58 protein-coding genes and 4 pseudogenes (1 of these 62 only partly in view) are annotated in these 57,097 nt (G+C 43.6%); 30 read left to right on the forward strand and 32 right to left on the reverse strand.

Annotation, left to right across the window (positions count from 1 at the left end; genetic code table 11):
* Together OCV52_RS17450 and OCV52_RS17455 are read right to left on the reverse strand one after the other, a co-directional pair.
* Nucleotides 1–596: the 5' end (the start) of an aldehyde dehydrogenase family protein gene (locus OCV52_RS17450; RefSeq protein ID WP_102426528.1), read on the reverse strand. The gene continues 865 nt to the left of window position 1, outside the view; the window shows 596 of its 1,461 coding nt (coding positions 1–596); the start codon lies at nt 594–596; its stop codon lies off the left edge, out of view.
* A gap of 187 nt (nt 597–783) precedes the next feature.
* The gene (locus tag OCV52_RS17455) at nt 784–1,182 is read right to left on the reverse strand and encodes a RidA family protein (protein WP_137407655.1); all 399 of its coding nucleotides are present in this window, start codon (nt 1,180–1,182) and stop codon (nt 784–786) included.
* 157 nt (nt 1,183–1,339) lie between these two features.
* Between OCV52_RS17455 and OCV52_RS17460 the strand changes: the two genes are divergently transcribed.
* From OCV52_RS17460 to OCV52_RS17510, 11 genes and pseudogenes are all read left to right on the forward strand, one after another.
* A complete protein-coding gene (locus tag OCV52_RS17460) occupies nt 1,340–2,224 on the forward strand; it encodes a LysR family transcriptional regulator (RefSeq protein ID WP_105058091.1) in 885 nt (294 codons plus the stop codon).
* On the forward strand, nt 2,211–2,393 hold the full coding sequence (locus tag OCV52_RS17465) for a hypothetical protein (RefSeq protein WP_137407654.1): 183 nt from the start codon (nt 2,211–2,213) through the stop codon (nt 2,391–2,393). The genes OCV52_RS17460 and OCV52_RS17465 overlap by 14 nt, the downstream gene beginning before the upstream one ends.
* A 588-nt stretch (nt 2,394–2,981) precedes the next feature.
* Nucleotides 2,982–3,122 (forward strand): annotated as a pseudogene (locus OCV52_RS17470) (ATP synthase subunit I); the annotation flags it as partial.
* A 51-nt stretch (nt 3,123–3,173) separates the two neighbouring features.
* Nucleotides 3,174–3,944 carry a F0F1 ATP synthase subunit A gene (gene atpB / locus OCV52_RS17475; RefSeq protein ID WP_137407653.1) on the forward strand — a complete coding sequence of 257 codons (771 nt, stop codon included), beginning with the start codon at nt 3,174–3,176 and terminating at the stop codon, nt 3,942–3,944.
* A 47-nt stretch (nt 3,945–3,991) separates the two neighbouring features.
* Nucleotides 3,992–4,228 carry a F0F1 ATP synthase subunit C gene (gene atpE / locus OCV52_RS17480; RefSeq protein WP_004730405.1) on the forward strand — a complete coding sequence of 79 codons (237 nt, stop codon included), beginning with the start codon at nt 3,992–3,994 and terminating at the stop codon, nt 4,226–4,228.
* Nucleotides 4,229–4,283: 55 nt separating this feature from the next.
* Nucleotides 4,284–4,754 (forward strand): F0F1 ATP synthase subunit B, encoded by a 471-nt coding sequence (locus tag OCV52_RS17485; RefSeq protein ID WP_137407652.1) that lies wholly within the window; start codon nt 4,284–4,286, stop codon nt 4,752–4,754.
* 11 nt (nt 4,755–4,765) lie between these two features.
* The gene (locus OCV52_RS17490) at nt 4,766–5,317 is read left to right on the forward strand and encodes a F0F1 ATP synthase subunit delta (protein WP_137407651.1); all 552 of its coding nucleotides are present in this window, start codon (nt 4,766–4,768) and stop codon (nt 5,315–5,317) included.
* Between the two features lie 8 nt (nt 5,318–5,325).
* A complete protein-coding gene (gene atpA, locus OCV52_RS17495) occupies nt 5,326–6,867 on the forward strand; it encodes a F0F1 ATP synthase subunit alpha (RefSeq protein WP_137407650.1) in 1,542 nt (513 codons plus the stop codon).
* A gap of 46 nt (nt 6,868–6,913) precedes the next feature.
* Entirely contained in the window at nt 6,914–7,783 is an 870-nt protein-coding gene (gene atpG, locus OCV52_RS17500; RefSeq protein WP_063521901.1) for a F0F1 ATP synthase subunit gamma, read from the forward strand.
* A 43-nt stretch (nt 7,784–7,826) separates the two neighbouring features.
* Nucleotides 7,827–9,212 (forward strand): F0F1 ATP synthase subunit beta, encoded by a 1,386-nt coding sequence (atpD, locus tag OCV52_RS17505; RefSeq protein WP_004741162.1) that lies wholly within the window; start codon nt 7,827–7,829, stop codon nt 9,210–9,212.
* A 14-nt stretch (nt 9,213–9,226) separates the two neighbouring features.
* Nucleotides 9,227–9,670, forward strand: coding sequence for a F0F1 ATP synthase subunit epsilon (locus tag OCV52_RS17510; protein WP_137407649.1), 444 nt, complete (start codon nt 9,227–9,229; stop codon nt 9,668–9,670).
* Between the two features lie 141 nt (nt 9,671–9,811).
* Here OCV52_RS17510 and OCV52_RS17515 read toward each other — a convergent pair whose 3' ends face one another.
* Complete coding sequence (locus tag OCV52_RS17515; protein WP_137407648.1) at nt 9,812–10,774, reverse strand: nitrilase family protein; 963 nt, start codon at nt 10,772–10,774, stop codon at nt 9,812–9,814.
* Nucleotides 10,775–10,881: 107 nt separating this feature from the next.
* Here OCV52_RS17515 and OCV52_RS17520 point away from each other — a divergent pair, with 107 nt between their 5' ends.
* A complete protein-coding gene (locus OCV52_RS17520) occupies nt 10,882–11,775 on the forward strand; it encodes a LysR family transcriptional regulator (RefSeq protein WP_137407647.1) in 894 nt (297 codons plus the stop codon).
* 122 nt (nt 11,776–11,897) lie between these two features.
* Here the strand turns inward: OCV52_RS17520 and OCV52_RS17525 are convergent, their stop codons facing one another.
* The 6 genes from OCV52_RS17525 to bla form a co-directional block, all read right to left on the reverse strand.
* On the reverse strand, nt 11,898–12,446 hold the full coding sequence (locus OCV52_RS17525) for an RNA-binding S4 domain-containing protein (protein ID WP_061031096.1): 549 nt from the start codon (nt 12,444–12,446) through the stop codon (nt 11,898–11,900).
* Nucleotides 12,447–12,572: 126 nt separating this feature from the next.
* On the reverse strand, nt 12,573–14,192 hold the full coding sequence (yejF, locus tag OCV52_RS17530) for a microcin C ABC transporter ATP-binding protein YejF (protein WP_137407646.1): 1,620 nt from the start codon (nt 14,190–14,192) through the stop codon (nt 12,573–12,575).
* A gap of 9 nt (nt 14,193–14,201) precedes the next feature.
* On the reverse strand, nt 14,202–15,224 hold the full coding sequence (locus tag OCV52_RS17535; protein WP_116870772.1) for an ABC transporter permease: 1,023 nt from the start codon (nt 15,222–15,224) through the stop codon (nt 14,202–14,204).
* 31 nt (nt 15,225–15,255) lie between these two features.
* Nucleotides 15,256–16,344 (reverse strand): microcin C ABC transporter permease YejB, encoded by a 1,089-nt coding sequence (locus tag OCV52_RS17540; RefSeq protein ID WP_061031098.1) that lies wholly within the window; start codon nt 16,342–16,344, stop codon nt 15,256–15,258.
* Nucleotides 16,345–16,356: 12 nt separating this feature from the next.
* The gene (locus OCV52_RS17545) at nt 16,357–18,252 is read right to left on the reverse strand and encodes an extracellular solute-binding protein (RefSeq protein ID WP_137407645.1); all 1,896 of its coding nucleotides are present in this window, start codon (nt 18,250–18,252) and stop codon (nt 16,357–16,359) included.
* Between the two features lie 246 nt (nt 18,253–18,498).
* The gene (bla, locus tag OCV52_RS17550) at nt 18,499–19,362 is read right to left on the reverse strand and encodes a class A beta-lactamase (protein WP_137407644.1); all 864 of its coding nucleotides are present in this window, start codon (nt 19,360–19,362) and stop codon (nt 18,499–18,501) included.
* 192 nt (nt 19,363–19,554) lie between these two features.
* Between bla and OCV52_RS17555 the strand changes: the two genes are divergently transcribed.
* Nucleotides 19,555–20,598: an endonuclease/exonuclease/phosphatase family protein gene (locus tag OCV52_RS17555; RefSeq protein ID WP_137407643.1), complete on the forward strand. Its 1,044-nt coding sequence runs from the start codon at nt 19,555–19,557 to the stop codon at nt 20,596–20,598.
* A 116-nt stretch (nt 20,599–20,714) separates the two neighbouring features.
* On the opposite strand, the gene OCV52_RS17560 is transcribed toward OCV52_RS17555, so the two are convergent.
* Nucleotides 20,715–21,311: a porin family protein gene (locus tag OCV52_RS17560; RefSeq protein ID WP_137407642.1), complete on the reverse strand. Its 597-nt coding sequence runs from the start codon at nt 21,309–21,311 to the stop codon at nt 20,715–20,717.
* Nucleotides 21,312–21,716: 405 nt separating this feature from the next.
* Between OCV52_RS17560 and OCV52_RS17565 the strand changes: the two genes are divergently transcribed.
* The 7 genes from OCV52_RS17565 (at nt 21,717) to OCV52_RS17595 (ending at nt 28,630) form a co-directional block, all read left to right on the forward strand.
* On the forward strand, nt 21,717–22,040 hold the full coding sequence (locus OCV52_RS17565) for a winged helix-turn-helix domain-containing protein (RefSeq protein WP_137407641.1): 324 nt from the start codon (nt 21,717–21,719) through the stop codon (nt 22,038–22,040).
* 307 nt (nt 22,041–22,347) lie between these two features.
* On the forward strand, nt 22,348–22,767 hold the full coding sequence (gene rbsD, locus OCV52_RS17570) for a D-ribose pyranase (protein ID WP_105058081.1): 420 nt from the start codon (nt 22,348–22,350) through the stop codon (nt 22,765–22,767).
* Nucleotides 22,768–22,852: 85 nt separating this feature from the next.
* Entirely contained in the window at nt 22,853–24,358 is a 1,506-nt protein-coding gene (gene rbsA / locus OCV52_RS17575) for a ribose ABC transporter ATP-binding protein RbsA (RefSeq protein ID WP_137407640.1), read from the forward strand.
* Nucleotides 24,355–25,347 carry a ribose ABC transporter permease gene (gene rbsC, locus OCV52_RS17580; protein WP_137407639.1) on the forward strand — a complete coding sequence of 331 codons (993 nt, stop codon included), beginning with the start codon at nt 24,355–24,357 and terminating at the stop codon, nt 25,345–25,347. The genes rbsA and rbsC overlap by 4 nt, the downstream gene beginning before the upstream one ends.
* Nucleotides 25,348–25,485: 138 nt before the next feature.
* Nucleotides 25,486–26,364, forward strand: coding sequence for a ribose ABC transporter substrate-binding protein RbsB (rbsB, locus tag OCV52_RS17585; RefSeq protein ID WP_137407638.1), 879 nt, complete (start codon nt 25,486–25,488; stop codon nt 26,362–26,364).
* Between the two features lie 228 nt (nt 26,365–26,592).
* Complete coding sequence (gene rbsK, locus OCV52_RS17590) at nt 26,593–27,519, forward strand: ribokinase (protein ID WP_137407637.1); 927 nt, start codon at nt 26,593–26,595, stop codon at nt 27,517–27,519.
* A gap of 109 nt (nt 27,520–27,628) precedes the next feature.
* A complete protein-coding gene (locus tag OCV52_RS17595; RefSeq protein WP_004739464.1) occupies nt 27,629–28,630 on the forward strand; it encodes a substrate-binding domain-containing protein in 1,002 nt (333 codons plus the stop codon).
* Nucleotides 28,631–28,786: 156 nt separating this feature from the next.
* On the opposite strand, the gene OCV52_RS17600 is transcribed toward OCV52_RS17595, so the two are convergent.
* Together OCV52_RS17600 and OCV52_RS17605 are read right to left on the reverse strand one after the other, a co-directional pair.
* Nucleotides 28,787–29,209, reverse strand: coding sequence for a lysozyme inhibitor LprI family protein (locus OCV52_RS17600; protein WP_137407636.1), 423 nt, complete (start codon nt 29,207–29,209; stop codon nt 28,787–28,789).
* Nucleotides 29,210–29,249: 40 nt separating this feature from the next.
* Nucleotides 29,250–29,912, reverse strand: a complete 663-nt coding sequence (locus tag OCV52_RS17605) for a hypothetical protein (RefSeq protein WP_198779111.1) — start codon at nt 29,910–29,912, stop codon at nt 29,250–29,252.
* A gap of 293 nt (nt 29,913–30,205) precedes the next feature.
* Here OCV52_RS17605 and OCV52_RS17610 point away from each other — a divergent pair, with 293 nt between their 5' ends.
* Nucleotides 30,206–31,765 (forward strand): EAL domain-containing protein, encoded by a 1,560-nt coding sequence (locus OCV52_RS17610; RefSeq protein WP_137407634.1) that lies wholly within the window; start codon nt 30,206–30,208, stop codon nt 31,763–31,765.
* Nucleotides 31,766–31,890: 125 nt separating this feature from the next.
* On the opposite strand, the gene OCV52_RS17615 is transcribed toward OCV52_RS17610, so the two are convergent.
* The 5 genes from OCV52_RS17615 to OCV52_RS17635 all read right to left on the reverse strand — a co-directional run bounded on the left by OCV52_RS17615 (nt 31,891) and on the right by OCV52_RS17635 (nt 34,526).
* Complete coding sequence (locus OCV52_RS17615) at nt 31,891–32,280, reverse strand: carboxymuconolactone decarboxylase family protein (protein WP_102424927.1); 390 nt, start codon at nt 32,278–32,280, stop codon at nt 31,891–31,893.
* A gap of 58 nt (nt 32,281–32,338) precedes the next feature.
* Complete coding sequence (locus OCV52_RS17620; protein WP_102424926.1) at nt 32,339–32,695, reverse strand: MerR family transcriptional regulator; 357 nt, start codon at nt 32,693–32,695, stop codon at nt 32,339–32,341.
* Between the two features lie 173 nt (nt 32,696–32,868).
* Complete coding sequence (locus OCV52_RS17625) at nt 32,869–33,390, reverse strand: GNAT family N-acetyltransferase (RefSeq protein ID WP_137407633.1); 522 nt, start codon at nt 33,388–33,390, stop codon at nt 32,869–32,871.
* Nucleotides 33,391–33,425: 35 nt separating this feature from the next.
* Nucleotides 33,426–34,187, reverse strand: coding sequence for an alpha/beta fold hydrolase (locus OCV52_RS17630; RefSeq protein ID WP_137407632.1), 762 nt, complete (start codon nt 34,185–34,187; stop codon nt 33,426–33,428).
* Nucleotides 34,188–34,277: 90 nt separating this feature from the next.
* Entirely contained in the window at nt 34,278–34,526 is a 249-nt protein-coding gene (locus OCV52_RS17635; protein WP_137407631.1) for a hypothetical protein, read from the reverse strand.
* Between the two features lie 581 nt (nt 34,527–35,107).
* On the opposite strand from OCV52_RS17635, the gene OCV52_RS17640 reads away from it, so the two are divergent.
* Nucleotides 35,108–36,745 (forward strand): methyl-accepting chemotaxis protein, encoded by a 1,638-nt coding sequence (locus OCV52_RS17640; RefSeq protein WP_137407630.1) that lies wholly within the window; start codon nt 35,108–35,110, stop codon nt 36,743–36,745.
* A gap of 127 nt (nt 36,746–36,872) precedes the next feature.
* Here the strand turns inward: OCV52_RS17640 and OCV52_RS17645 are convergent, their stop codons facing one another.
* The 4 genes and pseudogenes from OCV52_RS17645 to OCV52_RS17660 form a co-directional block, all read right to left on the reverse strand.
* Complete coding sequence (locus OCV52_RS17645; RefSeq protein WP_102422935.1) at nt 36,873–37,460, reverse strand: CheR family methyltransferase; 588 nt, start codon at nt 37,458–37,460, stop codon at nt 36,873–36,875.
* 47 nt (nt 37,461–37,507) lie between these two features.
* Entirely contained in the window at nt 37,508–37,687 is a 180-nt protein-coding gene (locus OCV52_RS17650; RefSeq protein WP_008217153.1) for a hypothetical protein, read from the reverse strand.
* 381 nt (nt 37,688–38,068) lie between these two features.
* Nucleotides 38,069–40,957 (reverse strand): Ig-like domain-containing protein, encoded by a 2,889-nt coding sequence (locus tag OCV52_RS17655; RefSeq protein WP_137407629.1) that lies wholly within the window; start codon nt 40,955–40,957, stop codon nt 38,069–38,071.
* A gap of 973 nt (nt 40,958–41,930) precedes the next feature.
* Nucleotides 41,931–42,230: pseudogene (locus OCV52_RS17660) on the reverse strand (glutamine amidotransferase); the annotation flags it as partial.
* On the opposite strand from OCV52_RS17660, the pseudogene OCV52_RS17665 reads away from it, so the two are divergent.
* Both OCV52_RS17665 and OCV52_RS17670 read left to right on the forward strand, forming a co-directional pair.
* Nucleotides 42,225–42,932 (forward strand): annotated as a pseudogene (locus tag OCV52_RS17665) (AraC family transcriptional regulator); the annotation flags it as partial. The pseudogenes OCV52_RS17660 and OCV52_RS17665 sit on opposite strands and share 6 nt — an antisense overlap.
* Before the next feature lie 253 nt (nt 42,933–43,185).
* Entirely contained in the window at nt 43,186–44,229 is a 1,044-nt protein-coding gene (locus tag OCV52_RS17670) for an AraC family transcriptional regulator (RefSeq protein ID WP_137407628.1), read from the forward strand.
* Here the strand turns inward: OCV52_RS17670 and OCV52_RS17675 are convergent.
* The 5 genes from OCV52_RS17675 to OCV52_RS17695 all read right to left on the reverse strand — a co-directional run bounded on the left by OCV52_RS17675 (nt 44,207) and on the right by OCV52_RS17695 (nt 48,198).
* Nucleotides 44,207–45,118 (reverse strand): alpha/beta fold hydrolase, encoded by a 912-nt coding sequence (locus tag OCV52_RS17675; RefSeq protein ID WP_102423012.1) that lies wholly within the window; start codon nt 45,116–45,118, stop codon nt 44,207–44,209. The genes OCV52_RS17670 and OCV52_RS17675 overlap by 23 nt on opposite strands.
* 591 nt (nt 45,119–45,709) lie before the next feature.
* A complete protein-coding gene (locus OCV52_RS17680; protein WP_137407627.1) occupies nt 45,710–46,342 on the reverse strand; it encodes a LysE family translocator in 633 nt (210 codons plus the stop codon).
* A gap of 186 nt (nt 46,343–46,528) precedes the next feature.
* On the reverse strand, nt 46,529–46,915 hold the full coding sequence (locus OCV52_RS17685; protein WP_102425072.1) for a hypothetical protein: 387 nt from the start codon (nt 46,913–46,915) through the stop codon (nt 46,529–46,531).
* A 64-nt stretch (nt 46,916–46,979) separates the two neighbouring features.
* Complete coding sequence (yqfB, locus tag OCV52_RS17690) at nt 46,980–47,294, reverse strand: N(4)-acetylcytidine aminohydrolase (protein ID WP_105023318.1); 315 nt, start codon at nt 47,292–47,294, stop codon at nt 46,980–46,982.
* 46 nt (nt 47,295–47,340) lie between these two features.
* On the reverse strand, nt 47,341–48,198 hold the full coding sequence (locus tag OCV52_RS17695; protein ID WP_102425074.1) for a LysR family transcriptional regulator: 858 nt from the start codon (nt 48,196–48,198) through the stop codon (nt 47,341–47,343).
* 86 nt (nt 48,199–48,284) lie between these two features.
* Between OCV52_RS17695 and OCV52_RS17700 the strand changes: the two genes are divergently transcribed.
* Both OCV52_RS17700 and OCV52_RS17705 read left to right on the forward strand, forming a co-directional pair.
* Complete coding sequence (locus OCV52_RS17700) at nt 48,285–48,524, forward strand: DUF2798 domain-containing protein (protein WP_137407626.1); 240 nt, start codon at nt 48,285–48,287, stop codon at nt 48,522–48,524.
* Nucleotides 48,517–48,804 carry a putative quinol monooxygenase gene (locus OCV52_RS17705; protein ID WP_102425075.1) on the forward strand — a complete coding sequence of 96 codons (288 nt, stop codon included), beginning with the start codon at nt 48,517–48,519 and terminating at the stop codon, nt 48,802–48,804. The genes OCV52_RS17700 and OCV52_RS17705 overlap by 8 nt, the downstream gene beginning before the upstream one ends.
* Before the next feature lie 87 nt (nt 48,805–48,891).
* On the opposite strand, the gene OCV52_RS17710 is transcribed toward OCV52_RS17705, so the two are convergent.
* Nucleotides 48,892–49,260, reverse strand: a complete 369-nt coding sequence (locus tag OCV52_RS17710) for an Imm39 family immunity protein (protein ID WP_137407625.1) — start codon at nt 49,258–49,260, stop codon at nt 48,892–48,894.
* Nucleotides 49,261–49,379: 119 nt separating this feature from the next.
* On the opposite strand from OCV52_RS17710, the gene OCV52_RS17715 reads away from it, so the two are divergent.
* The 3 genes from OCV52_RS17715 (at nt 49,380) to OCV52_RS17730 (ending at nt 51,542) form a co-directional block, all read left to right on the forward strand.
* Complete coding sequence (locus OCV52_RS17715; RefSeq protein WP_261900867.1) at nt 49,380–50,534, forward strand: IS110 family RNA-guided transposase; 1,155 nt, start codon at nt 49,380–49,382, stop codon at nt 50,532–50,534.
* Nucleotides 50,535–51,013: 479 nt separating this feature from the next.
* Nucleotides 51,014–51,262: a type II toxin-antitoxin system Phd/YefM family antitoxin gene (locus OCV52_RS17725; protein WP_005377003.1), complete on the forward strand. Its 249-nt coding sequence runs from the start codon at nt 51,014–51,016 to the stop codon at nt 51,260–51,262.
* The gene (locus OCV52_RS17730; protein ID WP_137409201.1) at nt 51,252–51,542 is read left to right on the forward strand and encodes a type II toxin-antitoxin system RelE family toxin; all 291 of its coding nucleotides are present in this window, start codon (nt 51,252–51,254) and stop codon (nt 51,540–51,542) included. Before OCV52_RS17725 ends, OCV52_RS17730 begins: the two co-directional genes overlap by 11 nt.
* Nucleotides 51,543–51,689: 147 nt before the next feature.
* On the opposite strand, the gene OCV52_RS17740 is transcribed toward OCV52_RS17730, so the two are convergent.
* Nucleotides 51,690–52,472 carry a methyltransferase domain-containing protein gene (locus tag OCV52_RS17740; protein WP_150897872.1) on the reverse strand — a complete coding sequence of 261 codons (783 nt, stop codon included), beginning with the start codon at nt 52,470–52,472 and terminating at the stop codon, nt 51,690–51,692.
* Between the two features lie 143 nt (nt 52,473–52,615).
* On the opposite strand from OCV52_RS17740, the pseudogene OCV52_RS17745 reads away from it, so the two are divergent.
* Nucleotides 52,616–53,509 (forward strand): annotated as a pseudogene (locus OCV52_RS17745) (IS110 family transposase); the annotation flags it as partial.
* 214 nt (nt 53,510–53,723) lie between these two features.
* On the opposite strand, the gene OCV52_RS17750 reads toward OCV52_RS17745, so the two are convergent.
* The 4 genes from OCV52_RS17750 to OCV52_RS17765 form a co-directional block, all read right to left on the reverse strand.
* Nucleotides 53,724–54,752: an IS110 family RNA-guided transposase gene (locus tag OCV52_RS17750; protein ID WP_102459962.1), complete on the reverse strand. Its 1,029-nt coding sequence runs from the start codon at nt 54,750–54,752 to the stop codon at nt 53,724–53,726.
* Nucleotides 54,753–54,834: 82 nt separating this feature from the next.
* Nucleotides 54,835–55,239, reverse strand: a complete 405-nt coding sequence (locus OCV52_RS17755; RefSeq protein WP_137409187.1) for a DUF1801 domain-containing protein — start codon at nt 55,237–55,239, stop codon at nt 54,835–54,837.
* 112 nt (nt 55,240–55,351) lie between these two features.
* Nucleotides 55,352–55,951: a DUF3885 domain-containing protein gene (locus tag OCV52_RS17760; RefSeq protein ID WP_137409188.1), complete on the reverse strand. Its 600-nt coding sequence runs from the start codon at nt 55,949–55,951 to the stop codon at nt 55,352–55,354.
* Nucleotides 55,952–56,055: 104 nt separating this feature from the next.
* Nucleotides 56,056–56,796, reverse strand: a complete 741-nt coding sequence (locus OCV52_RS17765) for an alpha/beta hydrolase (protein ID WP_137409189.1) — start codon at nt 56,794–56,796, stop codon at nt 56,056–56,058.
* Nucleotides 56,797–57,097 lie beyond the last annotated feature (301 nt).

The raw sequence follows: 57,097 nt of genomic DNA on the forward strand, positions 1-57,097 counted from the left end.
CCTTGGCGATGGATGATCTCAGTAAGCGCAACCGCACTTGCTGGTGTTAGGTTTGCTGGTTTCCAGATAACACTGTTACCGAAAGCCAATGCTGGAGCAATTTTCCAAGCTGCTGTTGCTGTCGGGAAGTTCCAAGGAGAGATAATGCCGATAACGCCTACCGCTTCGCGAGTCACTTCAACAGAAACACCCGGGCGTACAGAATCTGCGTTGTCACCAATTTGGCGAAGCACTTCAGCCGCAAAGTATTGGAAGAACTGACCTGCACGGTAAATCTCACCGCGACCTTCAGCAAACGGCTTACCTTCTTCACGAGATAGCAAAGTGCCCAGCTCATCACAACGGGCAATCAGCTCATCACCAATCGCTTGAAGCACCGCTTGTTTGCGTTCAATCGGCGTTTTTTCCCACTCTGGTTGAGCGTGTTTCGCCGCTGAAATCGCTTGTTGAACTTGTTCAGCACTTGCTTGTGCAAAGTTACCGATGTTTTCAGAAATATCTGATGGGTTAATGTTCGCTACGGTGCTTACACCCGCTTGCCATTCGCCGCCAATGTAAAGTGCGTTTTCTGCTTGAACATTCTGTAAGTGAGTCATCATTCTGTCCTTGTAACGTTAGGTTGCGGTTGAGTCTGGCAACCATCGGATTAATTAATAAATTGTTAATTTATATAGAGAATAAGTATTAATTTTGTATCTAGACGTAAAACTATTCGCTTGTATCAGTAAAGATCTGCGTAGACAAACAGCTTTGATTGGCAAATTGCCTCAGTTCACAGTCCATTTATTCAGGTTGAGACGCCGATGCATAAACCACGAACTCAACCAACATCTCTTCTCTAGCTAGCCCTGCAACAACGACTGCTGCACGATTTGGATAAGGTGCGTTGAAGTATTCCCCGTATACGTTGTTTACCGTTTTCAGGTATTTACGGTCAGTCACGTAAATCAGAACCTGCAGCACAGAATCCATCGATTCGCCTGCACACTCCAAGGTATGAACAAGGTTGTTAAAAGTCTGACGCGTTTGCGCTTCAATACCGCCTTCTACTACTGCGCCCGTTTCATCGATTGGAATCTGCGCAGTGTATAGAGTGCCGTTATTAACGATTGCCCACTCTAGTGGTGCTTTTGAAGCAAAAAGAGCGGTTTTTACTGGGTGTTTTTTAGTTTGTGCGTTCACGATTCCATCCAACTTTGTAACAACTATGTTTCAAGATAGTTAAATACTGCACCTTGACGCCTGATAAATCTAACGGTAAATTTTGTGCATTTGATAAATAAAATCTATCACCTTACAAAAAGTAAGATATAGCAAGGGCTAGAGAGGGATCGAAGTAATGAGTATTAAGCTACAACAGTTAAAACATTTTGTTTTAGTGGTCGAAGAAGGTGGATTTCGAGCTGCTTCTCACCGAGCCAATCGCTCTCAGGCGGCACTGTCTACTTCGATAAAAGAGCTTGAAAAAATACTCGGTCAGCCACTGTTTGAAACAGGCAACAAATCTACGCTGACACCTTTTGGTGAAATATGCCTACCGAAAATCATTCAATTCTTGAATGTTTACAAAGCATTAGACAACGACTTACGTGCAGCGGCGGCTGGGCAACAAGGAAGAGTTCGAATAGCGAGCGTGCCTTCTGTGGCAGCCAAATTGATCCCTAGCGTGTTAGGGGCCTTTTGTGAGCAATACCCGAATGTAGAGGTGAGTTTGATTGATGATAATGCGGCAGGTGTAGAAGCACGATTACTCTCTGGAGAAGTAGATGTCGCTCTAGGCAACACCTCCCATTTAGAAGAAGAGAGTATCGACTTCACCCCACTTCTTTCCGATCCTATCGGTGTGGTCTGCTTAAAGGACAACCCTATCGCCGCTCAACCTGAAGGGATCGAATGGCAAACTCTGTTAAAACAGCCCTTCATTCGTAACGGGACTTGCACCCTACTCGATCCAACACCTGCACGTATGCTCAGCGAACAAGCCCTATATTCCGTAGAAAACATTACTTCTCTGTTTTCTGTATTGGAATTAGGCATTGGGGTAACCACGCTGCCTAAGCTTGCTTTTCCAACCAATGAAACGCGTTTAGTGTGGATTCCTTTGATCGACCCGCCATTACAGAGACAAATTGGAATATTCCGACTGTCTGACCGTACTATCTCACCCCAAGCGCAAGCTTTTCATGACTTGTGTATTCAATATCTGAGCTATGAAGCTTCATAAACAAGGTTTAGCAAATGGCAGTGCTGCACTGCCATTTGTTGCTTCAAAATACGCTTTATCTGGCCGCATCAACCACTATCAACAAGCTCTTAAGTGGAGTTTGAACTTCATAGAAACGGCTTTACCACTCTCAATTCTTCTTCTCACCTTCCAATATAACCGGCCATAAATACCTCGATGAGTACCAAAAATGCGGATAACCATTGATGTGACACAGTTTTTCCACGCTTCATGAGTAATAGATAAAAAATATATATTCCCGCGTTAATAAACGCACGCGGCTCGCTATAAATAACCAAATAGTGATGAATTAACACATCTAGAGTCTGACTCTAACTCTGATGAAAAGTTAATTTAAGTGCCTGAAAAATATAAATTGATTGCCTTCAACACACTTGGCTTGACCCTAATTTATTCGAGCAGTTATCAATACTTCAAGTTATCAGTAAATCATCTGAAATATTCATGATTATAGTGACAGAATTATTACTTTCAAAAATGGAAAACACCCATTTCAAAAATGGAATTATTGATGTCGATATTTTTCGTTTTGATCACATAATTTTAGGCGTAGTTTATATTTTGTCGAAACGAGAGCGAATTAGTTTATATCGTTATATTTCGTCAGGAGATATAAAACCAGCAAGATTATCTCTTTGTTAACAAGCAAAGTTTTATTAACCAGCAAATGCGAGTAGCAAGACATATTCAAACTGTGTTTTATATGAGCTTACACTGTTAAATATAAGGTTTTATTATTAGGCTTAATGGGATAAGTGGTGACATTCTTGTTGCTGCTAAAAGAGTTGTTCTCTGCCAAGTAGTATTAGCCGTCGGTGTAGTTTTATATGAAGTGTTTTTTGGTAATAAAGTAGATATGGAATCGTCGGCTTTGGGTACTTCTTAACACCATTTATTACTGCCTCTACAAGATCGGAGTACGTGTAGTATGGATCAAGTAACTACCGCTCACGAATACATAGAGCATCACTTAACCTTCTTAACTACAGGTGATGGTTTCTGGGCGTTCAACATCGACTCGATGTTGGTATCTTGGATTACGGGTTTACTGTTTATTGGAGCTTTTCGATACGTAGTGACTAAGGGCACCAGCGGTGTTCCAGGTCGATTTCAATGTTTTATCGAACTAATATTTGATTTTGTAAACAACCTAGTAAAAGAGATTTTTCAAGCGGAGGATAAATTAATAGGGCCACTGGCATTAACCACTTTTGTTTGGGTGTTGTTAATGAACGCGGTCGATTTATTACCAATAGATTTCATACCAGCATTAAGTCGTGCAATGGGTCTAGAACACTTTAGAGATCTACCAACGGCGGACGTAAATATTCCAATGTCTATGGCACTCGGTGTATTTATCTTACTGTTGACTTATACATTTAAAAATAAAGGATTGAAAGGCTTTATCAAAGAGCTTACTACGCAGCCATTTGATAACCCTCTTTTATACCCTGTTAACTTAGTTCTTGAATTAATAACATTAATTTCAAAACCTATATCACTAAGCTTACGATTATTTGGAAACATGTATGCAGGTGAGATGATATTTATTCTGATAGCATTAATGCCATGGTGGATGCAATGGGCACTGAGTGTTCCTTGGGCACTATTCCACATATTAATCGTATTCTTGCAAGCATTTATATTTATGGTACTGACCGTTGTTTATTTAGGTATGGCAACAGAAGAACACCACTAATTAATAACTAAAAAATTTAACTAACAAATTATTTATCGGAGATACAAATGGATATCGTAAGCGCAGTTTTATATGTAGCAGGTGCATTACTGATTGGTTTAGGTGCGGCAGGTGCAGCGTCAGGTATTGGTAACTTGGCAGGTAAATACCTTGAAGGTGTTGCTCGTCAACCAGACCTTACTCCAATGCTTCGTACTCAATTCTTCATCATGATGGGTCTTGTGGATGCAGTACCAATGATCGGTGTTGGTATCGGTCTATACATCATCTTCGCCGTGGCTTAATCAAAAAGCTTTGAAAAGATCGATTTGTAATTAATCAAGATTTAGCGAGGAAGGTATGAACTTAAATGCAAGCATGTTCGGGCAAGCAATCTCATTCGTGATTTTTGTTTGGCTATGCATGAAATATGTATGGCCCCCTCTCACCGCAATGTTAGACGAGCGCCAAAAAGAAATTGCTGATGGTTTACGCCATTCAGAGAATGCAGCGAAAGAGCTAGAACTAGCAAAATCCAATGGCGCACAACTTGTCGAAGATGCAAAACGCAACGTCACTGAACTGATTAAACAAGGCAAAAAACGCCGCAATGAAATCATCAGCTTAGCGCACGAAGAAGCCGAGCAAGAAAAAGCTCGCATCTTAGAGCAAGGCAGAGCCGAACTAGAAAGTGAGCGTCAAAAGTTACGTCGTGAACTTCAGGCAGACATGGCAGACGCTGTTATTCAAAGTGCACAGAAACTGATCAACAAAAACCTAGATTCAGAAACGAACCGAGCGTTAGTCGATCAACTCATTAGCGAACTGTAAGCGGAGGCAGTATGTCAGATTACACCAATATTGCTCATCCCTACGCCAAAGCCTCATTCGACTTTGCTTTGGGTGAAAACAAGTTACAAGAGTGGCACTCGATGCTTTCGATTCTTGTGGCAGTAACGGAAGAAGAAGCGATCGCTGATCAGATTATCTCAGCAGAAGGGGCAAGCGCCCAACAAACTGAACAGCTCGCCAATCTCATCATTCACGTTTGCCAAGGGTTGGTTGATGAACACGTTATCAACCTAATTCGAGTGTTGGCTGAGAATGGCCGTCTTGCAGTGATAAAAGACTTGTTTAGCTTGTTCAGCGAGCTGAAGGACGAACATGAACGTGTAATTCCTGTCACTGTCACCAGCTCAGAATGCCTTACATCAGGTCAAGTTACCTCATTAACGGCTGCACTTGAGAAGAAATTAGAGCGTCAGGTTGAATTAGAACAGGTGATTGACGACTCACTGGTCGGTGGGATCGTCATCAAGGCGGGTGAAACCGTCATCGATGGTTCATTGAACACATCAATAAGCCGATTAGCTAATCAACTTCACGCGAGATAGGTAATAAAATGCAATTAAATTCAAATGAAATTAGTGATCTAATTAGAGAACGAATCTCGCAATTTAACGTGAGCACTGAAGCTCGCAACGAAGGCACTATCGTATCGGTTCGTGATGGCATCATCACCATCAACGGTCTTGCAGATGTAATGCAAGGCGAGATGATTGAACTACCTGGCGGCAAATACGCACTTGCACTAAACCTAGACACCCACTCTGTTGGTGCTGTGGTTATGGGCCCTTACATTGACCTTTCTGAAGGCATGAAAGTTAAAGGCACTGGGCGTATCTTGGAAGTACCCGTGGGTAATGGGCTTCTGGGCCGTGTAGTAAACACTCTAGGTGAGCCAATTGATGGTAAAGGTCCAGTAAGTTGTGACCGTCTTGATCCAGTAGAAGTGATTGCCCCTGGTGTAATTGAACGTAAGTCTGTAGACCAGCCTATTCAGACTGGCTACAAAGCGGTAGATACCATGGTGCCTATCGGTCGTGGTCAACGTGAACTGATCGTTGGTGACCGTCAGACAGGTAAAACAGCATTAGCAATCGACGCTATCATCAACCAAAAAGACTCAGGCATTAAATGTGTGTATGTGGCGATTGGTCAAAAAGCATCAACCATCGCTAACGTGGTTCGCAAACTCGAAGAGCACGACGCGCTGAAGAACACTATCGTAGTTGTCGCATCAGCATCAGAATCAGCAGCGCTTCAATACCTCGCACCTTACGCGGGTTGTACCATGGGCGAATACTTCCGTGACCGTGGTGAAGATGCACTGATCATCTACGATGACCTATCCAAACAAGCGGTCGCATACCGCCAAATCTCATTGCTACTTAAACGCCCACCGGGTCGTGAAGCCTTCCCTGGCGACGTATTCTACCTTCACTCACGCCTGCTAGAACGCGCAGCACGAGTCAATGCAGAGTATGTAGAGAAGTTCACTAACGGTGAAGTGAAAGGCCAAACAGGCTCATTAACCGCGCTTCCTATCATTGAAACTCAAGCAGGCGACGTATCGGCATTCGTACCAACCAACGTAATCTCGATTACCGATGGTCAGGTTTTCCTACAGACTCAGTTATTCAACGCAGGCTTACGTCCGGCTGTTGACCCAGGTATCTCGGTATCTCGTGTGGGTGGTGCTGCGCAGTGCAAGATCATCAAAAAGCTATCTGGTGGTATCCGTACTTCACTGGCTCAATACCGTGAATTGGCGGCATTCGCTCAGTTCTCTTCAGACCTAGATGAGATGACGCGTAAGCAACTTGACCATGGTGAGCGTGTGACTGAACTGATGAAGCAAAAGCAGTACTCCCCTATGTCGGTTGCAGAGCAAGCTACTGTGATTTATGCGGCTGAAAAAGGCTACTTAGTCGATGTTGAGCTAAACAACCTAGCCCGCTTCGAAGAAGAGCTGATCGCGTACGCCAAAGCTCAAAACCCAGCGCTGATCGACAAGATTAACGCGACAGGTGATTACAACGACGAAATCGATAGCGCTCTTAAAGAGATTCTAGAAGGTTTTGTTGGGATGAAAGCTTGGTAAGTGCTCCGGTTTGTTAGCTGGAAACAAAAACAAATAGGAGCAGATTATGGCAAGTACTAAAGAAATTCGCACCAAGATAGCCAGTGTTAGTAACACTCAGAAAATCACAAGTGCAATGGAAATGGTCGCGGCAAGTAAGATGCGTAAGGTTCAAGACAACATGACGCAGACGCGACCATATGCCGAAAACATGCGTAAGGTTATCTCCCATGTTGCATCAGGGTCGCTGGAATACCAGCACCCTTACCTTCAACAGCGTGAACCTAAGCGCGTGGCTTACATCATTATTTCGTCTGACCGCGGTTTATGTGGTGGCTTGAACTCCAACTTGTTCAAGAAAGTGCTGGAAGAAATGGAGCAATGGCGCGCTAAAGGCGTTGAGGTAGAAACCACCTTAATTGGTTCAAAAGCTATCTCATTTTTCCAACGCGGCGGCAATGTTATCGCACAAACTTCAGGCCTAGGTGACGCACCTAAGTTAGAAGACATCTTAGGTACGGTCAACGCGATGCTTGGTCACTATGACGAAGGCAAAATCGACAGCTTGTACTTAGTCTACAACCAGTTCGTTAACACCATGGTCCAAGCTCCAACGACTTTACAACTTCTCCCCCACCCTTCTGACTCAGAAGCAGACGGTGAAGCCAAGAAAGAACGCCGTTGGGACTACATCTATGAGCAAGCGCCAAGAGACATACTCTCTGAACTGTTACACCGATACATCGAATCTCAAGTCTATCAAGGCATCGTTGAGAGCATTGCCTGTGAGCAAGCTGCCCGAATGGTAGCCATGAAAGCCGCTACCGACAACGCAGGCCAGCTCATCGATGATTTGCAGTTGGTGTACAACAAGGCAAGACAAGCTGCCATTACCCAAGAGCTGAGTGAAATCGTCTCAGGTGCACAAGCTGTCTAAGGGCAGACAAGAGCGGGTCAGAATAGAATTTGAGGAATTACACATGAGTGTTGGAAAAATAGTAAAAGTGATCGGCGCGGTGGTCGACGTCGAGTTTAGCGGCAATAACAGCCCACGCGTTTATGATGCATTGAAAGTCACTAGCGACGAAGCAAGCTCGCTGGTATTAGAAGTTCAACAGCAACTTGGCGGCAACATTGTTCGCTGTATTGCGATGGGCACATCAGACGGCTTGCGTCGTGGCCTAACCGTTGAAAATACAGGTTCTCCAATCACAGTTCCAGTCGGTGAAGAAACACTAGGCCGTATCATGAACGTGCTCGGCCAACCTATCGATGAATGTGGCGAAATCGGCCAAAAAGAGAACTACGAGATCCATCGCGAAGCCCCTTCTTATGAAGAGCAAGCCAACAGCACTGAATTGCTTGAGACAGGTGTTAAGGTTATCGACCTTATCTGTCCATTCGCTAAGGGTGGTAAAATTGGTCTGTTTGGTGGTGCCGGTGTAGGTAAAACCGTCAACATGATGGAGCTTATCAACAACATCGCCAAAGCTCACTCAGGTTTGTCGGTATTTACCGGTGTAGGTGAACGTACTCGTGAAGGTAACGACTTCTACTACGAAATGAAAGAAGCTGGCGTACTAGACAAAGTTGCCATGGTTTACGGCCAAATGAACGAGCCACCGGGTAACCGTCTACGTGTTGCGCTTACTGGCCTAACTATGGCTGAACGCTTCCGTGATGAAGGCCGTGACGTACTGTTATTCATCGATAACATCTACCGTTACACGCTTGCGGGGACAGAAGTATCTGCGCTGTTAGGTCGTATGCCTTCAGCGGTAGGTTACCAACCAACGCTAGCGGAAGAGATGGGTGTACTTCAAGAGCGAATCACGTCAACAAAACAGGGCTCTATCACCTCTATCCAAGCGGTATACGTACCTGCGGATGACTTGACTGACCCATCGCCAGCAACAACCTTTGCTCACTTAGATGCGACCGTTGTACTGTCTCGTAACATCGCGGCACTGGGCCTATACCCTGCGATTGACCCACTAGATTCAACGTCACGTCAATTGGACCCGCTGATCGTAGGCCAAGAGCACTACGACATTGCACAAACGGTTCAAACCACGCTGCAACGCTACAAAGAGCTAAAAGACATCATCGCGATTCTTGGTATGGATGAGCTTTCTACAGAAGATAAGCAGGTCGTATCTCGTGCTCGTAAGATTGAACGTTTCTTAACTCAGCCTTACCACGTAGCGGAAGTCTTTACTGGTCAGAAAGGTGTGTTTGTACCACTCAGCGAAACGCTAAGAGGCTTCAAAGGCCTATTAAATGGTGAATACGACGACATTCCAGAGCAAGCATTCTTGTACTGTGGCTCTATCGACGAAGTGCTTGAAAAAGCTAAATCACTCTAACAGGTAGGTGCATCATGGCTATTGGAATTACAGACAATACATTTCAACTTAATATCGTAAGTGCCGAAGGTACGTTGTTTTCAGGGCCGGCATATGCCCTAGCCGTTTCTGGAGCAGATGGTGAACTCGGGATTCGTCCCGGTCACTCCCCGCTTCTTAGCAAAATAAAACCGGGCGTGACAGTATTTGTCACCGACCCAAAAGCAGAAGATGAAGTGCTTTATGTGTCTGGCGGGATGATTGAAGTTCAACCCGATGTAGTGACAGTGTTGGCCGATACCGCTTTGCACGCCAAAGACATTGACCGTGCTCGTGCAGAGGAAGCGAAACACGCCGCTCTAGAGAACATCAATAAGGGCAATGTAGACGTTAACTTTGTGCATGCTCAGCTTGAACTTGCCAAAGCGATTGCTCAACTACGAGCTGCGGATCTTACCTCGTCTCGAACCCGCCACTAAACATAGGCAATTGCTTATTTCTGTGTAGATAGTCTCCCCACTTAAAAACGATTTAAGTGGGGAGACTACATTTAAAGCTTAGAACTCCCCTTCCCCCATTTACCCACTATTCACTCACTTTACCCACCAGCACCTTCAACATTATTTATCTGCAAAACGCGCTTGGTGTGGATCAAGTTCATGACCAAGAGGCTGTGTAAGTGAATGATATAATTCTGGCTTACGACCACGGATCCAGCGTCTGCCAGTACACATATTCAACTCTTCGGCTTTTAGCTCTGCAATTACCATGTCGTTATCCACACTGTCTGTCTCAGTAATAATTTCACCATAAGGGCTTAGGATCATCGCATTGCCCGTTCTGACTTCATCCATATCAACGCCAACACCGTTACTGAACACCACAAACATGCCATTATCGTGCGCTCTTGCCGGTAACCAACGCATTAGCCATTCGCGCCCATTCTTCCCCTGCATTTCAGCACGAATTGCCTCTGTGTTTTCATCTCGGTTTAACCATAAATCTGGGTCAATTCGCTTCATCGCATTTGGGCTACGCGAATGGCAACCGCCCGTTTGATGTGGTGCAATCAATATATCGGCACCTTTCAAAGCGGTAATTCGAACGTTCTCAACCAAGTTATTATCCCAACAAATCAAGATCCCGACTTTGCAACCGTGGGGCGTATCGAACACAGTGTATTGATCGCCGCTGCTCATATATGGGCTTACGAACGTGTGCAATTTGCGATGTTTCTGTACCTCACCATTTGGCATCGCGAACACATACGTATTGTATAACTCACCATCAATACCCTGATCTATCAAGCCAGCACCAACACTCATTCCAAATCGTGTTGCTAGTGCAAGCAGCTGTTGAGTGGATTCACCGCTCGGTACTGGCTCCGCGAGAGCTTCTATTTCGTCTCGCGACAAAGCAGACACATGCCAGTAGCCAGTAATACACATCTCTGGGAAGCTAATGATCTCGACACCACTGTCCGCCGCTTGTTGAACGTAATGCTCAATCACCGATAAGTTGTACGCCTTGTCGCCGGCATGATGGTTAAACTGAACCGATGCTACTTTGATGTCTCTTTTCATAATTCGTCCTCGAATTTTCGCTTTATCCGATTTGCTATGGAGCCAGTATAAAAAATCGCTTCAATTCCATATAATGAAAGATATTCGTAGTTCAATGAGTATTTGGAATGGAATTTGATTTACTAAGGGCATTTTGTCAGTTGGCTAAGTCGGGAAATTATCGTTTGGCTTCAAAGCAGCTCTACATTACTCAATCGGCACTCACCAAAAAGATTCAGCGGCTTGAATCCAACATTGGGGCGTCTCTGTTTTCTCGTGGTAGAAATGGCGCAGAGCTGACGCATGCTGGCAAAACCTTACTGGCAGAAGCCCAACGCTTGGTCGATTCAATGCAAGCCTTTCAGCAGCTTTCTGGCTCGGTGGTCAATGGGACAGAGGGGCATTTAAACATTGGATTTGGCGTGTCCACTTATCACGAGGCACCTAAGCTGATTGCTGCGTACAAGCAACAGCAGCCAAATGTTCACATCACCTTGAATGACACTACTTCTAAGCAACAGACGGATGAGTTATTGACTCACGAACTCGATATCAGCTTCAATCGTATCCCCGATTCACCCGTTCTAAACAGCCTAACGCTATTCGATGACTCCCTTGTGATTGCGATACACAAAGATCTTCTCAAGCAAGCGCCAAGCAAAACTCTGATTATCTCTGAGTTAGCGAAATGGCCTTACCTAAAGCTCGCCCAACATCGTGGACCCGGACTAGACAAACAGATCCAGCAATATTGCATCGCCAATAATATCGAGCTATCAAAGACACAAGAAGCTGACGATATTCTTACCTTGCTAGCCTTAGTATCGGCCAATATTGGCTTTACTATAGTACCGAGCAGCGCGCAGCAGATAAGCAATACCAGAGTTGAATTCATTGCATTACAAGGTGAACATGCCACTTGGCCTGTCGGATTGATATGGAATGGAGAGAGTGAGAATCCACTCAGGGATAGGTTTGTAGATTTTGTAGCGAAGCAAAGCGAAATTGAAGCCAAACGCTGAATTTCAAACAAAAAAGGCTCACTATCAGAGTGAGCCTTTTAGTATCTGGCAACGCTAAAGACACATTTAGCGCTGCTAATAAGCGATAAAAGAGTTTCAGACCAGCAGTTTAAAGCTGTAAATTAGAAGAACTCAATCGAATTACGGCCGCTTTTGTCGTCACGTGTTGGCTTTGGCGTGTCCGCTTTCTTTTTCGGCTTGTTTTCTTTCTTCTTCTCTTTTTTCTGTTTCTTAGGTTCAGCTTTAGCGCTTAGCATATCTGCAGTGCTGCGCTGTGATTCTTTCTTGCTTGAACCCTTTTTAGACTGGCCTTTTTTCGACTTGTTATCTTTCTTAGCCGCTTCTTTTTTCTTTGGTTTATCTTCTACTTCTTGTACTGGCTGGTCACAGCACACTACATAGTATTCTTGGTTAAACTCAAAGAAGTCACCATCGTACATTTTACGGCGCTTACGTGTTTCCAGCTCACCGTTTACCGCAACGTAACCTTCAGAGATGACGTGCTTAGCTTCGCCACCGCCACTCACTAGGTTCGCGATCTTGAACACTTTGTAGAGCTCAATTGGCTGAGATGACACATCGACACCAATCGCCTCGATTTCAATCTCTTCGCCTTCTTCGCCGTGCTCGTAACCTTCGTAGTCAGCGTCTTCGTAATGTTCTTGGTCCATGGTGACCTCTACCTAAATATGTACTTCTGAAATATTGGGCGCAGTGTAATCGTAAAACCATTAAATGACCATGTTGAATTCAACATGATCGCCCTTGTTATAAAGAATAGTGCCTCTATTGGCGACTTACACGCCACCCACGTTCGAGAGGCTCACCAACTGCTTGGTGTATTCGTGTTGAGGAGCGCTAAACAGCGTCTCGGTCTCGCCCTTCTCTATCACCTCACCCGCTTTCATCACGATAGTATAATGACATAGAGATTTGACGACGTTGAGATCGTGGCTAATGAACAGGTAAGTCAGATCGTACTTTTCTTGCAGTGACTTGAGTAAGTCTAATACCTGAGCTTGTACCGTTCTGTCTAATGAAGAGGTTGGCTCATCGAGTAGGATAAACTCTGGCTTCAGAATCAGTGCTCGCGCAATCGCAATGCGCTGCCTTTGACCACCCGAAAATTCATTTGGGTAACGGTGACGCGTTTTAGGGTCAAGATCGACCTCTTTCATCACATCGCAAATACGCTGGTCCAGTTCGCTCTCATCAAGCTGCTGATGAACACGTAAGCCTTCACCAATCACTTGTGCCACCGACATTCTTGGGTTCAACGCTGAGAATGGGTCTTGAAAGACAACTTGCATACGGCTTCGAAATGGCAGCATTTGCTGACGGTTTAGCCCTTGAAGCTGCTCGCTTTCATAAGTGATCGAACCTTCACTCTCCACCAGCTTTAATATCGCCATACCTGTGGTCGACTTACCAGAGCCACTCTCACCCACTAAGCCAATTGAGTGCCCTTTCTTAAGGGTGAACTCCATATCAGTAACGGCTTTTACATGCGAAATCGTGCGCTTAAATAAGCCGCCCGTAATTGGGAACCACACACGGAGTTGATTTACGTCGAGTAGCGGTTGGCTGTCGGGTGACACAGGGACAGGCAAACCTTTAGGGTCAGAATTGATGAGCTTTTGCGTGTAAGGGTGAGCTGGCGCACTAAACAATGTCTGGCAGTCGTTGCTTTCCACAAGGCGACCATCTTTCATCACCGCCACTCGATCGGCAATTTTACGAACGATACTCAAGTCATGAGTGATAAACAGCATCGCCATGCCAAGCTCTTGTTGCAGATCTTTCAACAAATCGAGTATCTGGGCTTGTACCGACACATCCAATGCGGTCGTTGGCTCGTCAGCAATAAGCAGCTCTGGCTCATTAATCAGTGCCATCGCGATCATCACACGCTGACGCTCACCTCCAGATAACTCATGCGGATAGGCTAATATTTTTTGCTCTGGATGACGGATGCCTACTTTAGATAACCACTCTATCGCCAAGGCTTGTGCTTTGTTGGTACGCATACCGCGGTGAATGGCGAGGGTTTCAACCAACTGCTTGCCGATTCGATGCAGCGGATTCAATGACACCATCGGCTCTTGGAAAATCATCCCGATGCGACCACCACGAATACCGCGCAGTTGCCTCTCAGAACAACTCAAGATATCACTACCAGAAAAGTTAATCGTCCCGTTCAAATAATGTGATGAGCCTTTGGGCAGTAGCTTTAAAATGGAGTTCGCCGTCACCGATTTACCCGAGCCACTCTCTCCCACCAGCGCCAGTGTTTCCCCTTTGTATATTTCGAGCGAAACATCGTGAGTTACCTGCTCTATCGCCTTCTTTCTTCCAAAACCGACAGACAGTTTTTCTATGGTTAGCACTGGAGAAGCAGGAGCTGTATTTGAAGTCATAACCTATCCTTACTTCTGTTGGTGTGGATCGAAGGCATCACGTACCGCTTCACCGACGAAGACAAGTAACGTAAGCATCAAAGAAAGTACAACGAATGCAGAAATGCCAAGCCAAGGCGCTTGTAAGTTCGCTTTACCTTGCGCCAGAAGCTCACCTAATGAAGGCGAGCCCGCAGGCAGACCAAAGCCTAAGAAATCTAACGACGTCAGTGTGGTGACAGAACCAGACAAGATAAACGGCATCATGGTTAGCGACGCAACCATAGCGTTTGGTAACATGTGACGAAGCATAATGCGCTTATCATCCACGCCCATCGCTTGTGCCGCACGTACATAGTCGAAGTTACGACAGCGTAAGAACTCGGCGCGAACGATACCCACCAAACTCATCCAACTGAACAGCACCATAATCCCCAGCAACCACCAGAAATTCGGCTCAATGAAACTCGACAAGATAATAAGTAAGAACAAGGTCGGCATTCCAGACCACACCTCGATGAAACGTTGTCCAAATAGGTCAACCCAGCCGCCGTAGTAACCTTGCGTAGCACCAACGACCACGCCAATGACACTCGAGACGATTGTCAGAACAAAACCAAAGAGTACCGAGATACGAAAGCCGTAAATAATTCTAGCCAACACATCCCGCCCTTTGTCATCTGTACCTAACCAGTTCACCGAGTCAGGCTCCGATGGCACCGCGCCTGCGATGTCAAAGTTAATAGTGTCGTAGCTGAAAGGAATGATAGGCCAAACGATATAGCCATTCTCTTCGATGAGGTCGATTACATACGGGTCTTTATAGTCGGCTTCGGTTTCAAACTCCCCACCGAACTCTGTCTCTGCGTATTCATTAATGACAGGCACAAACCATTGATTGTCATAAGAAACCAATAATGGCTTATCGTTCGCGATGATCTCAGCGAACAGACTCAAGCCAAACAAGATGGTAAATATCCAAAGGGAGATAAAACCACGCTTATTTGCTTTAAAACGTAACCAACGAGCTTCAGCTAAAGGGTTGTTAAACATTTATTATCAATACCTTGTTATTCGTTCGCCATTAACGCGCTTCAAAATCAATTCGAGGATCAACCCAGGTATAAGTCAGGTCGGAGATAATGCTCAGAACCAAGCCTAATAAGGTCATGATATAGAGAGAACTGAACACCACGGGATAGTCACGTTGAATGGTCGACTCAAAGCCAAGTAAACCTATGCCTTCAAGTGAAAACATCACTTCAATCAACATAGAACCCGTGAAGAAAATACTAATAAATGCGCTTGGGAAACCGGCAATAATGATCAACATTGCGTTACGGAAAACGTGCTTGTAGAGAATACTGTTCTCGTCTAAACCCTTCGCTCGTGCCGTTACTACATATTGCTTGTTGATTTCATCAAGGAAGGAGTTTTTGGTCAGCATGCTGAGCGTGGCAAAACCACCGATCACCATGGCGAAAATAGGCAAAGCTAAATGCCAGAAGTAATCACCAATTTGCTGATACCAATTGAGTTGATCGAAGTTACTCGATACTAACCCTCGCAAAGGGAACCAACTGAAGTAGTTACCGCTGGCAAATAAAATAATCAGAATGATAGCAAACAAGAAGCCAGGGACCGCATAACCGACAATCACCACCGCGCTCGACCAAATATCAAAACGAGAGCCGTGGTGTATCGCCTTCATAATGCCCAGAGGTATCGAAATCACGTAAATGATTAACGTACTCCAAAGCCCCAAAGAAATAGATACAGGCAAGCGCTCGATGATTAAATCGATAACATTACCGCCCTTAAACAGGCTTTCACCAAAGTTAAAGGTCGCGTAATTTTTCAACATCTCAAAGTAGCGAACGTGAATTGGCTTATCAAAACCAAACTGCTTTTTGATCTCTTCAACCACTTCAGGGTCCAGCCCGCGTGAGCCTTTATAGCCACTGGCAGACGCTTGATCACTCTCGCTTAAATCAACCTCTTGTCCACCACCAGAAAAGCGCTCCATAATACCGGAGTTGTGCCCTTCTAACTGCGCCACAGCCTGTTCTACTGGTCCCCCCGGCGCAATCTGAATGATGAAAAAGTTAATCGTGATGATCGCCCACAGCGTGGGGATCACCAACAACAAACGTCGAAATATATACGCAGCCATGCTAACTAACTCCTAGCGACGTTTCTCAGGAAGCAATGCCGCCTTTTCTTCTGAAATCCACCATGTATCGATACCTAAATCGTATTTAGGCAGCACATCCGGACGCTCAAACTTGTCCCACATTGCCACTCGGTATTCACCCACGTGCCATTGAGGAATGTTGTAGAAGTTCCACTGCAACACACGGTCGAGAGAGCGACCTAGCGTAAGGAGCTTTTCTGGGTTCTGTTGGTTACGTGCGATTTCTTCAGTTAACGCATCCACCACAGGGTCCATCACACCCGCTGTATTGTAAGTAGAATCAATGTAGTTAGAGTTCCAAACAATCATTAAGTTCGGACTTGGATAAGGGTTTGGCGAAAACGATGAAGAAACCATATCGAAATCTCGGTCACGAAGACGCTTGATATATTGCGTGGTATCAACCGTGCGGATCTTCATCTCGATACCCATTCGCTTAAGGTTCTTTTGAACAGGTGTAGCGATACGTTCCGTCGTTGGGCTGTAAATCAACAACTCAAACGACATTGGCTTACCAGTCTTTTCGTTAGTCATTACTTTGTCTTTTAGTACCCAACCCGCTTCCTTCAGCAGTTTAAATGCCGTGCGCATTTGACTACGAATACGACCACTGCCATCGGTGACTGGTGGTTGGTATTCTTCCGTAAACACTCGCGGTGGGATCTGGTCTTTGTACTGAGACAGAAACGCCACTTCGTCTTCACTTGGTAAGCCTTTCGCTTCATAGTCAGTGTTTTGGAAGTAACTACGAGTACGCTTGTACTGACCGTAGAACATGTTCTTATTCATCCACTCAAAGTCCATCGCATAAGTTAACGCTTCACGAACTTTAGGATCTGAGAACACTGGAGATTGAATATTGTAGACAAAGCCTTGGGTCGACTCTGGTTTCTCGTGGTTGATCTCTTCTTTGACGATATAGCCTTTGTCGAAGTTTGCGCCTGTATAAGAGTTGGCCCAGAACTTAGCTGAGTTTTCAGTACGAAGGTCAAACTCCCCTGCTTTAAAGGCTTCTAACATCACGGTGTCATCACGATAGTAATCGTACTGCACTTCCTTAAAGTTATTGCGACCCACGTTAACGGGCAAATCTGCAGCCCAATAGTTTTCATCAAGGCCGTAGGTAACACTTTGACCCGACTTATAACTGATGATCTTATAAGGACCACTGCCTACTGGCGGTTCACTTAGCGGCTCAGAGAGTTTTCTGTCTTTCCAAAAGTGCTTTGGTAACACGCGAGTGCTTTGAGCAAAGCTAAACAACTTCTCACGGTTAGGATTATTCATCTCGATACGAACAACCAAGTCAGAAACCGCGGTAACGGATTCGATGTCTTTGTAGTACACACGATATTGAGGCACACCTTCTGTCGAAAATTTCATGAAGGTAAACGCCACATCATGGGCCGTGATAGGTTGCCCATCATGGAATTTAGCATTCGGGTTGATATCGATTTCCATCCAAGAGAAATCACTCGCATAACGAACTTTGGAAGCAATCAATGGATAGTAGGCATCAATTTCATCACTCGGTGAAAACATCAAAGTATCGTAAATTTCACCTGAATAACTGGCGGCAACGCCGCGGGAACCGAATCGATTAAAGCTATCGTAGGTACCAATGCTACCGTAAGTCACTTTGCCGAATTTAGGGGCATTAGGGTTAACGTAATCGAAGTGGGTAAAATCGGCTAGGTATTTTGCTTCACCAAAACCAACCAGTTGTGTGGTTTCAATAACGGTGACAGCGGGAGTAGATGCGGTATCGGATGCGTAAGTAACGGAGGGTTGTAGAGCAATAAGCGGCAGCATGACTGCACATGAGGCTAAATTAAACCTGAAAAACTGAGTGCGCTGCGAGGCTTTGCGTCGAAGATCTGTTCCCATTTGACTCTCCCTTCAAATGTCATGAATTCAATATTCAGCTTGATTTGTCGGCTTTGAATGCATGCCGTTAAAACAAGTATAGAATCAAATCTAACATCATGTAATAACTAATAAAACCATCAACACTCTATCTCTTGCGGTTTATTTACAAATTACTCGGGACTGTTCTAAAGAAATGTCACGCGCTAACGCCATAACTGAACCTGTGGCTAGCGCGTGATTGTGTCGGATTAACTGTGCTATTAGCTACTTCACCAGATACGTGTCAAAGATAAGTTGACCTACTTCGTTGATCACCTTGTCACGCTCTTGAAGAGTGAATTCAGTTTCTGTAAGAGCGACGCTGATGATCAATGGGTCTCGATGTTCACTCCACACGATAGCCGTAATTGCGCGAGAACCATAAGCGCCCGCCCCTGATCTATCCGCAATATTCCAACCACTAGGCAAGATAGAACGAAACATTCCGTCAGACACTTTATTGCCCATCATCCAGCCTTTTAACGTCGATTTGGACGCTTGTGACAACGTATCGCCATACATCAACTCATTCAACGTCATCACAATGCTTTTTGGTGTTGTGGTATCGCGCGCATCATCTGGTCGAGCATGATTCAATTCTGGCTCTAAATGCTCAAGACGAGTATTGCTGTCTCCAATAGAACGCAGGAACTCAGTTAAGCCATTGGGCCCATCTATTCCACCTAACACAATATTTGCCGCGGTATTGTCACTCATCGTCATGGTTGCGCTACACGCATCTCTAAGTGAAATACCTTTATCGACTAGCTCTTTAGTCACCGGAGACCAAACAATGAGGTCCTCAGACTTAATGCTGACCTTTGAATCCAAATCCAGCCCTTTGTTTTCAGCGTCATAAAGAAGGTTCGCACAAGCCAGAGTTTTAAAGGTGCTCATCATCGGAAATCGCTCATCCCCCTTGTAGCTCCATGTCTGCTTGGTCGCAGAATCATAGACCGCCACACCAATACGTGCCGAAACACGAGATTCAATTTGCTCAATCGATTCAGGCGTAAGGGATTGACTCAATGACGATGTAGAGAAAAAGGTGCTCAACAATACAAGAGCGAGAGAGGTATATTTTTTCATAGTGAAACCATAAGAAAACGACCGACTGATCGTAGAGAAAATTAAACTCGATACCTTAACCGCGTCGAATGGAGAGAATTTAAGCAGAAAGCGACGACCTTCGCTAGATCAAATGAAAATAACTGACTAAATCCGAACAATATCTCCATATTTTAGATATCCTTAAAAGAGTGATTTCAATAGGATTCAACCTTGAACAAACCAAACCAAGTAACATTCTCAACGTTCAACCTTTTGAACTACCTTGAGCCGCCGAATGCTTATTATGATTTTGAGAACATCTACAGCCTCGATGAATGGCAAAAGAAACAACATTGGATTGCTGAGGCGATTCGCTCAACAGATAGCGATGTGATTGGCTTTCAAGAGATCTTCAGCCCAGAATCTTTACAGCAGCTAATGAATGAGCTCGGTTACCCCTACTTTGCCGTGGTCGATAGTGCACACGTTGAAGATGATTACCTATACACCTCCCCTGTAGTGGGTATTGCTTCCCGTTACCCGATTGAAAATGTTCAGCCTGTCACACCGGATTCGAGCCTACTTGCCGCCTTTAACCTTAGCGACAATTTTTCATTCAACCGCACGCCAGTGCACGCCACCATTGAATTACCTCACTTAGGCTCAACCGATTGTTATGTCGTACACTTTAAATCACAACGCCCAACTGAGCCAAAAGTTGAGCCAGCAGAACCCAGCGACAGTTCAGCAGAGCAAAAGCCACAAAGCGATACACTGATTAAACTTCACCAGGAACAACTAGGTTCTTGGCTATCGAGTGTTCAACGCGGTTTAGAAGCTCAACTGCTACACCAATACATTACCAATCAACGCTATCTCACCAACCAGCCCGTTGTATTGATGGGCGACTTTAACAAGCCCCTATTTAACGATGAGTTCAGAGGGCTGTTGAGCTATTCGTTGAATCGAGATGAAACCAGCCAACATTGGCTTTCACACTTTAGATTGAGAGACAGTTGGGATCTCTACCATCAATTACACGAAGAAGACTTGCTCGAACAACGTAATCCAACTCACTATTACGGCGCATCAGGCTCAGTCTTGGACTACATATTGATGTCGAACGAATTTGACTGCCAGAACTCCTCAAGTTTGATGGAAATATCACACTACACCGTGCTCGATCATCACCTGATTAACCCAAGCTTCGAACACGACCAATTCAGTACCGATCACGCTGTCGTTTCCGTCACCGCTCATATCCGCGAGGCCTAGAGTTAGACATAAAAAAGCCGCAGTCAAACACTGCGGCCTTTCCACTTCAGACAAACGGGTTGAGCCAACCGACGCCCCATTTAGAAATCGATTTACCGTTTAACAAAGTTTGAAACTTAAAAGTTGTATGTTGCGCCTAGGTAAAATGAATCAATCACGAGATCTTTATCATTTTCAAAACCTGAATCGCTCTCAATCGCAAATGCATCCGCTTCATAACCTAATCTAAAGCTAAAGTTTTCAGCCTGTTTGGGTGTGTACTCAACTCCGAAACCATAGCGAATAGCGTCACCACGATCGTCATCAAGTAACGGAAGCGACTGGTCTAAATCAATCGTCGACAAACCTACGATGCCAAAGGGGCGAATTCCATTGTCAAACGTGTAACCTAGATTAGCAACGATCGAAAATGCAGTTGGAGACCAAGTGTAAGAATCTTTGGTTAATGCATTTTTTGCAACAACGTCGCCATAATTCGTATATTGCGCCTCTAGTGCAACGATACGATTAAATTGGTATCCAGCAATTATCTTGTAAGTACGATCTTCTGCATCAACAGTAATGGGATTTGAAGAGCCCTCATAAAGCCCACCATCATCAATACCAGTTGTACCAATTGCACCACCTAAGTAGAAACCATTGTCCTCTGCCATTACACTATTTGCCACAAGTGCAGACATCATCGCGATGCTTAAAATATATTTGTTGTTCATTACTGCTTGACCTTACTTATTTCAAATCAAGATTGCTACGTCTTCCCCTGCTACACAATCTTGTCAGAGTTATCCGACACCCCGTCGAATTGGCAATCAGATTACGCTCACAGAAAACGAAAAAATAAATAAAAATATAATCACTTAGTAACTTCGAACAACAAAATCAGTAAAAACAAATAACCAACTGAATAACAAAGAAATAAAACATCTTCACTTTTCGCGAAAAATCCCACATCCATTTTCAAACCAACGGTTTTTTATATTTTTTCTCGCGTGGCTTACGTGCGCTTACTTTCAAGAGAGGTTTGATTTTGCATAATCCGCGCGCTTTAATTGCTCACTTTCGATGCACAACAAGTCATAAACCAATCTTTTCTATTCGAACAAATGAACATAAATACGATGAACCACACCATAGACTTCAGCGGCCTACTCATTGATACCAACTCTCGAACGATTACCAACCAGCAAGGTAACCGTATTGCATTACGCCCTCAGTTATTGGCTGTGCTCTGTCTACTAGTAGAGAACGTAGGAAAGCCAATCACTAAAGAACATATTATTGATGAGTGTTGGGAGGGAGAGCTCTCATCACCTCACGCCCTAGCTAACGTTATTTATAACCTGCGTAACGTATTCGCTCGCTTAAGAACGCCTCATATCCAAATTCTCACAGTCACCAAGTTTGGTTACGCTCTATCAATAAAAGAAGGTAAACTCGTTTAGGCTTTGCCCTATTGGAGCCAACGGTAAAGCCACACATCGAGTAAACCTGTTCCTAGCTTTGCCAACGTTCGGGCTCCACAAAAACGAACCAAGCCCCCTACTTCCCGCGAATTTATGCAATCAATCACGGTGATTGAGATCACCAAAAAACGCCTCATCGAAACGTTTCGATGATCATTATCACACTCTAAGAAGGTTAAAGGTGCAAATGATAAATCACACACTATTATCACTATCGAAACGTTTCGATGGCTTTTCTTGAGTTGTTCCTCATCCCATCAAACGTGTTTTTTCGATAGGTCGTGATATGAAAAAAAGTACTCTTATAAACTCTGAACTCTCCTACTTAGTGGCGACTCTTGGCCACACAGACGAAATTACGATTTGTGATGCAGGGCTGCCGATTCCAGATCATGTTTCTCGTATAGACCTAGCTTTAACTCACGGTGTTCCAAGCTTTGCTCAGACCGTCAAAACCATGCTTGATGAATCTCAAATTGAAGGTGTGGTTATCGCGGAAGAATTCGCAAAAGTAAGCCCAGAGCATCATGCAGCGCTGATTGATCAAATCAAAACAGAAGAAGCGCGTTGTGGTAAAGAAATTGCGATTACTTACATCACTCATGAAGAATTTAAACAGCGCACTCATGAAAGCCGCGCTGTGATTCGTACCGGTGAATGCACACCTTACGCGAATGTCATTTTCCAAGCTGGTGTAACGTTTTAGCTCAAGCGAAACATAACGACAGCCCAGCGTGATAGCTGAAAGACAGAATAACCAAATACAACTGGCCCCGAGTAAAGGAACCGACATGACTCAAGCCATTTTAGAACTTAGCTCAATTGAGAAGGCCTTCCCTGGTGTGAAAGCACTAGACAAGGCAAGCCTCAACGTTTACCCAGGACGCGTGATGGCGTTAATGGGCGAAAACGGTGCAGGTAAATCAACCCTCATGAAAGTGCTGACAGGTATTTATCACTTGGATGGCGGCACTATCGCATACCAAGGTAAGCCTGCTGCATTCAAAGGGCCTCGTGACTCTCAACAAGCTGGTATCAGTATCATTCACCAAGAACTGAACCTGATCCCAGAGCTGACCATCGCCGAGAACATCTTCTTAGGTCGTGAAATCACCGGCACCATGGGTCGAATCTTGTGGAACGAGATGTACCAAGAAGCCGACAAGCTACTGAAGCGCCTAAACGTAAAACACAGTTCAAAAACGCCGCTTGGCGAACTGAGCCTAGGCGAGCAGCAAATGGTAGAGATTGCAAAAGCCCTATCGTTTGAATCTAAGGTCATCATCATGGATGAACCAACAGATGCCCTAACCGATACTGAAACCGAATCTCTGTTCAAAGTAATCAACGAGCTACGTGATGAAGGCTGCGGCATTGTTTACATTTCTCACCGCTTGAAAGAGATCTTCGAGGTCTGTGACGACATCACTGTACTTCGTGACGGCAAGTTCATTGGTCAGTGCGAAGTAAAAGATACTGACGAAGACGGCCTAATCGAAATGATGGTTGGTCGTAAGCTCGACGAACAATACCCTCGCATCGCACCAAGTCATGGTGAAACTTGCTTGGAAGTGATTGGTTTAACGGGTTCTGGTGTTCATGACGTTAGCTTTACCCTAAAGCGCGGTGAAATCCTAGGTGTATCAGGGCTAATGGGTGCTGGTCGTACGGAGTTGATGAAAGTGATTTACGGTGCCCTTCCAAGTGAGCGCGGCGTTATCAATTTAGAAAATAAAACCATCAACCCTGTGAGCCCTAAAGATGGCCTTGCTAATGGCATCGCTTACATCTCTGAAGACCGTAAAGGTGACGGCTTAGTGCTTGGGCTTTCAGTGAAAGAGAACATGTCTCTTTGTTCACTGGACCTACTGACCAAAAGCGGTCAAATCCAACACAAAGACGAAGTGATCGCAGTGGATGACTTCATCAAGCTATTCAACATCAAAACCCCTACTCGCGAGCAAATCATTGGCAACCTTTCTGGTGGTAACCAGCAGAAAGTCGCTATCGCTAAAGGCTTGATGACCAAACCAAAAGTACTGATCCTCGACGAGCCAACCCGTGGTGTCGATGTCGGTGCGAAAAAAGAGATTTACCAACTCATTAATAAGTTTAAAGCCGACGGCATGAGCATCATTTTGGTGTCCTCTGAAATGCCAGAAGTATTAGGAATGAGTGACCGCATCATGGTGATGCATGAAGGCCGCATCAGCGGTGAATTTGACGCTAAAGAAGCAAACCAAGAATTATTACTGGCGTGTGCGGTCGGTAAAAAGATTAACGAGGACGCAGCATGAGTACCAAAACCATGAGCAAAACAACTGAAACTGAAGCGCCGAAGAAAAAGCCGTTTATCAGCAAAGAGTGGCTGATTGATCAAAAGTCATTGATTGCTTTGATCTTCCTGATTGTTGTCGTTTCTTTCTTAAACCCGAACTTTTTTACTGTCGACAACATCCTAAACATTCTGCGCCAAACGTCGGTTAACGCAATCATCGCTGTAGGTATGACGCTGGTTATCTTAACCGCAGGTATCGACTTGAGTGTTGGTTCTGTACTGGCGCTTTGTGGTGCATTCGCTGCCAGTATGATTGGCATGGAAATCCCTGTGATGGTGGCTGTACCAACCGCTCTTGTAGCAGGCGCAGCATTAGGTGCAATCAGTGGTGTGATCATCGCGAAAGGTAAGGTTCAAGCCTTCATCGCAACGCTAGTAACCATGACACTACTGCGTGGTGTAACCATGGTTTACACCGACGGTCGCCCTATCTCAACAGGCTTTACTGACACAGCAGACGCATTCGCTTGGTTCGGTACAGGCTACGCAATGGGTGTACCAGTTCCAGTTTGGATCATGGTCGTAGTATTCGCATCCGTTTGGTACCTACTTAACCACACACGCTTTGGCCGTTACGTTTACGCACTTGGCGGCAACGAATCAGCAACTCGCCTATCAGGCATCGACGTAGACAAAGTAAAAATTGGCGTTTACGCAATCTGTGGTCTGTTAGCAGCAGTAGCGGGCATCATCGTGGCTTCTCGTTTGTCATCGGCTCAACCAACCGCAGGTATGGGTTATGAGCTAGACGCTATCGCAGCTGTGGTTCTTGGCGGTACAAGCTTAGCTGGCGGTCGTGGTCGCATCATGGGCACATTGATTGGTGCACTGATTATTGGCTTCCTGAACAACGCCCTAAACCTATTAGACGTTTCTTCTTACTACCAGATGATTGCAAAAGCAGTGGTTATTCTTCTGGCAGTACTGGTCGACAACAAAAACAAATAAGACTCTAGTTTGAGTCAATGCAACACCCTGCTTTTTCAACAGAAAAGCATCAATAAATAACAAACATTAAATCTATAAATAATGTAACAACGAGCTAGGACTCACCTCCTAGCTCACCCTACACAAAGGACTTACACCATGAAAAAATTAGCGACTCTTATTTCTGCTGCTCTGCTTTCTACAACGGTATCTGTGTCTGCACAGGCGCAAGATACAATGGCAATCGTTCTGTCTACATTGAACAACCCATTCTTTGTGACCATGAAAGATGGCGCAGAAGCGAAAGCTGAAGAGCTAGGCTACAAGCTTATCGTTCTTGATTCTCAAAACGACCCAAGCAAAGAGCTGTCGAACATTGAAGATCTAACCATTCGTGGTGTTAAAGCAATCCTGATCAACCCAACAGATTCAGATGCTGTGTCTAACGCAATTCGCATGGCTAACCGCTCTAACATCCCAGTACTAACGCTAGACCGTGGTGCAAGCCGTGGTGACGTAGTGAGCCACATAGCTTCTGATAACGTAATCGGTGGTGAAATGGCGGGTCACTTCATCATGGAAAAAGTGGGCGAAAAAGCGAAAGTAATCCAACTTGAAGGTATCGCTGGTACTTCTGCAGCTCGTGAACGTGGTGAAGGCTTCATGAACGCAGTAAACGGCAGCGGCCTTGAGCTTCTTGCAAGCCAACCTGCTGACTTCGACCGTACTAAAGGTCTGAACGTAATGGAAAACCTACTTGCAGCTAACCCAGACGTTGAAGCAGTATTCGCTCAGAACGATGAAATGGCTCTAGGTGCACTACGCGCAGTTCAAGCATCTGGTAAAGACGTAATGATCGTTGGCTTCGACGGAACAGACGACGGCATCGCTGCTGTTAACCGTGGCCTACTTGGCGCAACCGTTGCACAACAACCAGACCTAATCGGTTCTCTAAGTATCGAGATGGCTGACAAAGTATTGAAAGACGAAAAAGTAGACGAGTACGTACCAGTACCTCTAAAAATCATCGCTAAATAATCGATGCTAAACGAGTAATACAAAGCAGGGAGTCCCCTATCTCCCTGCTTGCTTTACTCAATCGCTCATTTACTCACTGGCTCAAAGCAAAAAGCAAAAAGCAAAAACCGACAGTGCATCGCTGTTTCTCATTCCTCTATCGCGACTGACGACTCTACGTGACTCGAATAGTTAGCAATGAGAAAGACCCATGCATTTTCAAATACGATATATCATAAGGCTCGTATCATGACTCAACTGATTGTTTTAGGTAGCGTTAACGCTGACCACGTACTGCAAGTTCCTTCGTTCCCTCGTCCGGGTGAAACCTTGATTGGCGGTAACTATCAGGTCATCCCTGGCGGTAAAGGCGCAAACCAAGCGGTCGCTGCAGCGCGATTAAACGCAGATATCGGCTTTATTGCCTGTGTCGGTGACGACCCGTTTGGTATCAATATTCGTCAAGATTTCGCTAACGATGGAATCAATATCGATGGTGTCATCGTGGCAGAGAACACGCCTACGGGCATCGCGATGATCCAAGTATCAGCAGCGGGTGAAAACAGCATTTGTCTTTCTCCAGAAGCGAACAACAAGCTAACTTGCGAACAAATCGAACCACACCTAGAGAAGATCCGCGGCGCGAAATTCCTTCTAACTCAATTGGAAACTCCTATCGAAGGCATTGAATACGCAGCGAGAACCGCTAAAGAGAGCGGCACTCACGTGATTCTAAACCCGGCCCCTGCTCGCCCATTATCGGATACGTTATTAGCGTGTGTAGACGTGATTACGCCAAACGAAACCGAAGCAGAAGTGCTAACAGGCGTGACCGTAACCGACAGCGCGTCTGCGCACCAAGCATCTTTGGCTCTGCATGCGAAAGGCATCGAGACAGTAATGATCACGCTTGGCGCTAAGGGGGTATGGGTAAGTAGACACGGTGAAGGTGAACTGATAGCAGGCTTCCGCGTTGAAGCGACTGATACAACCGCAGCTGGTGATACCTTCAACGGTGCATTAGTTACCGGCTTACTTGAAGACATGCCAATGGAGCGTGCGATTAAATTTGCCCACGCTGCGGCGGCAATTTCAGTGACTCGCTTTGGCGCTCAAACCTCAATTCCAAGCCGCGCCGAAGCCGATACGTTTTTAGCAGAGCAATTGTCTGCCTAATAGGTTGAAGCTTAATTAAGTTATGTAACAACAAATAACTAAACATAAGCCTCTGTTTTCAGGCAGAATATCGCTCAACGTGGATAAGTGACTCCCACAAGGATTTTTTATGGCAACAATGAAAGACATCGCTAAGCTCGCAAAGGTATCTACTTCTACGGTAAGCCATGTGATTAACAAGTCGCGTTTTGTCAGTGAAGAGATAGCTGAGCGTGTCAACAATGCCGCGAGAGAGCTTAACTATGCGCCTTCTGCATTAGCTCGTAGCTTGAAGATGAAGCAAACCAAAACGCTTGGCATGCTAGTGACAACTTCTACCAACCCATTCTTTGGTGAAGTAGTAAAAGGTGTTGAACGTCGTTGTTATGAAAAAGGCTACAACCTTATCTTGTGTAACACCGAAGGCGATAGCGAACGTATGAAATCGTCTATCGATACACTGCTACAAAAGCGTGTCGATGGCTTAATGCTGATGTGCTCTACCCTTGAAGGCGAGCATATCGACGTATTCGAGCGTTACCCAGAACTGCCTGTTGTAGTGATGGATTGGGGCCCAATGCTGTTTGCGAGCGACAAGATTCAAGACAACTCGCATCAAGGTGGCTACATGGCGACCAAACACCTGATTGATAACGGCCACTCTCACATTGGCTGTATCACAGGTCCGCTACATCGCAACCAAGCATCATCGCGTTACCAAGGCTTCAAACAAGCGATGGAAGAAGCGGGATTAGAAATCAACGCTGATTGGATTGTCGAATCGAACTTCGAGTGCGATGGCGGCTTTGATTCGTACCAGACACTAAAATCTCGTGGCAAAATGCCGAGTGCACTGTTTGTAAGCAACGACATGATGGCAATGGGCGTGATTCACGCAGCAGCGCAGGATGGCACATCAATACCCAATGATCTCTCAATCATTGGCTACGATGACATCCACTTGTCTAAATACATGACACCGGCATTAAGCACCGTCCACCAGCCAAAACACCGCTTAGGTAAAGCAGCCGTTGATACACTGTTGAGTCGCTTACAAACACCAGACGCCTACCCACAGGTCGTCGAGTTAGAACCGACCCTAGTAGAGCGAAGCAGCGTAAAAGCAGTTTAACCCACAGCTACCCAACCCCAGAACAAAGAGCCAGCTTATCCAGTTGGCTTTTTTTCTTTAGCTTTAAGTTTGAGCTTTCAGCTCATTAGCCATGAATAAGTGTCGTCCATCAAACTGTACCCTCCGCCTTTCTGATAGATAAAACCTAACAATTTTTTATTCCATCACCTGAGGTTCTGGCAACACAGGCGGCGTGCTGTCCATGTAAGTTAAGAAGCTTTCCCACACCTCATGTGTGCGTTGCTTGGTTAACTTGGTCTTACAAGAAAGCGCCATCAGCCCACGAATTGAACCGTCGCGCCATTGGGTATATACAGAATCACAATGCGCTGTCATATAAGCTTGCCAGCTCTCCTGCGCCCCCTTAATGGCATCCACCAACTCTGTATCCTTAGCATTGTGTTCAAAGCTGGCTGCTAAGTATTCCTCTAGCTCTATCTGTGCAGCTTCAAGTTCAAGTGCAGCACAGTGGTTTATCTCTAGCGTGTTCATCGCATTGTCGCAATCGACCACACCGTCAGAAGCAGATACTACCCAAGGTACACACGCTAATAATACAACCGATAAAACCTTTTTCATTATTGCTCTCCCTAATTCAAAAGCACGTGTATGCGCCCTCTTAAAGCCAAGCGTTGCGAATCCTAATAGCATGGGACACCAATTGTTGATAACTACGTTTAGGGTTATGCCCAAAGACCACAAAAGCATACAACCAAATAACAAGAGACATGGCAAACAAACCTGACTGGAAACCATGTAGGTAAACCTCTGGTAGCAAGTCGACTACCTTCTGATAATTCTCCATAGAGATGGTTGTTTTACTGCTGATCAACTCATACGTTAAACTTATTGGCATCACTAGAGCCCAAACTAAAAACCAAGACACACTAGCGACAGGCGCCAAACTCAGTAGCGGCTTAAATTGCCTAACTGGAAAAATGAAATACAAAAGCATAATCAGATACAGAACAGCTAAAAATAAGCTCCACGCATTAACACTGACTTCAAAAATCCGATATCGTACATCGACGTACATGGTTAAAACTACCGCTCCCAATACAGCAAGCGATAATAACTTTCCCATATACTTGGTTCTAGAAAACCTAATAAGTACATAGCCAATCACAAGAAGAAAGCACGAGAGCCAAACTAACACTTCTGGATCAGTATCAAAAAGACGAGGCGTTGCGGTATTAGACAAGATAAAGATCGCGTAGGTAGGGGCGATCATCAAATAGGCAATGAACACACGTACCAACATCCAAATCATTTTTTTTATCATTACGCTCAAACCCACCCAATTGCGTTATTTCAAAAGCTATAGCTCTCAATTTCATACTACAAGCCCGAAAGACTTCGGTTCATAAAAACCTGAAAAGTACTGAGCAACAAACGACACACTTAACCTTGAAAGTATTTCTAACACTATGATTTTTAAAGTAAGACTATAAAACATGCGATTTCAATCCACAACACATGCGTACATTCACAATAATTATTATTTCTCTTGATAACTAATCGTTAAATTTATAAATTAAATCGAATGCTCATACACTCGGTAACGCTTCTCCAATTATGGATATCAAGTACCAACATTTTGCCAAAACCACATTCTACTTTGCCATCTCTTTCGTTTTGTCGATGGCATTGCTCATCCCTTTTACACCGTCTCACTATCATACGCTAACCGAAGAGTCTTCACAGTTAGTGGAAATCAGGCTTCAAGAGATCCAAGCTCGATTTGGTAGCTTTCTCGCAGAGATAACACCCGACCTGTCTTGTGATGCTATCGTGACCGAGCTTCGTCAGAATGTATTCAATGCCGATTGGGTGAAAGAAGCCGCTGTATTCAATAAACATAACCGTTTTTACTGCTCTACCACCGATGGCGAGGTGTCATTTCGCCTCTATAGCAGCATCCGAGAAAGGCTCAATGACGATCCAAACTTAACCACCTTATCGTACTCCAACGCTGCAATTACCAAGGTGCAGTCCATCATGCTGATTTTCTCGGACAAAGAGCAGGCGGGAGTAAGCCTGATGATACCGCCACACTTCATCTACGACCTTGTGGAGTCAAACCTGAGCAGCCATGGAATCAACTCAAAAGTAGAAGTGATAAAAAGAGATATTCACCCGACCGATCCCGGTGTGTACTTTTCGAAGGTTCGCATACAATCAGAGGCCTACCCTCTGGCTATAACCTCCTACATCGGGCACCAGTACTACATCAACTTCTTAATGAGCTTCTCTTGGTTTGGGTTTCTTATGGCGGGAATCACCACCATTTGTTTGCTCTCCGCTAAGCATAAAAAGCAGAGCCAACGCAGTTTAGAATATTCCCTCTCTAGCGCTCTGAAAAACAAACACCTGCAAGTTCACATGCAGCCTATTGTTGACCAGAAAACTACCCAAATCGTGGGCTGTGAGTCACTGTTAAGGTGGAACCACCCGATTGAAGGCAACGTATCGCCCGCTATTTTCATACCGCTCGCAGAGAAGCTAGGTTTGATAGAAGAGCTGACGTACTTTGTGCTACGCGAAGTATTGAAAACCATCAAACATAATCAAGACCTTTTCGAAGACAAATACATCAGCGTCAACATCAGCCGAAACGTCGTGTCTAACAGTAACTTCGCCCACAAAGTATCAGGGATTTTCAAAAGAAACCCTGATATTTTAAAGCAGGTGGTGTTTGAAGTAACCGAAGATGGTGAGTGCTCAGACGCGGATATGGCAAAGATAAAAGAGAACCTAACCAAGCTAGCGAACATGGGCGTGAAAGTCGCAATTGATGACTTTGGTACGGGCTACTCAGGGTTAGATTTCGTAAGGCAATTTCCGTTCAGCATCCTCAAAATTGATCGCGTCTTCGTGCAGAACATTTCAGACGAATCCAGCTTTGGTGTTCCTTTGCTAGAGTCCATGCTGCAACTGTCCCGTACTTTAGGCATGCAGGTTATCGTGGAAGGCGTAGAGTATGAATCGCAAGTGAAAGTCTTGTCTAAGTTAGGTGTCGACTATATCCAAGGTTTCTATTTCTATAAGCCGATGCCAATCAACCTAACCATCGGCCTGCTCAGGCAGCAACAGCACATAGCCACCACTCATGAGTATCACATCTCGCCAACCTAACCGATGAATGTAAACCGATTAGAGGGCGCCGTTACTGGCGCCCTTTTAAAATGACTTTCATAAAACCAACACTTAGCACTGGCGTTAAGTGCCAAATGGTGGGGCGCCAAGCATTAAGCATCAGATCAACTGTCGTGTTTCGCCGATCGTTCAGCAAGCACTTCTTTGAATGCGAACATCCCATTCAGCGCAGCAGGGAAACCAGCGTACACAGACATCTGAATGATCACCTCTTTGATCTCTTCTTCACTGCAACCCACATTAAGCGCCGCATTCAAATGCACTTTAAGTTGCGGGGCGCAGTTGCCTAGTGCGGTTAACGCTGCCACCGTCGCAATCTCGCGAGATTTCAAATCCAAGCCTTTGCGAGCATAGATATCACCAAAAGGATACTCGATGGTATATTTGGCTAAATCAGGGCAAATGTCTTGCAGGCTTTCGATAACATTTTGCCCAGCTTCACCATCAATCTGTTTGAGCAGTTCTAGCCCTTTTTCAAAACGTGACGTGTTCATTGTGTTGCTCCTATGTATTGAATAGGAGCGCAGCATACAAGTTAGAGTTCACTCTAAGTCAACGCACTTTTCCATCTTTATACAGGTCAATTTTGTCTTCCAGAGCGGAAAGATGAGATTGCTGCTGCGCAATATGCGCTTTTAAACTCTGTTGGTGCTGTTCTAGCAAAGCTTGACGTTCAAGCACCGTGCTGCTGCCCTGCTCCCTTAATCGAGCGTATTCCAATATCTCTTCGAGTGGCATCGCCGTTTCTTTTAGGCGAATGACAAACTCAAGCCACTTTACGTCTTTCGCGGTATACACTCGGTGCCCACTGCTATTACGCTGAACATTTTTAAGCAAACCGATTTTTTCATAGTACCTAAGCGTATGAGCCGACAAACCCACCAAGCTAGAAAACGCCTTCATGTTCATGGTTTTACTTCCTTAACAGCCGAATAAGCGAATAAGCGAATACGTTATTTTGGGTAAAGAATACTAACCTCCAAACCAGAAATCATCATCAAAGAAACCCCAGTCCTAGAAGCACAAAACCCAACGATGGAATGAAAAATCCCACGCGTTGGATCCTAAATTACTTATTAAGCCTAGAGCTCTAGTGCATAGATACACATAGATTGCTCTTTTTCAGGCACATCCAGTGTGTGTTGCCCCTTAGACTTCAGCGTCGCACCTGCACGTTTCGCAATCTTAACACTGGCCAGGTTACTCTCTAAACAATGGAACTCAAAGGCTTTAACTCCTTGTTCGCTTGCTAAGGTTGGAACAAGAACCTCCAAAATTTGCCCTACCACTCGATTCCCCGTTGCACTGTCAGCAAGCCAGTAGCCTAATTCGCAGACTCGAGTCTCGCGGTGAATTGACTTTACACCAAATACGCCTGAAAACTGTTTTTTGAAGTGTACTGCGAACCACTGTGAGCCTTCGATACCACTGTTCAGCCGACCTTCGATATAAGCTCGCGCACTTTCAAGATCGACCACACTCTTCTCCCAGGGCATATATTTTGATAGGTTCCCCCTGCTTGATTCAACGGCATTAAATAATGCAAAAGCATCTGAAACTTTCAGATTTTTTAGGACTATATCTTTAGATATGACTCTTTCCATAACACCTCATTTTGAGTTTTTGTAAAACCACTTAATTAAAGCGCGCGCTTAATGGCTTCTGCTAGCCCACTCGCGTTTTCCCACGCCATGGAGTGTCCAGCATCTGGAACCACGCTGATCGCGATATCGTGGTTATTCAACCTCTCGGTATCGGTATCTGGTAAAGATTTACTTCCGAATAGAAAGGTTCTGCTTACATTCAAAGAGTACAACCGATCACGCCAACTTGGGTCCTGCCCTTCTATCAAGGAAACGGCTTGCCTGTGTGTCGCTACCGCTGAATTCACCACTAAACTGGCTGCCCACTGAGTATTTGGCTCATCGATGCTGTACTGCACTATCTGAGCGTGACCGTGGTTGACATATTCAGACTCGGTATAGCTCGCAATCTTCTTGCTAAAGAACCCACCACCGGAATCAAGATTAGCCTCACTCAAAACCAAGGCCTGCAGTTGTGGTAGAACTTTTTCAGCCAATACAACCGACACAGCACCACCCATGCTGTGACCATAAATCACAAACTTATCCAAGCCCAAAGATTGAATGAATGCCTCAAGATAAGCCGCATGGCTACCTATGGAGTAGTCGAAACTCTCAGGCTTATCACTGAACCCAGAACCTAATAAATCGACAAGAATGCGCCGATGAGAAAGCAAACATTCACTGGCCGCAACGGCCGGGTAATCAAACGAAGCAGCACAGCCAATACCGTGTATAAAAATAATAGGCACTTCCGAACCGGGAAGATCATGATACCTAAGTATCGCGTTACAGCCCTCAACCTTAAACTCTTTCATTTCTTCCCCTGAAACCCACAGAACACGACACTTAACATATACATACTTCACACACCAAGCGTGTCGAATTGCTTGTTATTGACTAGCCACTCAAGCCACTGAAAACACAATGCGCTCTTTGCTCTCATCATCTTTCAACTCTAGTAAAATGCCTTCGGCCTTTGCGTCTTTTAATGCGTTAACTAATGCTTCTAATTGCTCCCCGTTTTCATCAAACTTAGCTTTGGTATTTTTAGGTAAGAGTGTCACAAGTAGCCTTGCCATCCCTAAAGAAACCGTCAAACTGTCCTCTAGCTCACCAGTTTCAAAGCAATAAGTGTCGATTTTTAGTTTACGCATAAAAAATACTCGCCAAACACATAGACTCACTAGAGTACCTTTTCTTTGAAATTTGTCTGTGAGTTACATGCATAAATGCAACATTACACATATGAGAAAATGCATTAATTGGCCCGCTCTAAAGATGCGACAGCTCAGGGCGATCTTAAAGGCGACAATGACATGTATGAGAAAGGTGTTTGTTGGATTGGATGTTAAGGGAGATTTTGTTAGGAGAATTTGCGCGGCAGCCGTATGAGGCTTGAAAAGCGAGTTTTATTAAGTAAGCCAAGTTTAAATTACTGAAAAATGTGGCTTTAATATCAAACCACCAAATTATATTCGACTATGTTGAAAATGCTAATCGTATATTTCACTTTAAAGAATATTTCTTTTGAAATGAATTTTATTAACTTAATAATCAGTTAGTTTAATTATCCATTCTATCACTAATTTAAAATATTTTTTAATTTTACATCATGCACCAAGATAAATGGTTTTTATATGCTAATTTTATAATATAAAAATTAATATCCACTGGTTCTGCTTTGATATAACAGCTTTGTTGTACGTTGGGAAATTTTTGGTTAGGGGATAAATCCATGATAATTAAAGAAGTTAAAAACGTATCGATTGCTATTAGAGTTTGGGCGATTCTTGCTTTATTTGCAATCGCTTTACTCGCAAATACCATTTTAAATATAGACGGCTCACGCCAACATGTGCGTGAGAGTTATCAAAAAGGGGTGAAAACGCTAGTTCAAAGCGCCGTTAGCGTTATTAGGTATTATCAAAGTCAGAGTGAAATAGGAAATTTAAGCGAAGAGGAAGCACGCGCTCGCGCATTGGAAACCATCTCAAATATGCGATTTGATGATGGGAATTATATCTTTATAGGTGATCGAGAAGGAAAGCAAATAGCTACAGGCGTCCCCTCTCTTTTAGGAAAAAATATTATGGACCTTCAGGATAGTAAGGGTAAATACTTTGTCAGAGAGATGTACAGCATTTCGAAAAATGGTGGTGGATTCATTGATTATCATTGGAAAAACCCGAACAAACAAACGCTAGAGCCAAAAACCAGTTATGCAATAATGTTGGAGCCTTGGGGATGGATGGTTGGTTCTGGTGTAAATATGGTGGCCTTACAAGCGACGACTCACCGAGCTGAGATGACATCGATAGGTTATGCAATAGGCATTTTAACGGTTCTCTCACTGATCGTTGGTTACTTCATCAAAACCATCACTCTCCCAATAAATCGTACTTTGGCTGCGATGAAAGCATTATCAAGAGGTGAAGGCGATCTAACGCAACGTATTCCCGAAGAAGGGAGCAAAGAACTGATTTTCTTGGCTCGTTATTTCAATCAGTTTGTAGAGTCTATTCAATCAATGATGCTCGGGATTCAGGGAATTGGGACTCAAGTATCAGCGTCAGCAACTCAACTCACTGATTCGGTACACCAAATAGATAATAGCCTTAACCAGCAAAGAAACGACGTGGATATGCTTGCGACAGCCATGACAGAAATGCTGGCTACCGTTGAGGAAGTTGCTGGGCGAACCGTTGAAGCAAATGAAGCAAGTCGGTTTGCAGCGCAGGAGACACAGAAGAGTTCCTCAATTATTCAAAATAATGTGATAGAAGCTAACGAAATGGCGGAAGTCATTACCTCAGCAGGACAAGCAGTCCAGAAGTTGGCGCTTGATGCAAAAAATGTGGATACGGTTCTAGAAGTTATTCGAGGAGTCGCAGAACAGACAAACCTCTTAGCACTTAACGCTGCTATTGAAGCCGCTAGGGCTGGTGATCATGGTCGGGGCTTTGCTGTGGTAGCTGATGAAGTAAGAACCCTGTCTCAACGTACTCAGGAGTCCACACTTGAGATTCAAAATATTATAGAAAAGTTGCAAGTTGGCGCTGAAAATGTCGTTACAGTAATGCATCAAGGGGTTGATAAAGCGAATAAGGCCTCAGAGCTATCCGCGCAGGCAGGATGCAAGATTGACGAGAGTAACAAGCAAGTGAATAAGATCGAAGGTATGGCGCAACACATTGCAACTGCTGCTGAAGAGCAAACACTCACCGTGAACGAAATAAACCGTAACGTAGCCAGCTTGAGTGATATGGCGACTTTAGTGTCGAGCGAATCTACCGAAATGGCTAATTCGAGCCGAGAACTCAGAGGTATCTCGGAAAATCTCATGTGTACAATTAACCGATTCAAACTAGCATGATGCAAGAATCTGCTTTGAAAAGCGGAAGCTTCCTACGCGTAAAAACGAATAGCAGTAGCTCACGCAGCTACTGCTATAACTGATTTTTTCCATTAATGGCAAAGAGAGCCTCAACAGGCAAATCCGTCTAAACACGAACATACACCCCTTTTTTCAAACACCGCATTCCTTTAAATTCTGGGGCACGGGAGTTATCACAGATAAAAACATGCCCCCCAGGTATGAGGATGTCATGGGCATGCTTACAGACAATATCGTGATACTCATTGGTTAATGATGCGATGACAATCGCATCTAACCTACTATTGTACTGATTAAAATTAACGTGGTCGTAGTTATTAAATGTGATTTTATTTTCTATTTTTCGATTGATGGAAAAATGGCTATTCTTCATTTTAACTTTGTTAGACTCTAGATATTCAGCTAATTCACCTCGGGTGTTACTAAATAACCTTTCTTTGAAGTTCCCTTTACAGTTTATTTTTCTAAAACTATTGTTGTCAACCAAAGACATAATCCGACAAAAACCAGATGAGATCATCTCTGTCTTTTGTTCGTAATAAGAATGTAACATTGCCAATGAAAAACTATCGTAGTATTTACCTGTATCTAAACAACAAATAAGCAAATCACTCCCCCGCATCTGCCTTTCGATCACAAGCTCACTGTAGTCTCTATATAATTCAGCGTTATAGAAAAAGTTGTCAGTTACCATATTTAAACCTTGAGGTAGCATTTTACTCGATTTAAAACAGAAGCGAGTTAGCTAGTGGGATAAATTTTTTCGACAAGCGACAAATTCACACAAAAAATAAGGTTATGTGGTAAATCTGAATATGCTACTCCAACCTCGCCAGTCACAAAGTTAACGGACTTTGCTATATCTTCTTGAAAGTGTTCAAGTACTAATTGCAATAAGCAATCTTTACCCAACATATCCATCAATAACTCCTTAGAGTTAGAACTCGAAATATTATATAAGTATAGATCCTATCAATAATCAAACTTGAATATATATTTTTTAGATTAAATGCGATGTAAAGCAATGGTTTTCAACTATATTAATTTATTTTTAAATTTATCCACGTCTTTTACTTTTTCCGGCCATGAGTTCAAGTAATGAAAACCATGTATCCAAATCAACGAAGAAAATCGTGCTAACGCACTTTGGGGGCATGCGATGTGAAGTGTTATGAAGCACTATTCACCGCTTTTGGCTAAACCCCTTTATCACAAGGGGAATCTGGAGCTCTGAATGATTGGGGAGCAAATAACGGAAGGCATAAGCGCCTTCCGTCGTTCAAGTAGGCGATAAGGTAAGTACTACTTACTTACGCTAATCATCTCGTTAAAGTAATCCACTTGCTCTGCCATGTTCAAACCTTGTTTGTTTGAACCCAACGTCCACATAAAAAAGCCACCATAACCGTTATCTTTCTGCCATTTAGCACGGTCTAGGTTGTTCTGGCGTGTTTCAACAAAGTTACCACCGGGTGCCCATTGATTGTTGATCGTATTACCTAAAACAATCTTTGACTTGTCTCCAATGTACTCAGCGTAATTTGCCATCGCGACTTCGTATAAGAAGTTTCGACCTGCGTCGTATGTCATCACGTTGAAGAAATCAAAGTCGTTTTTGGTCGCTTTCAACAAATCAATCACTTCACCGTGGTGAGATGAGCGGCCAGACTCTTCAATGTAAGAGCAGTTTTCAAACACACTCGCATCCATACATTCAACAGGATCCGCACCTACGTGGTAAGTTGTGAGAGACAGAACCTTCGTATTACCCACTTTCTCACGGATAAGTTTGATCAAAGCCGTCAAGTCTTGGTTCTCTTTGTATGTGATTCGTGCTGCTTTCTCGAAGTCGAAATCTAAACCATCAATGTGCACGTAACCCGCTAATTGGTACTTGCTGTAGTCACAGCTTCCGTCTGAATTTGTTGCAAGACACTCGCCTTCCATTTCTTCAGGTTTGAGGTTCTTTTTGTACACAGGGAATGGCGTATGCACCAAATCAACCAACCCATTAGCTACTGCTTCACGGCTTTTAGGCGTACCGATCGCCGTCCAAATGCTTTCGTAAGTTTGACCACCGAACGCGACCATCATGGTCACATTTTCATTATCATGCTTGAGTGTTGACCACGCAAGATACTGTGTTGTCATCCAGTCCGGGCTATAATTCGGTGGTGTTAGCATGCCATCAGAGATCGTGATGTTACCGCTTGCGTCCCACTTACCAAATGACAATAGATAGCCATCACCTTCTGAGTTGAACAGCTCTTGGTAGTCATTCAGCCCCCAAGACGTTAGGTAACTGATAGAGCGATCAGGGTTATCGACTAAGCCGCCACCGCCTGTGCTTTCTTTGACCATAATGTTAGACGTTGCAGAGGTTTGCTCTTGGTTGGACGTATTCACCGCTTTTGCGGTTACAGCATATGTACCCTGCTGAGCACCTAGCCATTCATATTCATAAGGTGCTTCCGTATCTTTAAAAAGCTCGTTACCGTTCGCGATGAAGCTAACCGAGGAAATATCCCCTTCGTAACTCTTCGCGTCTGCTTTGATCGAAATCGCACGACCTTCGAAATAGCTTGAGCCGTCAACAGGAGATGCCAAAGAAACAACCAAGTCTTTATCGGTAATCGCTAAAGAAATTGGCGCCGCCTCCGCACTCGCACCTTGGTCATCGTAGGCAACAACCGTCAATGTGTATTGGCCTTCAACTTGGGCAGGTACCGTGATGGTGTAAGTATCTCCTTGTGAAGGCATGTTTGATGTCGCAACCACTTGACCATTCAATTGAACATCAACGCGAGCAACTTCAGTATCATCCGATGCATCGACAACTACGTCGAATGCTTGGTTAGGTGCGATTTTCTGTCCATCTTGCGGTGATTGAACGTCCACCACTGGCACAGGGTTCGGATCACACTCACCCGCTTCATCCCATGCATCTTTCCACGCATCAGGATAACTTGGATGACCGGTTCCTGGTGTCCATACAGGGTTACCACACCAACCCGCTACCGTACATGAGTAGATATTGCCAATGTTAGTGACTTCATCACCGACTTTATAGGCCACAACATCTTGGTACTTAGGTATGTCACCACAGCTGGTGCTTGTATCTGTCACCGTGATGGTTAAATTCTTACTAGAGACATGTTGCTCGTCATCTTTGGCTTCCGCACGAAGCGTAGTAGAGCCTGCCGTTTGCGTTGTCCAGTCACAAGAAAAATCTTGGGTCGTTTTCGCATCAAGAGAACACACTTCGGCATCGTTTGCGAAGAACTTAACCGTCGCTAAGTCATCATCTGCATCTGTTACATGCGCTGAAATTGTGATGCTGTCACCTTTTTGGTGAGAAGAGCCTGCGTCTGGCGAGATAAACTCAATCACAGGTGGATTTGGCGCCGTCGATTCTGACTCTACCGTCACTTGAACTGCTTTTTCTGTGAGTTTATCGCCACTGTCATTGAACGCCATCACAGTGATCGATGCAGCACCCACTTCGCTTGGAAGCCAAGCTTGTTGGTATTCTGTTGTACCTTCTACAACGTTTTGCTCACCCAATTTGGTACTGTTTGCCCAGAACTCGAGTTTGCTTGCACCCGCACCTTCGACACCCGTAATGATGTCAACATTCGTACCTGTGTAAACCACTGAGTTTTGAGCAGGCGCTAAAATATCCAGTGAAAATTCTGGTGGAGGAACCACTTCGCCATCCACTTTCACCACAACAGAATTCTCAAACGCATTCAGATCTGTCAGTTCACCACCGAAAGAGATAGTCAATGCCGCAGATTCACCAGAGGCCAGCTCACTATCAACCCAAGAGCCTTCTGGGAACGTCAATGTCACGGCGTTCAATACCCCATCCGCTTGCGTCGTATGAGAGATTTCCCATGATGGGTAAGAAAGATGGTTCGACGCCCAGTTGATCTCGTTAATCGCTACTGGCAATAAAAATTCGATCACAGCTTCACGCATGTCTGCACTATCTGAGCTCGTGTTTGTGATATCTAGCTTATAGGTGCTCCAGTATTCACTTTCTGACTGAGCTATCGCATCAGTACTGAACTCACTAGCCATGGCTTGTGAAATTGGATTCAACAATAAGCCAGAGCAAAGCATTGTTAGCCCTAACGCGCGATATCCAATAGAGTGAATCTGTTTAGCACTGCTCTTTCTTAGATACATACTTGATTCCTTAGCTTTATATTAATTATTTTATTTCTGCAATAAACCTGCAATGGGAAATTCATCCCCCCCGTTGCAAGCACACTTAATTTACACGGGAAATTAACCAGAAATGAATTAAATTTTTACTTATTGAATAAATGTCAAAATTTATTTAATTATGAGATAAAGCCCAAAATTTCGGAAAATACAATTGTGTAAGGTCCCTTCAAATTACCACCCTTAGAGTAAGCTAAATTAGGCTAAACTAATTTAGAAAAGAGAGGAACGATTAAATTAACCTGGATAAGAAAAAGTCTTGCCAACATAACTAACAGACAAAGAAACTGAATTAAACACAAATATAACAACAACTTAGACAAAAGCCACTCATCTAAAAGCATCTATAAGTATAATAACTCTCATACGAACCATGAAGTCTATTTCGCTAAAAAAGGTTCATGAATCAGTAGCTCCCATCTAAATACCAACTTTCAACATGACGTTTAAATTAAAATAACAGTAACAACTTCAAGTTGGGTTTTATTTTTATTTTGAATTAAAGTCACAATTTACTAATGAGGAAGAGTCATATATAAAACAGAATTATTTAGAGTATTAATTCTATTTCCAGATGAATTATTCAATTAAAAATTTAATTATCTCTCATTGACTTCAATGTCTTCCATTAAAAACCGAACGTCACGCCTGTGTTTTTTATGCTTGTTCTGTATTTATTTTGCCCAACGGTTAAAAAGGCAAGCCGAAACCCGCCCCTCACAGCATACTGCACTCTTCTTACTATGCGGCCACGAAACTTATAGCGTTGCTAGCCAACACAAAGGGCACCGTTACTGGCGCCCTTTTCCATCGTTATACAGGTCAAGACTGGTTAATTCGCATCCTCTAGATATGAAGTTATGACTTATAAACACACTTACCTGATTAAGGTCTACACACTGCAACAAATTTTCATAAGGCACTCAATTACCAATTAGTTCAGTGATTTATACAAGCGTTCCAGCTTATCTAAAAAACCATGTAGTTTTTCGTTCATCTCATCATAGTCATGACTCAGTAATACTTCAGGGTTCTCAACAAAACGAAAGTCCTCAGCCTTACTAAGATCAGTATTTTCGATGAGCAGCGCTACGACTTCTTTAGTCAATTCCATATGACACTGAAAACCAAACACCAAATCGCTATAAGCAACAATTTGTCTCGAGCAGCCTTTACTATACGCAATGATTTCGGCACCTGGTATCAGCCCAGGCATATCGTTATGCCAATGGCCTCTGGCTATATTGATGATTTCCACTCACACCCATGGCACCAAATAGTGTTCCCACGCCAGGGATTGTTACAATCAGACATTGGTGATAAAAGCGGGATAGTGCCCCATAATGGCTTGCTCTATATTCCCGCAAATACAGTTCATAAATCCGTTGCGATTACAGATACACAATTTTTGGCTATTTACCTCAACCCAGACAAAAATCTTCGCTATGGAAGCAAACCTAAATCCTGTCAGGTAAACTCTTTGACCAAAGAGTTGATACAACTTCTGTTTGAAAGCAACACACACTCACAATCTGAGTCCAATATAATGCATTGACTTATGGTCTTGAGAGATCAAATCGAAGTTTCAGAAAGTTATGAAATACCATTGCTTATTCCTACCGATAAGCGTCTTTTCTCTATTTTCGCACAACTTCAAAAACAGCCTGATTTACCGTTTACATTAAAAGAATGGGCGACAACAGTCGGTGCATCTGAACGCACGCTGTCTCGATTATGCTCGAAAGAGTTTTCTCAATCTTTTTCACAATGGCGACAAAACATTAGGCTAGTTTTATCTTTGCAGTTGTTAAGCTCGAAAATGAGCATTCAAGAAATTGCTATCGAATCGGGATATTCTTCTGATTCTGCTTATGTACAGGCATTTAAGAAATTGTTTAATCAGACACCTAGAAAATATCGAACAGCAAACCTTTAGCACGTATTCTGATTCGTTGTTTTACAAACCAAAATGACACCTGTGATGGTGTGACTCTTACCTAACCTTTTGTGGGGCAAATGCGCCCTAGCCCAACTTGAATATCGGACATAGTTCGATCTTTGAGAGAATGGTTGATAACCTCAATCAGCTATCATGTTGTGAACTTACCACTTTTTAGAAGCACTCTAGATTGATAGATGATGAAAATTGCGATATTAGTTAGCTACGACTTAATATTTTGATAACACTCATGGCAGGTAACACTATCGAAAAATCTGTTTCATTCGCCTCTGTCATTGATTTAGTAAATGCCTATTCACTGTTGCCTCCCGCTTTGCGTAAACAGGTCGAAGCATCTAATCACCTTGACGGTATAAGCCTTGAGGCCATTAAAAATAGCGCTAATCTATCGCTATCGGATCGGCTTCCAGAAAGCCAAATGGTTGCCTTATGGTCACTCCTCGAACAGCACCATCCATCGCCCGAAATTGGACTCATCATTGGGCGAACTATATCCCATGAATCAAAAGGTGTGCTCGCGAGTTGGGTGAGCCAATGTGCGACGTTAAGAGACGCATTCAACACGTTCCAAAGTAATATTTTTCTGATGAATTCTTCAGAGTGTTGGCAAGTGGATGACGATGGACAGCAGTGCCGCTTAACCCTCTCCATTGAATCACGCCATGATTACCCTAGAGCCGCCATTGAACGCAGCATGAGTGCGGTGGTGATGTGGGCAAGAATGCTGAGTGCCCATCCTTTCCCGCTAACCAAAGCTAAGTTTGGGTATTTAGCTCCGCTACATGTGGATAAATATCAACCAGTCTTTGGAGAAACCATTGAATTTAATAGTGCTTATCACCAGCTGATATTTGAATCGAAATGGCTTAACCTTCCCATTGCAACAAGTAGTGAGTATCTGAAAACGATGATGGCAAAAACCGCACAAAGCCACCTTGAGACATTAACGCAAACCCAGCCTCTCCAACAGCAAGTCAGGACCATAGTAGTAAACGGACTAGAAAATGGAGAACTACTCAGCATAGATAAAGTCGCACAGCAATTACACTTCAGCCGACAAACGCTCTACCGCAAACTGGAAAGAGAGCATACCTCTTTCCAGAGTATTCTTGATGATACAAGAAAGCAGTTAGCAGTCCGTTGGCTAACTCAAACCCCGCCTCCAAGCATTACCGAGTTGAGCTATCGTCTTGGTTTTAAAGATACCAGCAGCTTCTACAAAGCGTTCAAGCGCTGGCACCAGGTTAGTCCTAAGGCTTACCTTTCGAGATAAACTGTTTAAACGCCTCTGCTGATCGCTCTGGGACCTCTTCCATCGGTAAGTGTCCAACGTCGTCATACACTACAGCATAAGAGCCCCGAATATCACGCTCAAACTTTCTCGCATTTTCAGCTGGAAAATAACGGTCTTCCTTCCCCCACAGAATAAGAGTCGGCTTGGCAATTTGTGTTAGCTTATCCGAGTCCTGATCCAGCGATGCCTTGACGCGACGTGTGAATCCCTGTCGATTTTGTTGGTAGGTAGTCAGTTCGTAGTATCGATCAATCAACGCCGCATCCACAAGTAGCGGGTCGAAGTAAACCTCTTTAAGCCCATCTTCGAACATAAACCTTGGAGTGACATGTTCCATTATTTTGCCGATGACTGGCCACTGGGCCATCGCAATGCCTGGTGGCCACGATTTTTGTGGATACCCTAAGGCATTTATCAACGTAAGGGTTATAACCTGCTCTGGATGTTGTAAACCGTATTCCCAAACTATGCGTCCTCCTAAAGAGCTACCGACAAAATGTGCTTGTTCGATGTCGAGCTCTCTCATAAAGGCACTTAAAAAAGCAATATCGTCAGGGATTTCGTACTGGTTTTGAGGCAGATGCCCAGTTAAGCCAAAACCCGGTAAGTCCATACGTACGACGCGATAGTCTTGTTTGAGGATTTGAGTCCATTGCTCCCAAGCGTGAAGTGATGACGAAGTGCCATGCAATAAAATCACCACCTCACCCTGTCCTTCATCTCGATAATGCACTCGTTTGCCTTCAACAGTGGCAAATTTAGAAGCGTGATTTGTGTATTTCTGCTCAATGGCTTGCGTACTATTTTGTGCGCCACATCCTTGCAGAAAAATGACCAAAGCCATTATTGGTGTCACATTCCAATTCATACTTCCCTCTCCTCATTTAATGTGTTTTCCAGCCTGGAGACTTGAGTGTAGAGACTATGGTGGTGAGAAATAGGTCTTAAGGTTGCAATACTGTGTTTTTAGGACTCATTTGACTTTAATGGGGGAAGAAGAAAGAAGGAGATCAAGAGAAAGAGCAATTTGACACACGAACCAAGCCATGACAGCTTGGTTTATGCCCGGCTAGTTAGATGACTTTTGAAGCAGCAACAAGATGAAAAATCGAGAATTTTACGAGTCTAACCGCCGAAGGGGAGAGATGATTGGTGGCTTTGTTACGTGTATTGCACAACGTAGTCCGCAATATTGTGGCGAGCTGAGAAGTATTGGCTTACAGGTAAGTTTAAACTTTGTAAGTGTTGGATGTCAGATTAGTTATATTTGTTCAAAATACCGCCAACATAGAGCGTAAGTGTTTTGGCGGAACTAGTAATGGGATACTTTTGAGCTAGAAAGTGCCACGGGTAAAAATTCAACCTGAGAAATTTTTTACATATCAGAGTTAGGGCTGGGCTCCAACTCATTCTATTCAGATAAGAAAAGTATCTGAAGCCCAAACGCTGTATGCATACATTACTTACTTGTAGCTAAACGGGCAGCAAGTCCCAAAAATACCACGCCCAATACACCATCGATATGACGGTTTAAACTAAAGTGACAACCTAGCAAAGAGCCCAACTTACTAAAAGAAAATGAGAAAATAGTATTGATACATAAAACAATACTACTAAGAATGATTCCAAGTATGAGTATCTGATTGGTTAAAGCACCACCAGAATGCGTAAACTGAGGCAAGAACATACTAAAGAAGATTAACGCTTTGGGGTTCATAATATTATTAAGTAAGCCACGGTAGACTAGATCTTTATTACCCAAAGACTGAATCGTCTGACTTGCAGATACGTCTCCTTTGTTTTTTAGCCATGTACGTAATAAATTAACTCCAAGCCAAGATAGATAAATTGCCCCAACAATTTTGATTACCAATACCAAAGGTGGCATCGCTTGCATCAGTTTTCCTAAGCCAAATGCTACTAACAGTGTTTGAATTAATCCCGCAATGAAAATACCAACTGACACCATTACTCCAGCTTTAAAGCCACGAGTCGAAGAATATGTTGATATGAGTACTAAATCTGGGCCCGGAGAAATTGCTAAGAATATAGTGGTAACAAAGAATAGTGGCAATATTGTGGTATCAATCATTTTTTACTGGCTCCTTTCTGTTTGCCAGACTTTACCGATTAATCATTTGAGATGAAAGCTGAATGAATGCCACGGGTAAAAATTCAGCCCGTGAAGGTTTTGGACAAAAGCTTGGCTTCGACATAGCTAACCTAGAATGTTACGGATTAATTGGAGTATGAAAAGTTGTCCGAAAGCTGCGCCTTGTTAGCTGCTGTGAGCATCCAGTCTATAAATAGTAAATGCGATACTTTCTCCTGCTAATCTTGGATCACTAGTCTCGATTGGTGCTGATAGATGTGTAATACCCACATCAACTATTACCTCAGGATCTATTTCTGTCACGATACCATATGCACGATAGCGCCAGCCCCACTGGTGGTTTAGCTCTTTCTTGGCTTCAGGATTACCTGAAAACATTGACTCCCATTCTTCGTCTTCATAATGGAGGCCGACTGATAAACAGATATCGATATTTTCTCCAGCTTGATATCTATCGCCCCCAAAGTCGTCCATTACAACAACATTGACACCATCTAATTCGATGATTGCCTCAAGATAGTCACCTTCCGTTTTTTTAAAAATTGCTCTCATAGTTTCCCAACTGAAAACGCCCTGTTATGCGCGTGGTTCATGTGCTTCACAACTTGCAGATTTGTTAATCAACGACTTTGAAGCTTATAAAACACAAGCTCTTGTCTGATGGATATATCTTTCGCAAGATCCATTTGAGCATGAAGACAAATGGAAGGTTTTCTGCTTTTGCATGCTTTCTGTTGAGTTTATCAAAGTTCACATGCTCAACACCGACAATTTCTAGTCTACAGATTTTTCGCCCATCTTCGTGAGTAAGTGCTTCAACAACCTGCCCCGGGTAATAATGGCTTTCAGATTTATCCCTAATCGTTGCAGTCTTTTTACCAGAAAGAATCTGGCGCTCTAGCCTTGTGAAAAATGTAATTTTATCCACCATTGAATACCTACTTCCTTACCGATTCTTCCAAAGATATACCGCCCAATTACGTCAAATCAACCTTGCGCCCTTGTAAAGCGCGAGTGTTTTGAACACAGCTCTCGATACATGTGATCAGATCTTGGGACAGTGACGAAGGCTTTGGTTTATTCGCCCACAAGGCATACATAGGCCGAGTAAAAAGTATTTCAGAGTCGTATTGAATGTGCCCGGACATCTCACTATTCAAATCGGCGATCTCTGTCATAGGCAATAAGCCTACCCCCATGCCTGACGCGACCAGTTTACGTACCAAGGTAATGTCGTTGACCCGAGAAACCTTGGAGTATTGCCGCTCGATACTTAGCAAGTCTTGCCCTGAAATTTGCGTCTTAGAGTACGGCATAATAAGTCGGTCTCGGCTTTTGGAGTCTCTTCTTGAGACAAGGCATACGGCAATGTTGGCTAACTTTTTCTGGTAAAAAGACGAGTCTCTTTGCTCTCCACAACGTATCGCTAAATCAAAAGAAGTTTGGCTGAGCAATACATTTGTATTGGCAGGCTCAATAACGACATCCACATGACTTTTCTCTAGCAGAAAGGCTTCAAGCGCTGGGTATAGTTGGCCAATGATTAAGTTTCGTGGGCAATGTAAGACGAAGGAAACCGCTTCACTTTTCGAGCTTTCAGTTACAGCCTGATGAAGATTTAGGGTGGTCTCGCCAAGCTGTTCAAATAACCCTTTACCAAAGCTGGTGAGTTTGACTCCCCTAGAGGAGCGAATAAAGAGTGACTCACCTAATCTCTCTTCTAATAATAAGATGCGTTTGGACAAGGTAGGCGCGGTAGTTGTTAAGTCTCGTGCCGCTTTTGAATAACTGCCTCGGCGGGCTACTTCAACAAATATTAAAAAATCATCCAGCATAAGGTTTTCCGCAATCTTAGTGTTCTAAAGCTCGTATGGCTGAGGATACGATAAATCCATACAGTATACAGAACGGAGGAAGCGCTATGAAAAAACTTTTGTTCACTGCTCTGTTCTCATGTGCGATGTCAAGTATGGTGTCCGCGTGGGTTACTTACATCAATCTCGGTTTACCAGAGGATTTCATCAGTCGATGGGGCTTTGCCTTTATTAATGCTTGGCCGGCTTCGTTTGCAGCGGCCTACTTGTTGAATAAACCAATCATGGTATTAACCCAAAAATTGATGGGCCAATTTACCCCCCAAAAGGAGAAAAACAATGCTTAGTGTTGTGGCTTTTATTACCCCAAAAAGTGAATTTTATGCGGAGTGCAAACAAAAAGCTGAAGGCATTCTAACTGCTACTCGAGAAGAAGCGGGTTGCTTGCGTTTTGAGCTATATGAAAACAAAGCGAAAGATCAGCTTATCTTGGTTGAAAACTGGGTCGACCAAGCCGCCCTAGACGAACACTATGCCCAGCCATATATCACACCGATATTTGAGTTTTATAAAACCGCATTAGCTCATGAGCCACAAATACACAAAATGACCAATGTAAAGGGTTAAATTCTCAGATATATCTGAGTAAGTCACTAGGTAGGTATTGGCCTCACCTACCTACCGTTTAAAAGTTGCTTGAGCTTTAAACGTTTGTTATGTGTAATTTTCGGCCAACCCATATTTTGCCGATACTTGTTGAATTGATTTCTCAGCCAACTCCATGACGAGACTTTGCAACTCCCCACGTTTATCTGCTTCTTTTAGTACCGTTAGTGAAGTTGTTATAGAAACGTTTAGCTCACTGTATTTCTTATTAATAGAACCAAACTCAACAGCGCGAGAGTCATCACTTCCGTATCTAATGATCAAGCTTAATGTATGGAAAGGAGCTTTATCTGACCAACCACTGCCTTCGAGCGTAGGTTCTAATATGGAACAGACCTCTTGAATACAAACCCCCAGGTTTTTAGGTCGCCCTTTTACCAATCCTACACCACCAATTAATATCCGTTTAGCGCTCATATCTCCCCTTACACATAGACATAATGACCCCCACGAAAGGTGCTAGCCTCCAATATCGTGGGTTAGCTGAAAGCCAGAGCCATAATTAGTGCGTTAAACAACTAAATTTGGAGGCTAGCATGAGTAAAGATAGCATAATTTTCATTGGCTTAGATACGCATAAGTCATTTATTCAAGTCGCTGTTTTACAAGAACATCGAGGGGCAAACCCACAACAGTTAGGCCGTATTAAATCCAATAAGGCCGCGCTAATTAAATTGGCCAAGCAACTGCAATCCAAGTATCCAAAAGCCACTCTGCACTTTGTCTATGAAGCAGGACCATGTGGTTACTGGACTTATCGCCTGATTACGAGCCTTGGACACTGCTGCTATGTCGTCGCTCCATCACTTATACCTAAGAAGCCAGGCGATAGAGTTAAAACTGACAAACGAGACGCAGCAAAGCTCGCCAAGCTGTTAAAAGCCGAAGAGCTTACACCCATCTATGTACCAGAAGCCGAAGATGAAGCTATTCGAGATCTCTCGCGTGCCAGAGAAACGGCAATGAAAGATCTCAAAGACGCAAAGTTCCAACTCAAAGGCTTTCTTCTTCGCAATAATATCCAAGCGACGGTGAATGATAACTGGTCTAAAAAGCATCTACGGTGGCTGACCGATCTCATTCTTCCTCACCATAGTCAACAAATCGTCTTGCAAGAGATGATCATTACTATCAATGAGCGGATACAGCGGCTGCAACGACTCGATAATGAACTGCTCCATCAGGTCAAAAACTGGCGATACTATCCTGTTGTGAAAGCCATTCAAGCTATGCGGGGTGTAAGGTTACTCGTAGCTCTTGGCACAATAGCTGAGCTGGGTGACTTACGGCGGTTCGACCATCCAAGAAAGCTTATGGCTTACCTTGGGCTTGTTCCAACAGAAAACTCCAGTGGAGGGAAAACTCGTCGTGGCAGCTTAACAAAGTGTGGCAACAGTCGAGCCAGACGGTTACTCGTTGAAGGCGCACACACCTATAAGCATAAAGCGAACATATCTGTAGAGCTGCAACTAAGGCAAGAAGGGCTGCCTAAAGAGATAGTTGATATCGCTTGGCAAGCCCAGCAAAGGTTATGTCGTCGTTACCAACGACTACTACAAAAAGGTAAACACCGAAATGTCGTTGTGGTCGCCATCGCAAGAGAGATGATCGCTTACATCTGGGCCATTGCGCGTGAAGTTGTCATCAGCGATGTGGATCCTAGAACTCGAATCGCTCGTTTACCGGCATGAAGACAGAATTAGTGTTATCGCATTGGATAAAGCATCGGGAGTGGCACAAACACCGACGGCGTTAGGACGGCAATATAGCTTCGGCTGTATTGAACCACGAGCATAGACTGAAGACAGGTGCTACGACGGAACAAGTAAGGTAGGCTCTACTCATCAAACGATGAGCAATCCACGTATATCAGCATGAGAACCGACGACATTACTTGCTTCATCTATGCGGTAACACTATCCCAAAATGAACAAAGGCTCTGAAATGAGGGAGCAGAAACTTCTACGTTTTTAATTGACAGTGGGGGTCATATCAACGCCTTGCTAAGGTGAGAGCAACGCAATACCTTAGCCTCCGCATAATACCTTAAACACATAAACCGACGCATAGTAAAAATGCCACGCGTTGCGAATCACTCTTAAGCAACTTGTTATACCGCTTGGTTGAGGCTAAAATGACCAATATAAAGACCACTTAAGAGACCGATTATATGACCACTAGAATTTTAGCCGATGTCGCTGCAAGCATTACTGAGTTGAAAGCTAACCCTATGAAAGTTGCAACTAGTGCTTACGGCGAACCTGTTGCTGTATTAAACCGAAATGAACCGGCATTTTATTGCGTACCTGCCGAAGCGTACGAAATGATGATGGACAGACTCGAAGATCTTGAACTACTCGCTATCGCTAAAGAGCGTGAATCTGAAGAGAGCATTTCGGTAAATATTGATGACCTATAAACTCGACTTTAAAAAGAGCGCCCTCAAAGAGTGGAAAAAGCTTGGTTCTACTCTGCAACAACAATTTAAGAAAAAGCTAATAGAGCGCTTAGATAACCCACATGTTCCGGCTTCAAAACTATCTGGAGCTGACAACATGTATAAAATTAAGTTGCGTCAATCGGGCTACCGTCTCGTCTACAAAGTTGAAGACGATGTCATCATTGTAACCGTCCTAGCAGTTGGAAAGCGCGAACGTAGCGATATTTACCGTAAAGCCATGAAAAGGTTAGATGATTGATTGCGGTATAACAACGCCCAATTAAGGTGTGAAGCACGCAATGACCAAGCCGCTGCATTGCACTTCAACACCGAAGTCACCGCATACCAAAAATGCCACGCGTGCTGAATCACTCTTAAATTGTTTGTTATGCGCACGTACCAAATGTTAGCCACCAACTTTTTTGTAAGCGACTATATGGGAAAGAAATAGTAACGAATACCTTTCGTTAAATCTTATCTTGTATTCATGTTCATCTTCAGATAGCTTTTCCCAACCCTCTCCAAAGTAGTCGTTTATATCATTAACAGCTTCACTTTCTTCTTTTAAATGCTTTTTGTTCCACTGATAAGTACATGATAAAACAAACACTCCATTAAAAGCAGTTGCATCCATCAATGCGTTTACTAAAGTTTTAGGCGATTCACATTGATCCAGTACATTGAGGCAAACTGTTAAATCAAACACTTTCTTAACCACACCACGCTCGAAAGGTGCTTCAATTAAAGTAAATGATACATGATCACACGCTTTTGCTATTGTTGAAGCATCAAAGTCCAAACACCCCAACTCTTTCAAGCTCTTGATATAAGGAAATTCACATTTAGTACCGTCAATTAGTATTTGTTTGAGATTTGATAGCAAGCGGTGAGACGGCTCAACAACTGTGACAGAATTAATGCTTGGTATGTTAGTAACTAACTCGTAGCTATTTCGTCCCAAAGCTGCCCCTACCTCTAATGCGTCAATAGGATCAATACTCTCAGCTTCCAGAGCATCAATAATAAACTTAGCTACGCTTTGTGTGTGGTTTGAGGAGATAAACGACTCAGGTACGTACTTAGATTTACTCTCGAATTGTTCAGACACTCCACTTAAGCGAAGTTTATCAAGCCATTGAACTTCATAGTATGCCGCCAATCCTTTTGGATCTATGTAAAAATCGTCCATTTATAATTCCTCCTATGAAGCTTCATTATTCGGTGCGCATAGACATAATGACCCCCACGAAAGGTGCTAGCCTCCAATATCGTGGGTTAGCTGAAAGCCAGAGCCATAATTAGTGCGTTAAACAACTAAATTTGGAGGCTAGCATGAGTAAAGATAGCATAATTTTCATTGGCTTAGATACGCATAAGTCATTTATTCAAGTCGCTGTTTTACAAGAACATCGAGGGGCAAACCCACAACACCTTGGCCGTATTAAATCTAACAAGTCCGCGCTTATTAAATTGGCCAGACAACTGCAATCCAAGTATCCAAAAGCCACTCTGCACTTTGTCTATGAAGCAGGACCATGTGGTTACTGGACTTATCGCCTGATTACGAGCCTTGGACACTGCTGCTATGTCGTCGCTCCATCACTTATACCTAAGAAGCCAGGCGATAGAGTTAAAACTGACAAACGAGACGCAGCAAAGCTCGCCAAGCTGTTAAAAGCCGAAGAGCTTACACCCATCGATGTACCAGAAGCCGAAGATGAAGCTATTCGAGATCTCTCGCGTGCCAGAGAAACGGCAATGAAAGCTCTCAAAGACGCAAAGTTCCAACTCAAAGGCTTTCTTCTTCGCAATAATATCCAAGCGACGGTGAATGATAACTGGTCTAAAAAGCATCTACGATGGCTAACCGACCTTATTCTTCCTCATCATTGTCAGCAAATCGTCTTACAAGAGATGATCATCACGATCAATGAGCGGATACAGCGGCTTCAACGACTCGATAACGAACTGCTCCATCAAGTCAAAAGCTGGCGATATTATCCTGTAGTAAAAGCCATTCAAGCTATGCGTGTAGTGAGGTTACTCGTAGCACTCGGCACAATCGCTGAACTGGGTGACTTACGGCGGTTCGACCATCCAAGAAAACTTATGGCTTACCTTGGACTTGTCCCAACAGAAAACTCCAGTGGAGGTAAAACTCGTCGTGGCAGCTTAACAAAGTGTGGCAACAGTCGAGCCAGACGGTTACTCGTTGAAGGCGCACATTAACTATTGACGCCATAGTCTCTTATATGGACTCCCCCGTTCAACAAAAAGAACGATAGATATTCGTGTGCTTATATACGAGCTACTATTGAGGAGCTACCTCTGCTCAATGATAATTTCGGCTGTTAGGGTACAATGCTTGTTAGCGAGCTTTTCCTCTTTCGACTATTCTGTATCACCTAACTTTTATCTTACGCTTCATTTTGTCAAACTGTCAGAGCATAGATGCTCTATACTCCGTATCAGATTTAAGCATAGCAAAAGCGGTACGAACTGTTTTATTTGCCAGCGCTACCGCTGCACATTTTTTACCTCTACGTACTACTAATGCTTGTAGCCACTGTTCTTTCTTTGTTTTAGCATCGCGTTTTACGACTTGCTGAACCACAGACATTGCGCCAGTAATTAATAGGCTGCGCAACGTTGAGTTTTTCCGTTTATCAATATGTCCCAACTTCGCTTTACCACCAGAAGAATGTTGGAGTGGTGTTAAGCCAATACAAGCGGAAACATCTTTTCCCTTTTTAAACTGACCAAGTTCTCCTGATGCCAAAGCAATGTACAAATGAACTGCGTTTAACTTACCGATACCTTCAATCTTCATTAACTTTTGGCATTCTTGGATTGACCTTATCCATTGATCAAGGGAATGATCATAAGTATCAATGGCTTCGCACAAAACCAAATATAAGTCGAGTGACACTTTCAGCATATGCCTAAAATCAGCTGTTAGCTCATTGTCCGCGTCTTCCAAAATCAGCTCTATCGATTGAGTAAAGCCTTGATGGTTCCTCGAGACTGGAAGATTAAACTCCCTCATCAATCCTATTAATTGATTTTTTAATGCCGTCCGTTGTTTAACAGCTTGCTCTCGTAATTTCAGCATTGATTGCGCTTGCTGTTGGCTATTCGTCTTACCAGAAACGAAAGTTACTTCAGGTAACTGTGAGGCTTGAATGATCGCTAAAGCGTCATTCTTATCTGTTTTTTGATTCTGACGAACCGCTTTAACCAAACGAGAGGAAATTAACTTCGAAGTGTGGCCTAAAGATGTGGCAATTTGATTCCAATAATTAGAGCTTGCGCAAGCTTCAAACACCACCAGAGAGGGTGACAGATTACTGAGATAAGCGCTGAACTGTTTCGGTGTCATTTCTCGATTAGATTGCACCTTTTTATCTGCGTAAACGCAAACTTGAATAACCTTAGCGGCTAGATCAACGCCAATAATGAGATTTTTCATAATCAGACTCCCGTGTTGCTTCCTATTAAAAGATAGGCGGATTGGGGATGGGGAGTCCAATCATCTTGTTATGTGAATTGTTTCACGCGCCCAAAAGAGGCAGATTCTTACGCTGCTGATAGGTTAAAGCTAACTCTAGACAGGACTTGATGGTCGTTTCTGGTAGCCGTTTCGATAAGGACAGAACTATAGCTCTGTTTCCCTGAAACACCAATTCGTCACCATACAACTCCCGAAATGTATCGACTAGCTTAGTTTGGCAATTAAAGAATAGGTAATAATTATTAGGTGACTTAATCTTCCAGTCCATTCGTAACGGACTGCTAGTTTTTACACTGTAGCTTGGCTCACCCCATTTTAGAGCTTCATCGACTTCACCCAGTTCTAACTCAGATGCGACTTGAAAGACTAAATTTCGCAGCTCCTCTAACCTAGCACGAGCATTATTTGGATACTCATCGAAGCGATCCTTGACTGCCTTGTCCATTGAAATCTCCTATTCACATAACGCCGCAAATAAACGGCAAAAATTAGTTGGCTAAACTTGTGAGGAACGAACAAAGCCAACTGGTTTTTGTCCGCTCTTTTAATTTGCATTGTTAGAGAGCACCAAACCACTGTTTCATGATGCTAATGTCATACTTTAAAAGCCAACTGTTAAACTGTTTATAGATTCTAGAAAGCATGAATTTATTGCCACCCACTAGATCCATACCTCTATCGTCGTATGGATGAGCCAAAACACCTAACTCCAAATCAAATATGTAAACGTCAAGCCAATAGGATGGTCTTATCCCTAATTCATTTGCCATTTTACCAAAAAGCAATTTGTGCAATTCTGATTTTGCGACTTTGAAGAATACATAGTTTCGATGCCATTCTTCATCTTCGTCCCATTCACTGTATATGTACCTTGTTTTTGGGAATTTAACTCCCAATTCGTGTAACTCACGAAACTGTGACAAATTTGATAGAAAAGAATCACCGGCAAAAGAGATACAGATCGAAAGCTCATCGTTTTTTTCGAAAACACTTTCGAGAATCTGAGTTGCACGCTCTAAAGCAGTTGTGAACATCGAAATATGAGATTCATACTTAGCGCCTTCCGACAACTCAAACCTTAAACAGTTTTCGTTGCTATAGAAAATTGCATGTTGAAAGGAGTTTTTCCCAAATTTTTCGAATGCTTGCTGAATCATCCTTGTGCTCTCAAACGCCGCCGTAAGAGGCAGAAAATGCTTGGCTATAGTTAGCGAAGAAGGAGCGCAAGCCAAGCTTTTTGCGTCCTTTCTTGACGGCCTTGTTAGGCTTTCTTAAGCACCGAACATGGTTCGTCTAGCAAATAATTTCGAACCAATAAATTAATTTTATCCTTTAACCATTTGGGACCGAAATCCGAAATATCGTTATGCTTTGATTCAGGAATTTTGACTACGCAAATGTTTGTTTGCTCGGAGGCTGAAGGCAAAACACCTTTATCAGCTGGAAAGTCGCTTGCCCGAATAGATAATACTTTTATATTACTACCTCTAGGCAAAGGAACACGTCTATGATCGAGAGTAATTAATGATTTAATATAAAGCTTATTTTCATTTCCTAACCATGAAGAGATATCACCACCATTTGAGTGCCCAACTAAGAGCAAATTGTCAAAATCATAATATTCAAAACGCCTACTCAAAACTAATTTAACAAAGTCCAGAGTTTGAGCGCCTCTGCGCCAATTTTCACTTCTGGTTTCAAATAAATTTCCTGTCGTTGAAAGTGGTGGGTCATTTGGCAGTTCATGTCCAATAGCTACAACAAGGTAACCCAGGTTATTGAGTTGATTAGCTAAAAATGTATACTTCAAATGAGATACGCCGTAGCCAGCACTCAATAGAGCAACTGGACATTTAGATTCCTTTTTACATTTTTTTACTGATTGAGGAAGCGTAACTTCTATAGGGATATGCCTCTCCCTAGATTCATCGTAGATTGTGTCTGCATTTGAAACGCTGGATGCACTAGCAATTAAAAATACTAATCCTTGCAGATACTTCATAAATCTCCTGAAAGCCTAACGCCGTTGTAACCGGCAAAAATTGTTGGCTAAAATGTGAAGCGAAGCGTAACAGCCAACAGTTTTTTGTCCGCGTTTACGACCTTGTTATGCGTTGACACTCAAATTTAGAAGCGCTTGCGCCTGCACTATCAAGCCAAGTTTAAAATTAAAAAAACACTCACCAAACTCAAAATTGCAAAGAAGCGTTCGACTGGAGAATGATGATTCTGGTCACAGCTTAAATTGAAAAACGAAAAGCCAAGACCTACTTAAAACTTAATTACGCCACTGTACCTAAAAG

This window comes from Vibrio chagasii, assembly GCF_024347355.1.
In the GTDB taxonomy this organism is placed as follows: Bacteria; Pseudomonadota; Gammaproteobacteria; order Enterobacterales; family Vibrionaceae; genus Vibrio; species Vibrio chagasii.

Coding starts and splice junctions, on each gene's coding strand:
- OCV52_RS17460 (WP_105058091.1), top strand. CDS start 1,340: ATGAGTATTAAGCTACAACAGTTAAAACATTTTGTTTTAGTGGTCGAA.
- OCV52_RS17465 (WP_137407654.1), top strand. CDS start 2,211: ATGAAGCTTCATAAACAAGGTTTAGCAAATGGCAGTGCTGCACTGCCA.
- atpB (WP_137407653.1), top strand. CDS start 3,174: ATGGATCAAGTAACTACCGCTCACGAATACATAGAGCATCACTTAACC.
- atpE (WP_004730405.1), top strand. CDS start 3,992: ATGGATATCGTAAGCGCAGTTTTATATGTAGCAGGTGCATTACTGATT.
- OCV52_RS17485 (WP_137407652.1), top strand. CDS start 4,284: ATGAACTTAAATGCAAGCATGTTCGGGCAAGCAATCTCATTCGTGATT.
- OCV52_RS17490 (WP_137407651.1), top strand. CDS start 4,766: ATGTCAGATTACACCAATATTGCTCATCCCTACGCCAAAGCCTCATTC.
- atpA (WP_137407650.1), top strand. CDS start 5,326: ATGCAATTAAATTCAAATGAAATTAGTGATCTAATTAGAGAACGAATC.
- atpG (WP_063521901.1), top strand. CDS start 6,914: ATGGCAAGTACTAAAGAAATTCGCACCAAGATAGCCAGTGTTAGTAAC.
- atpD (WP_004741162.1), top strand. CDS start 7,827: ATGAGTGTTGGAAAAATAGTAAAAGTGATCGGCGCGGTGGTCGACGTC.
- OCV52_RS17510 (WP_137407649.1), top strand. CDS start 9,227: ATGGCTATTGGAATTACAGACAATACATTTCAACTTAATATCGTAAGT.
- OCV52_RS17515 (WP_137407648.1), bottom strand. CDS start 10,774: ATGAAAAGAGACATCAAAGTAGCATCGGTTCAGTTTAACCATCATGCC.
- OCV52_RS17520 (WP_137407647.1), top strand. CDS start 10,882: ATGGAATTTGATTTACTAAGGGCATTTTGTCAGTTGGCTAAGTCGGGA.
- OCV52_RS17525 (WP_061031096.1), bottom strand. CDS start 12,446: ATGGACCAAGAACATTACGAAGACGCTGACTACGAAGGTTACGAGCAC.
- yejF (WP_137407646.1), bottom strand. CDS start 14,192: ATGACTTCAAATACAGCTCCTGCTTCTCCAGTGCTAACCATAGAAAAA.
- OCV52_RS17535 (WP_116870772.1), bottom strand. CDS start 15,224: ATGTTTAACAACCCTTTAGCTGAAGCTCGTTGGTTACGTTTTAAAGCA.
- OCV52_RS17540 (WP_061031098.1), bottom strand. CDS start 16,344: ATGGCTGCGTATATATTTCGACGTTTGTTGTTGGTGATCCCCACGCTG.
- OCV52_RS17545 (WP_137407645.1), bottom strand. CDS start 18,252: ATGGGAACAGATCTTCGACGCAAAGCCTCGCAGCGCACTCAGTTTTTC.
- bla (WP_137407644.1), bottom strand. CDS start 19,362: ATGAAAAAATATACCTCTCTCGCTCTTGTATTGTTGAGCACCTTTTTC.
- OCV52_RS17560 (WP_137407642.1), bottom strand. CDS start 21,311: ATGAACAACAAATATATTTTAAGCATCGCGATGATGTCTGCACTTGTG.
- OCV52_RS17565 (WP_137407641.1), top strand. CDS start 21,717: ATGAACCACACCATAGACTTCAGCGGCCTACTCATTGATACCAACTCT.
- rbsD (WP_105058081.1), top strand. CDS start 22,348: ATGAAAAAAAGTACTCTTATAAACTCTGAACTCTCCTACTTAGTGGCG.
- rbsA (WP_137407640.1), top strand. CDS start 22,853: ATGACTCAAGCCATTTTAGAACTTAGCTCAATTGAGAAGGCCTTCCCT.
- rbsC (WP_137407639.1), top strand. CDS start 24,355: ATGAGTACCAAAACCATGAGCAAAACAACTGAAACTGAAGCGCCGAAG.
- rbsB (WP_137407638.1), top strand. CDS start 25,486: ATGAAAAAATTAGCGACTCTTATTTCTGCTGCTCTGCTTTCTACAACG.
- rbsK (WP_137407637.1), top strand. CDS start 26,593: ATGACTCAACTGATTGTTTTAGGTAGCGTTAACGCTGACCACGTACTG.
- OCV52_RS17595 (WP_004739464.1), top strand. CDS start 27,629: ATGGCAACAATGAAAGACATCGCTAAGCTCGCAAAGGTATCTACTTCT.
- OCV52_RS17600 (WP_137407636.1), bottom strand. CDS start 29,209: ATGAAAAAGGTTTTATCGGTTGTATTATTAGCGTGTGTACCTTGGGTA.
- OCV52_RS17605 (WP_198779111.1), bottom strand. CDS start 29,912: ATGATAAAAAAAATGATTTGGATGTTGGTACGTGTGTTCATTGCCTAT.
- OCV52_RS17610 (WP_137407634.1), top strand. CDS start 30,206: ATGGATATCAAGTACCAACATTTTGCCAAAACCACATTCTACTTTGCC.
- OCV52_RS17615 (WP_102424927.1), bottom strand. CDS start 32,280: ATGAACACGTCACGTTTTGAAAAAGGGCTAGAACTGCTCAAACAGATT.
- OCV52_RS17620 (WP_102424926.1), bottom strand. CDS start 32,695: ATGAACATGAAGGCGTTTTCTAGCTTGGTGGGTTTGTCGGCTCATACG.
- OCV52_RS17625 (WP_137407633.1), bottom strand. CDS start 33,390: ATGGAAAGAGTCATATCTAAAGATATAGTCCTAAAAAATCTGAAAGTT.
- OCV52_RS17630 (WP_137407632.1), bottom strand. CDS start 34,187: ATGAAAGAGTTTAAGGTTGAGGGCTGTAACGCGATACTTAGGTATCAT.
- OCV52_RS17635 (WP_137407631.1), bottom strand. CDS start 34,526: ATGCGTAAACTAAAAATCGACACTTATTGCTTTGAAACTGGTGAGCTA.
- OCV52_RS17640 (WP_137407630.1), top strand. CDS start 35,108: ATGATAATTAAAGAAGTTAAAAACGTATCGATTGCTATTAGAGTTTGG.
- OCV52_RS17645 (WP_102422935.1), bottom strand. CDS start 37,460: ATGGTAACTGACAACTTTTTCTATAACGCTGAATTATATAGAGACTAC.
- OCV52_RS17650 (WP_008217153.1), bottom strand. CDS start 37,687: ATGGATATGTTGGGTAAAGATTGCTTATTGCAATTAGTACTTGAACAC.
- OCV52_RS17655 (WP_137407629.1), bottom strand. CDS start 40,957: ATGTATCTAAGAAAGAGCAGTGCTAAACAGATTCACTCTATTGGATAT.
- OCV52_RS17670 (WP_137407628.1), top strand. CDS start 43,186: ATGGCAGGTAACACTATCGAAAAATCTGTTTCATTCGCCTCTGTCATT.
- OCV52_RS17675 (WP_102423012.1), bottom strand. CDS start 45,118: ATGAATTGGAATGTGACACCAATAATGGCTTTGGTCATTTTTCTGCAA.
- OCV52_RS17680 (WP_137407627.1), bottom strand. CDS start 46,342: ATGATTGATACCACAATATTGCCACTATTCTTTGTTACCACTATATTC.
- OCV52_RS17685 (WP_102425072.1), bottom strand. CDS start 46,915: ATGAGAGCAATTTTTAAAAAAACGGAAGGTGACTATCTTGAGGCAATC.
- yqfB (WP_105023318.1), bottom strand. CDS start 47,294: ATGGTGGATAAAATTACATTTTTCACAAGGCTAGAGCGCCAGATTCTT.
- OCV52_RS17695 (WP_102425074.1), bottom strand. CDS start 48,198: ATGCTGGATGATTTTTTAATATTTGTTGAAGTAGCCCGCCGAGGCAGT.
- OCV52_RS17700 (WP_137407626.1), top strand. CDS start 48,285: ATGAAAAAACTTTTGTTCACTGCTCTGTTCTCATGTGCGATGTCAAGT.
- OCV52_RS17705 (WP_102425075.1), top strand. CDS start 48,517: ATGCTTAGTGTTGTGGCTTTTATTACCCCAAAAAGTGAATTTTATGCG.
- OCV52_RS17710 (WP_137407625.1), bottom strand. CDS start 49,260: ATGAGCGCTAAACGGATATTAATTGGTGGTGTAGGATTGGTAAAAGGG.
- OCV52_RS17715 (WP_261900867.1), top strand. CDS start 49,380: ATGAGTAAAGATAGCATAATTTTCATTGGCTTAGATACGCATAAGTCA.
- OCV52_RS17725 (WP_005377003.1), top strand. CDS start 51,014: ATGACCACTAGAATTTTAGCCGATGTCGCTGCAAGCATTACTGAGTTG.
- OCV52_RS17730 (WP_137409201.1), top strand. CDS start 51,252: ATGACCTATAAACTCGACTTTAAAAAGAGCGCCCTCAAAGAGTGGAAA.
- OCV52_RS17740 (WP_150897872.1), bottom strand. CDS start 52,472: ATGGACGATTTTTACATAGATCCAAAAGGATTGGCGGCATACTATGAA.
- OCV52_RS17750 (WP_102459962.1), bottom strand. CDS start 54,752: ATGAAAAATCTCATTATTGGCGTTGATCTAGCCGCTAAGGTTATTCAA.
- OCV52_RS17755 (WP_137409187.1), bottom strand. CDS start 55,239: ATGGACAAGGCAGTCAAGGATCGCTTCGATGAGTATCCAAATAATGCT.
- OCV52_RS17760 (WP_137409188.1), bottom strand. CDS start 55,951: ATGATTCAGCAAGCATTCGAAAAATTTGGGAAAAACTCCTTTCAACAT.
- OCV52_RS17765 (WP_137409189.1), bottom strand. CDS start 56,796: ATGAAGTATCTGCAAGGATTAGTATTTTTAATTGCTAGTGCATCCAGC.